The 55,432-nt window shown below is 51.6% G+C and carries 58 protein-coding genes and 2 tRNA genes (1 of these 60 running past the window's edge); 32 read left to right on the plus strand and 28 right to left on the minus strand.

The annotated features are described in order from the left end of the window. From ACKI5T_RS06950 to catA, 5 genes are all read left to right on the plus strand, one after another. Positions 1-273, plus strand: the end of a protein-coding gene (locus ACKI5T_RS06950) for a LysR family transcriptional regulator (RefSeq protein WP_407436595.1). The gene continues 639 nt to the left of window position 1, outside the view; 273 of the gene's 912 nt are visible here — the last part of the coding sequence; its start codon lies beyond the left edge, outside the window; its stop codon occupies positions 271-273. A gap of 94 nt (positions 274-367) precedes the next feature. After that, positions 368-1,240, plus strand: coding sequence for an SDR family NAD(P)-dependent oxidoreductase (locus ACKI5T_RS06955; RefSeq protein WP_407436597.1), 873 nt, complete (start codon positions 368-370; stop codon positions 1,238-1,240). A 1-nt stretch (position 1,241) separates the two neighbouring features. Next, a complete protein-coding gene (locus ACKI5T_RS06960; RefSeq protein WP_407436599.1) occupies positions 1,242-2,120 on the plus strand; it encodes an SMP-30/gluconolactonase/LRE family protein in 879 nt (292 codons plus the stop codon). A 239-nt stretch (positions 2,121-2,359) separates the two neighbouring features. Beyond that, entirely contained in the window at positions 2,360-2,962 is a 603-nt protein-coding gene (locus ACKI5T_RS06965) for a LysE family translocator (RefSeq protein ID WP_407436601.1), read from the plus strand. Positions 2,963-3,256: 294 nt separating this feature from the next. Next, positions 3,257-3,934, plus strand: a complete 678-nt coding sequence (gene catA, locus ACKI5T_RS06970) for a type A chloramphenicol O-acetyltransferase (protein ID WP_407436603.1) — start codon at positions 3,257-3,259, stop codon at positions 3,932-3,934. Between the two features lie 172 nt (positions 3,935-4,106). Here the strand turns inward: catA and ACKI5T_RS06975 are convergent, their stop codons facing one another. The 3 genes from ACKI5T_RS06975 to ACKI5T_RS06985 all read right to left on the minus strand — a co-directional run bounded on the left by ACKI5T_RS06975 (position 4,107) and on the right by ACKI5T_RS06985 (position 7,403). Beyond that, a complete protein-coding gene (locus tag ACKI5T_RS06975) occupies positions 4,107-6,041 on the minus strand; it encodes a putative bifunctional diguanylate cyclase/phosphodiesterase (protein ID WP_407436605.1) in 1,935 nt (644 codons plus the stop codon). A 17-nt stretch (positions 6,042-6,058) separates the two neighbouring features. Further along, positions 6,059-6,553: a molybdopterin-dependent oxidoreductase gene (locus ACKI5T_RS06980; protein WP_407436607.1), complete on the minus strand. Its 495-nt coding sequence runs from the start codon at positions 6,551-6,553 to the stop codon at positions 6,059-6,061. A gap of 403 nt (positions 6,554-6,956) precedes the next feature. Beyond that, the gene (locus ACKI5T_RS06985; RefSeq protein ID WP_407436609.1) at positions 6,957-7,403 is read right to left on the minus strand and encodes a hypothetical protein; all 447 of its coding nucleotides are present in this window, start codon (positions 7,401-7,403) and stop codon (positions 6,957-6,959) included. A 380-nt stretch (positions 7,404-7,783) separates the two neighbouring features. On the opposite strand from ACKI5T_RS06985, the gene ACKI5T_RS06990 reads away from it, so the two are divergent. The 3 genes from ACKI5T_RS06990 (at position 7,784) to rutR (ending at position 9,912) form a co-directional block, all read left to right on the plus strand. Continuing rightward, a complete protein-coding gene (locus tag ACKI5T_RS06990) occupies positions 7,784-8,407 on the plus strand; it encodes a hypothetical protein (protein WP_407436611.1) in 624 nt (207 codons plus the stop codon). Further along, complete coding sequence (locus ACKI5T_RS06995; RefSeq protein ID WP_407436612.1) at positions 8,404-8,898, plus strand: surface-adhesin E family protein; 495 nt, start codon at positions 8,404-8,406, stop codon at positions 8,896-8,898. The genes ACKI5T_RS06990 and ACKI5T_RS06995 overlap by 4 nt, the downstream gene beginning before the upstream one ends. A 375-nt stretch (positions 8,899-9,273) precedes the next feature. Next, a complete protein-coding gene (rutR, locus tag ACKI5T_RS07000; protein ID WP_407436614.1) occupies positions 9,274-9,912 on the plus strand; it encodes an HTH-type transcriptional regulator RutR in 639 nt (212 codons plus the stop codon). Here the strand turns inward: rutR and ACKI5T_RS07005 are convergent. Beyond that, positions 9,909-10,304, minus strand: coding sequence for a lysozyme inhibitor LprI family protein (locus ACKI5T_RS07005; RefSeq protein WP_407436791.1), 396 nt, complete (start codon positions 10,302-10,304; stop codon positions 9,909-9,911). The two genes, rutR and ACKI5T_RS07005, sit on opposite strands and share 4 nt — an antisense overlap. Before the next feature lie 50 nt (positions 10,305-10,354). Then, on the minus strand, positions 10,355-14,317 hold the full coding sequence (putA, locus tag ACKI5T_RS07010; RefSeq protein WP_407436616.1) for a trifunctional transcriptional regulator/proline dehydrogenase/L-glutamate gamma-semialdehyde dehydrogenase: 3,963 nt from the start codon (positions 14,315-14,317) through the stop codon (positions 10,355-10,357). Between the two features lie 423 nt (positions 14,318-14,740). On the opposite strand from putA, the gene putP reads away from it, so the two are divergent. Continuing rightward, entirely contained in the window at positions 14,741-16,249 is a 1,509-nt protein-coding gene (putP, locus tag ACKI5T_RS07015) for a sodium/proline symporter PutP (protein ID WP_407436618.1), read from the plus strand. Positions 16,250-16,379: 130 nt separating this feature from the next. Then, entirely contained in the window at positions 16,380-16,799 is a 420-nt protein-coding gene (locus tag ACKI5T_RS07020) for a DUF3574 domain-containing protein (RefSeq protein ID WP_407436620.1), read from the plus strand. Positions 16,800-16,827: 28 nt separating this feature from the next. Here the strand turns inward: ACKI5T_RS07020 and ACKI5T_RS07025 are convergent, their stop codons facing one another. Continuing rightward, positions 16,828-18,012: a nucleoside transporter C-terminal domain-containing protein gene (locus ACKI5T_RS07025; protein WP_133630589.1), complete on the minus strand. Its 1,185-nt coding sequence runs from the start codon at positions 18,010-18,012 to the stop codon at positions 16,828-16,830. A 251-nt stretch (positions 18,013-18,263) separates the two neighbouring features. On the opposite strand from ACKI5T_RS07025, the gene efeU reads away from it, so the two are divergent. From efeU to phoH, 4 genes are all read left to right on the plus strand, one after another. After that, positions 18,264-19,097: an iron uptake transporter permease EfeU gene (efeU, locus tag ACKI5T_RS07030; protein WP_012016941.1), complete on the plus strand. Its 834-nt coding sequence runs from the start codon at positions 18,264-18,266 to the stop codon at positions 19,095-19,097. 168 nt (positions 19,098-19,265) lie between these two features. Continuing rightward, a complete protein-coding gene (gene efeO / locus ACKI5T_RS07035) occupies positions 19,266-20,393 on the plus strand; it encodes an iron uptake system protein EfeO (RefSeq protein WP_407436622.1) in 1,128 nt (375 codons plus the stop codon). 5 nt (positions 20,394-20,398) lie between these two features. Then, entirely contained in the window at positions 20,399-21,682 is a 1,284-nt protein-coding gene (gene efeB / locus ACKI5T_RS07040) for an iron uptake transporter deferrochelatase/peroxidase subunit (RefSeq protein ID WP_407436624.1), read from the plus strand. Between the two features lie 500 nt (positions 21,683-22,182). Continuing rightward, on the plus strand, positions 22,183-22,971 hold the full coding sequence (gene phoH, locus ACKI5T_RS07045) for a phosphate starvation-inducible protein PhoH (protein ID WP_407436626.1): 789 nt from the start codon (positions 22,183-22,185) through the stop codon (positions 22,969-22,971). A gap of 131 nt (positions 22,972-23,102) precedes the next feature. Here phoH and ACKI5T_RS07050 read toward each other — a convergent pair. Both ACKI5T_RS07050 and ACKI5T_RS07055 read right to left on the minus strand, forming a co-directional pair. After that, positions 23,103-23,190, minus strand: a tRNA-Ser gene (locus ACKI5T_RS07050). Between the two features lie 229 nt (positions 23,191-23,419). Further along, positions 23,420-23,507: transfer RNA gene (locus ACKI5T_RS07055), tRNA-Ser, on the minus strand. Between the two features lie 232 nt (positions 23,508-23,739). Between ACKI5T_RS07055 and ghrA the strand changes: the two genes are divergently transcribed. The 4 genes from ghrA to ACKI5T_RS07075 all read left to right on the plus strand — a co-directional run bounded on the left by ghrA (position 23,740) and on the right by ACKI5T_RS07075 (position 26,665). Further along, positions 23,740-24,678, plus strand: a complete 939-nt coding sequence (gene ghrA, locus ACKI5T_RS07060; RefSeq protein ID WP_407436628.1) for a glyoxylate/hydroxypyruvate reductase GhrA — start codon at positions 23,740-23,742, stop codon at positions 24,676-24,678. 95 nt (positions 24,679-24,773) lie between these two features. Further along, on the plus strand, positions 24,774-25,511 hold the full coding sequence (locus ACKI5T_RS07065; protein ID WP_407436630.1) for a phosphatase: 738 nt from the start codon (positions 24,774-24,776) through the stop codon (positions 25,509-25,511). 20 nt (positions 25,512-25,531) lie between these two features. After that, positions 25,532-26,086 carry a molecular chaperone gene (locus tag ACKI5T_RS07070; protein WP_407436632.1) on the plus strand — a complete coding sequence of 185 codons (555 nt, stop codon included), beginning with the start codon at positions 25,532-25,534 and terminating at the stop codon, positions 26,084-26,086. 96 nt (positions 26,087-26,182) lie between these two features. Next, positions 26,183-26,665, plus strand: coding sequence for a DUF1097 domain-containing protein (locus ACKI5T_RS07075; protein ID WP_407436634.1), 483 nt, complete (start codon positions 26,183-26,185; stop codon positions 26,663-26,665). A gap of 51 nt (positions 26,666-26,716) precedes the next feature. Here the strand turns inward: ACKI5T_RS07075 and csgG are convergent, their stop codons facing one another. Genes csgG through csgD form a run of 4 tightly spaced genes read right to left on the minus strand, consistent with a single transcriptional unit; the run spans position 26,717 to position 29,063 of the window. After that, on the minus strand, positions 26,717-27,550 hold the full coding sequence (gene csgG, locus ACKI5T_RS07080; RefSeq protein WP_407436636.1) for a curli production assembly/transport protein CsgG: 834 nt from the start codon (positions 27,548-27,550) through the stop codon (positions 26,717-26,719). A 26-nt stretch (positions 27,551-27,576) separates the two neighbouring features. Then, positions 27,577-27,993, minus strand: a complete 417-nt coding sequence (csgF, locus tag ACKI5T_RS07085) for a curli production assembly/transport protein CsgF (protein ID WP_012016950.1) — start codon at positions 27,991-27,993, stop codon at positions 27,577-27,579. A 25-nt stretch (positions 27,994-28,018) separates the two neighbouring features. Continuing rightward, positions 28,019-28,408: a curli production assembly/transport protein CsgE gene (gene csgE / locus ACKI5T_RS07090; RefSeq protein WP_012016951.1), complete on the minus strand. Its 390-nt coding sequence runs from the start codon at positions 28,406-28,408 to the stop codon at positions 28,019-28,021. A 4-nt stretch (positions 28,409-28,412) separates the two neighbouring features. Next, positions 28,413-29,063 (minus strand): biofilm master transcriptional regulator CsgD, encoded by a 651-nt coding sequence (gene csgD / locus ACKI5T_RS07095; RefSeq protein ID WP_407436639.1) that lies wholly within the window; start codon positions 29,061-29,063, stop codon positions 28,413-28,415. 744 nt (positions 29,064-29,807) lie between these two features. Here csgD and csgB point away from each other — a divergent pair. From csgB to ACKI5T_RS07125, 6 genes are all read left to right on the plus strand, one after another. Further along, on the plus strand, positions 29,808-30,263 hold the full coding sequence (csgB, locus tag ACKI5T_RS07100; RefSeq protein ID WP_407436641.1) for a curli minor subunit CsgB: 456 nt from the start codon (positions 29,808-29,810) through the stop codon (positions 30,261-30,263). A 39-nt stretch (positions 30,264-30,302) separates the two neighbouring features. After that, a complete protein-coding gene (csgA, locus tag ACKI5T_RS07105) occupies positions 30,303-30,752 on the plus strand; it encodes a curli major subunit CsgA (RefSeq protein ID WP_407436643.1) in 450 nt (149 codons plus the stop codon). 60 nt (positions 30,753-30,812) lie between these two features. Further along, a complete protein-coding gene (csgC, locus tag ACKI5T_RS07110; RefSeq protein WP_186754106.1) occupies positions 30,813-31,136 on the plus strand; it encodes a curli assembly chaperone CsgC in 324 nt (107 codons plus the stop codon). Between the two features lie 116 nt (positions 31,137-31,252). After that, the gene (locus ACKI5T_RS07115) at positions 31,253-31,573 is read left to right on the plus strand and encodes a type 1 fimbrial protein (RefSeq protein WP_407436645.1); all 321 of its coding nucleotides are present in this window, start codon (positions 31,253-31,255) and stop codon (positions 31,571-31,573) included. A gap of 105 nt (positions 31,574-31,678) precedes the next feature. Then, on the plus strand, positions 31,679-32,221 hold the full coding sequence (gene ymdB, locus ACKI5T_RS07120; protein WP_012016957.1) for an O-acetyl-ADP-ribose deacetylase: 543 nt from the start codon (positions 31,679-31,681) through the stop codon (positions 32,219-32,221). Further along, positions 32,157-33,641 carry a phospholipase D family protein gene (locus ACKI5T_RS07125; RefSeq protein ID WP_190275384.1) on the plus strand — a complete coding sequence of 495 codons (1,485 nt, stop codon included), beginning with the start codon at positions 32,157-32,159 and terminating at the stop codon, positions 33,639-33,641. The genes ymdB and ACKI5T_RS07125 overlap by 65 nt, the downstream gene beginning before the upstream one ends. A 33-nt stretch (positions 33,642-33,674) precedes the next feature. On the opposite strand, the gene mdoC is transcribed toward ACKI5T_RS07125, so the two are convergent. Then, the gene (gene mdoC, locus ACKI5T_RS07130; RefSeq protein WP_407436646.1) at positions 33,675-34,832 is read right to left on the minus strand and encodes a glucans biosynthesis protein MdoC; all 1,158 of its coding nucleotides are present in this window, start codon (positions 34,830-34,832) and stop codon (positions 33,675-33,677) included. A gap of 273 nt (positions 34,833-35,105) precedes the next feature. On the opposite strand from mdoC, the gene mdoG reads away from it, so the two are divergent. From mdoG to ACKI5T_RS07145, 3 genes are read left to right on the plus strand one after another with little or no spacing between them, the layout of a single operon-like run. Beyond that, on the plus strand, positions 35,106-36,641 hold the full coding sequence (mdoG, locus tag ACKI5T_RS07135; protein WP_133630572.1) for a glucans biosynthesis protein MdoG: 1,536 nt from the start codon (positions 35,106-35,108) through the stop codon (positions 36,639-36,641). Next, the gene (gene mdoH / locus ACKI5T_RS07140) at positions 36,634-39,162 is read left to right on the plus strand and encodes a glucans biosynthesis glucosyltransferase MdoH (protein WP_407436648.1); all 2,529 of its coding nucleotides are present in this window, start codon (positions 36,634-36,636) and stop codon (positions 39,160-39,162) included. Before mdoG ends, mdoH begins: the two co-directional genes overlap by 8 nt. A gap of 55 nt (positions 39,163-39,217) precedes the next feature. Then, complete coding sequence (locus ACKI5T_RS07145; protein WP_012016962.1) at positions 39,218-39,445, plus strand: YceK/YidQ family lipoprotein; 228 nt, start codon at positions 39,218-39,220, stop codon at positions 39,443-39,445. 7 nt (positions 39,446-39,452) lie between these two features. Here the strand turns inward: ACKI5T_RS07145 and ACKI5T_RS07150 are convergent, their stop codons facing one another. Both ACKI5T_RS07150 and ACKI5T_RS07155 read right to left on the minus strand, forming a co-directional pair. Then, positions 39,453-39,827, minus strand: a complete 375-nt coding sequence (locus ACKI5T_RS07150; protein ID WP_012016963.1) for a MysB family protein — start codon at positions 39,825-39,827, stop codon at positions 39,453-39,455. A 191-nt stretch (positions 39,828-40,018) separates the two neighbouring features. Beyond that, positions 40,019-40,945, minus strand: coding sequence for a Kdo(2)-lipid IV(A) acyltransferase (locus ACKI5T_RS07155; protein WP_407436651.1), 927 nt, complete (start codon positions 40,943-40,945; stop codon positions 40,019-40,021). 220 nt (positions 40,946-41,165) lie between these two features. Here ACKI5T_RS07155 and ACKI5T_RS07160 point away from each other — a divergent pair, with 220 nt between their 5' ends. Next, complete coding sequence (locus tag ACKI5T_RS07160; protein WP_407436652.1) at positions 41,166-42,215, plus strand: rhodanese-related sulfurtransferase; 1,050 nt, start codon at positions 41,166-41,168, stop codon at positions 42,213-42,215. Positions 42,216-42,257: 42 nt separating this feature from the next. On the opposite strand, the gene ACKI5T_RS07165 is transcribed toward ACKI5T_RS07160, so the two are convergent. The 10 genes from ACKI5T_RS07165 to mdtH form a co-directional block, all read right to left on the minus strand. After that, positions 42,258-42,836, minus strand: a complete 579-nt coding sequence (locus ACKI5T_RS07165; RefSeq protein ID WP_012016966.1) for a YceI family protein — start codon at positions 42,834-42,836, stop codon at positions 42,258-42,260. A gap of 1 nt (position 42,837) precedes the next feature. Continuing rightward, positions 42,838-43,404: a cytochrome b gene (locus ACKI5T_RS07170; RefSeq protein WP_407436654.1), complete on the minus strand. Its 567-nt coding sequence runs from the start codon at positions 43,402-43,404 to the stop codon at positions 42,838-42,840. 261 nt (positions 43,405-43,665) lie between these two features. Then, positions 43,666-43,779, minus strand: coding sequence for a YceO family protein (locus tag ACKI5T_RS07175; protein WP_012016968.1), 114 nt, complete (start codon positions 43,777-43,779; stop codon positions 43,666-43,668). Between the two features lie 58 nt (positions 43,780-43,837). Next, positions 43,838-44,956 carry an N-methyl-L-tryptophan oxidase gene (gene solA, locus ACKI5T_RS07180; RefSeq protein ID WP_407436657.1) on the minus strand — a complete coding sequence of 373 codons (1,119 nt, stop codon included), beginning with the start codon at positions 44,954-44,956 and terminating at the stop codon, positions 43,838-43,840. Positions 44,957-45,071: 115 nt separating this feature from the next. Beyond that, positions 45,072-45,326, minus strand: coding sequence for a biofilm formation regulator BssS (gene bssS / locus ACKI5T_RS07185; protein WP_012016970.1), 255 nt, complete (start codon positions 45,324-45,326; stop codon positions 45,072-45,074). A gap of 269 nt (positions 45,327-45,595) precedes the next feature. Beyond that, the gene (gene dinI / locus ACKI5T_RS07190; RefSeq protein WP_186754099.1) at positions 45,596-45,841 is read right to left on the minus strand and encodes a DNA damage-inducible protein I; all 246 of its coding nucleotides are present in this window, start codon (positions 45,839-45,841) and stop codon (positions 45,596-45,598) included. A 74-nt stretch (positions 45,842-45,915) separates the two neighbouring features. After that, entirely contained in the window at positions 45,916-46,962 is a 1,047-nt protein-coding gene (gene pyrC, locus ACKI5T_RS07195) for a dihydroorotase (RefSeq protein WP_407436659.1), read from the minus strand. Between the two features lie 143 nt (positions 46,963-47,105). Further along, a complete protein-coding gene (locus tag ACKI5T_RS07200; RefSeq protein WP_012016973.1) occupies positions 47,106-47,666 on the minus strand; it encodes a lipoprotein in 561 nt (186 codons plus the stop codon). Between the two features lie 126 nt (positions 47,667-47,792). Next, a complete protein-coding gene (grxB, locus tag ACKI5T_RS07205) occupies positions 47,793-48,440 on the minus strand; it encodes a glutaredoxin 2 (protein ID WP_407436661.1) in 648 nt (215 codons plus the stop codon). A 62-nt stretch (positions 48,441-48,502) separates the two neighbouring features. After that, on the minus strand, positions 48,503-49,711 hold the full coding sequence (gene mdtH, locus ACKI5T_RS07210; protein WP_407436663.1) for a multidrug efflux MFS transporter MdtH: 1,209 nt from the start codon (positions 49,709-49,711) through the stop codon (positions 48,503-48,505). A gap of 307 nt (positions 49,712-50,018) precedes the next feature. Here mdtH and rimJ point away from each other — a divergent pair, with 307 nt between their 5' ends. The 4 genes from rimJ (at position 50,019) to murJ (ending at position 53,846) form a co-directional block, all read left to right on the plus strand. Next, a complete protein-coding gene (rimJ, locus tag ACKI5T_RS07215; RefSeq protein ID WP_407436665.1) occupies positions 50,019-50,603 on the plus strand; it encodes a ribosomal protein S5-alanine N-acetyltransferase in 585 nt (194 codons plus the stop codon). A gap of 9 nt (positions 50,604-50,612) precedes the next feature. Next, complete coding sequence (locus ACKI5T_RS07220) at positions 50,613-51,263, plus strand: YceH family protein (protein WP_407436667.1); 651 nt, start codon at positions 50,613-50,615, stop codon at positions 51,261-51,263. Positions 51,264-51,265: 2 nt separating this feature from the next. Beyond that, complete coding sequence (locus ACKI5T_RS07225) at positions 51,266-52,189, plus strand: Gfo/Idh/MocA family protein (protein WP_407436669.1); 924 nt, start codon at positions 51,266-51,268, stop codon at positions 52,187-52,189. A gap of 121 nt (positions 52,190-52,310) precedes the next feature. Then, positions 52,311-53,846: a murein biosynthesis integral membrane protein MurJ gene (gene murJ / locus ACKI5T_RS07230; RefSeq protein WP_012016979.1), complete on the plus strand. Its 1,536-nt coding sequence runs from the start codon at positions 52,311-52,313 to the stop codon at positions 53,844-53,846. 59 nt (positions 53,847-53,905) lie between these two features. On the opposite strand, the gene flgN is transcribed toward murJ, so the two are convergent. The 3 genes from flgN to flgA form a co-directional block, all read right to left on the minus strand. Then, entirely contained in the window at positions 53,906-54,328 is a 423-nt protein-coding gene (gene flgN / locus ACKI5T_RS07235; protein WP_407436672.1) for a flagella biosynthesis chaperone FlgN, read from the minus strand. 4 nt (positions 54,329-54,332) lie between these two features. Continuing rightward, positions 54,333-54,632, minus strand: coding sequence for a flagellar biosynthesis anti-sigma factor FlgM (gene flgM / locus ACKI5T_RS07240; RefSeq protein ID WP_041689368.1), 300 nt, complete (start codon positions 54,630-54,632; stop codon positions 54,333-54,335). 92 nt (positions 54,633-54,724) lie between these two features. Beyond that, positions 54,725-55,384 (minus strand): flagellar basal body P-ring formation chaperone FlgA, encoded by a 660-nt coding sequence (gene flgA / locus ACKI5T_RS07245; protein ID WP_407436674.1) that lies wholly within the window; start codon positions 55,382-55,384, stop codon positions 54,725-54,727. Between the last annotated feature and the right edge of the window lie 48 nt (positions 55,385-55,432).

Consider the following 55,432-nt stretch of genomic DNA (forward strand, 5'->3'; position numbering starts at 1 on the left):
GCTGCAGGATTCAGACCTCACATTTCACAACAAGCCCGACAGCTGCAGACACTCGTTACGCTGGTTGCCAGCGGCTTCGGCGTCGCGCTGTTACCCGCCTCACTGGCGCATGAGGTGCGGGAAGACGTGGTATTCAGGCCACTTGAGGTCGATGCTCCGGATGAACTGAAACATGTGGAGCTCTTAATGGGGTGGAATGAGCGCTCGACGTCGATAATCCGGGATAAATTAATCGAGGAGATACGTAGGGTTATGACACTCAAGGTGGATTGAGACGTTCCAGATCTCATTAGCCTATAAATAATATATTTTACCGGCTGCGTGTGGCATTCCATCATCGTGACATTCTTGTTCACGGAGAGTCAGCATGAGCCATAAATACCCGCTTACCGATATGCTTTTGCAACACAAGGTCGCGATCATTACCGGCGCAGGGCAGGGGCTGGGACTGGCATACGCGCAGTCGCTATTAGATCAAGGGGCGTGCGTTGTCATCAGCGACCTTGGCACCAACCGGTCTGGAGAAGGTGCTACGGAGGATGTGATCGCCGAAGCCTGTCACGCCCTCCGTTTCGACAGCGGGCAGTTAATCTCACACAGTGGACGCCTGGATAACGAGACGGGCTGCAGGGAACTCATTGAACTGGCTATCACGCGGTTCGGTAAACTGGACATCCTGATCCACAACGCAGGCTGGGTAGACTATCAACTTATCGAAGATCTGGATGCGGATTTCCTGGAGCGTGCCATCGATATCAACCTGCGAGCGCCGATCTGGTTGAGTAAATATGCCTGGCCATACCTTAAGTACTCTTCCTCGCCGCGCATCGTGTTGACTACGTCCGATCGCGCCATGTATCAGCGTTATGCCCAGTCGGGGCTTGTAGCTTATGCTGCAGGCAAGATGGCTCAGGTCGGTATCATGAATGCCCTGAGCCTGGAAGGCGAACAGCATGGCATTCTTGTGAACGCCATCTCTCCGGTTGCCAGAACGCGCATGTGGGGAAGTTCGCAGCCTCCCACTGACCTCAAACCAGAGTGGATCGCGCCGGGAGTTCTGTACCTGGCGAGTCCGTTGTGTCAGGACACGGGTTACATCCTCCGAGCCAGCAATGGTCAGTTTACCGCAACGCGTTTTTGTGAGAACCCCGGCGTGGTCTATCCAACAGACCTGAAGCGCGTTGAATGCGAAAACGTGGCGGACGTTGCCGCCCAATGGCAACGGATAAAAGAGACCTGAAATGGCTGATAATAACGATCTGCGTCATGTTGCCAGAATCGGCGCTGAGCTTGGCGAAAGCCCGGTCTGGGATGATGAGAACGGTGTGCTGTATTTCGTGGATATCACTCGCGGAAAGATCAAGGTGCTGCTGCCCCATGGAAAGGTTGAAACCGTTCATGAGTCGGCAGTACACATTGGGGCATTGGCGCTCACTGATAAAGGCAATCTACTCTTCACGGAAAAGGCAAGTGTTGCCATGCTTGATATCCGGACCGGAGACGTGAGCCACATCCATGCCGGAATTCATGATAGTGCAGGTTATCGTTTTAACGACGGAGCCTGCGATCCACAGGGACGCTTTATTACTGGGCTCATGCATGAGGGGCCGGATCGCAAATCCGGCGCTCTGTACCGGTTTGATAGCCTCGGTAACGTCCATTCAATCCAGCAGGGAATCGCGCTGCCTAATGGGCTTGCCTGGTCGGAGGATGGGAATACCCTCTTTTTTGTCGATTCGATTGCATGCTCGATTTTTCAGGCGACCTATACCGCTCACGGTATGCCAGAAGATGTCAGATTATTTATAAAAACGCCTACCGAACTGGGGCGTCCTGATGGTATCGCGCTGGATAAGGAGGGGGGGTTATGGGTCTGTCAGTTCAATGGCGGATGTTTGTTACGCTATGACCGCTACGGACATCTGAGCGATCGTGTGCTAATGCCGGTTCCGCGGCCTACCAGCTGCTGCTTCGGAGGGAAGGGGTTGGGAACGTTATTCATTACGACTGCTCGTTTCGCGATGACGCCCAGGGCGTTAATTACCTACCCAAACGCCGGAGATCTGTATGCCATCACTCCCAAAATATCGGGTAATCCACGATATCTGTTCAAAGCGTGACGGAAAGGCAGGAGGATCTCGTGTCGTGTTAGCGAAGAAAATGGCTGAAGCAGCCTTTCGACAGGTAGCAGGAGCAAACATAATGGAACAAAGTTTCTCGACGCGCATCCACGGTCGGCCGTGAGCGAGGAGCGGACCTTCCATTCATGGCAGCTATGTGTTTCCATTACATGGAATATAACCTCCCCTAAGCGCCTTTACTGGCAATACAGCAAAGCGTCAATTACTATCCAAAATCTATGGATCTAAACATTCTTGGCTTTATGCCGGTACTACTCCCTGTTGCACTGTCTCCCGGAGCAAGTTTCACTCTTGTTATGAGCGGTGCTCTGGCAGGCGGCCACAAAGGACTGTTCAGGACTCTTACCGGAACAGCTTTGGGCATATACACCCACGCAGTTTTGATAGGGCTTGGTATAACCGCTGTGCTCATCTCGTCTCCAGCAACCTTTGCTCTATTGAAATTTTTCGGAACCGCATATCTGCTCTGGTTAGGAGCGGTGCTCATTCGCAACGGCATAAGGGGGGCTGCTGGAGGGGCTGCTGATACGAAGCATTCAGTGACGTTAAGAGAGGCCTGGATAGCGAATGTTTTGAACCCGAAGGCCATCATTTTTTATCTGACTGTCGTTTCGCAGTTTGCAGGTATACAGGGAGGGGTCTGCGACTATCTGATACTGGCATCAGTACATGTTGTGATTATGAGCGTTTGGCTTTTCGCCGTCAGTCAAACACTGATCTTTTCAGTAAAAAAAACTAATCCATTGATGCTGCAAAAATACGTCAACATTGCCGGCGGGATATTGTTAATCGCTTTTTCTCTGCACAGCCTGACCCAGTAATTCATCACTTCCGGCAACCATGTTCGCTTCTGGCACGGAGCCGACAGTGAACGACCATAGGACTGACTTGAACGAAAAGCCGATATTCTTCATGATGTTATTTTTGGGAAATACCTGTAGAGTGCACAATCTCCTTTTATTAACATGTATTTTAAATTTACTTTCCTACCTTATAGGTATGCGCTATTCTTAAAAATGCGTTCTCTATAAAAAATGGGTGGGTCTTAACTCTTTGCTTAATTCATAAAACATAGACTAACATCTGATATATAATTTACAATCAAAGGTTAAGAAATGAAAACAACAACCCTGGAATATATACCTGTTGACCTGTCTCGTTGGGCAAGAAAAGAGCATTTTGAGGTGTTTCAGTCGTTTGCTCAATCCACAATTAACCAAACAGTCCTGGTAGATATTACCGTGCTGCTAAAGCATATAAAAGAAGTTGGTTGGAAATTTTATCCGACGATTATTTTTCTGCTTACTAAAATCGTCAACAGTCATGCGGAATTCCGTATGGCCATGAAGAATAATGAGCTTGTCATATGGAATGAAATTCATCCAAGCTATACCATTTTCCATAATGAAACGGAGACTTTTTCATCGTTATGGAGTCACTACGACGGCAATATCCATCACTTCCAGGACGCTTATTCAGAAGATGTTGCACGCTATGGGAATAATCTTTCTTATTGGCCAAAGGAAGAGTCTCGCGAAAACGTATTTTTCGTATCAGCTATTCCTTGGGTAAGTTTTACCAGTTTTAATATCAACGTGGCTAACATGCAGAACTTTTTTGCCCCGATGTTCACTCTTGGAAAATATTACCAACAAGACGGAAAAGTATTGTTGCCTCTCGCCGTTCAGGTACATCATTCTGTGTGCGATGGATTCCATTTAGCCAGACTGTTCAATGAGTTACAAGAGATGTGTGATGACATACTGCGCCTGTCAGAGGAATTCAACGCTTGATGCGTGGGAGGTCTTTTAACCTCCTTTTACAGATAATGGGTAGCAAACAGAGCGGGTAACAGGCGTTTGCTACCCCTTTATTTTTTCCATCGCGTTTAAGCACGGGTAGATTTTCCGGTGTAGGACCCGTCAGAAAAAACGCAACCCTGAATTCACCGACAGGAAGAACATTTTATATTCGACCGTTTCTGATTTTTCCATCTATATAAGGCTGAGGTTTACCAAACAGATAACCTTGTATGAAATCACAGCCCAGCGCCTGAAGGCTTTCCAGTTGCTCCTGTGTTTCAACACCTTCTGCAACGGTCTTCATATTAAGTGATTTCGCCATACCAGTGATGAGCCTGATGATATTAAGGGCATCTTCCTGAGTCGATACCGAATTGACAAAGGACTTGTCAATTTTGATTTTATCGAAGGCAAGTCTGCTGAGGCGCGAAAGAGAAGAATAACCGGTACCAAAATCATCGATGGATATTTTCACCCCCAGAGCCCGGAGCCTGTTAAGCGTATTCATCGGCGTTTTACTCTCAGTAAAGAGAGAGGATTCAGTCACTTCCAGTTCAAGACGTTCAGCGGAAAGTCCCGTTTCGTTCAGAATAGACACCACTATTCCGGCAAAGGCTTTGCTACTTAACTGGACAGGAGAAACATTCACTGAAATTTTAGCCGGCATTACCCAGGAAGCGGCTTCCCGGCAGGCCATTTCAAGCATTGATTTCCCCATCTCGTTTATCATTCCTGTTTTTTCAGCCACAGGAATAAAGGTGTCCGGCGACAGGATGCCTTTTAGCGGGTGAATCCAACGAATAAGGGCTTCATAGCTGTAAATTTCCTGTGTGAAGGAATCAACAATAGGCTGATAATAAACCACGAATTCTTTATTCGCTAACGCCAGCGCCATATCATGCTCAAGGGTTCGGCTTTCTTGCAGCTTATCTAACATCCATTGGCGGAAAACTTTTATCTTACCCGCGCCTTCATTTTTGGCTTCATAAAGGGCCAGATCGGCAAATTTATAGAGATAGTCCGAGCGGCGTTCAGCGTCTGAGATAACAATGCCGACACTGGTAGTTATATTGATAATCGTATTATAAATAGTGAAAGGCTGGTTGATTGCATCGCATATATTTTGGGCGAGTGAAACAGCACTGCTTTCCGTCAGGCCACTCGAAAGAAATGCAAACTCATCACCGCCTAAACGATACAGCGTATCGGACGTCAGGCACATCGAAATCAGACGTTGTGATATCTGGCGTAATAACATATCACCGACATCATGACCATACGTATCATTGACAACCTTGAATCGATCTAAATCAAACAACATCACAGTCACAGTATTATTGCTTTTTACTGCGTTCTCGATTGTTTCATTTAAGTTGCCCCAAAAAAAATGGCGGTTATTCATCTCTGTCAGAGAGTCGTGGTAGACGTCATATTCCAGCTTTGTATTCTGGACCTGCAGTTTTTCTTTCGATTCCTGCAGTTCTTCAGCAAGATTTTTTACCTGAAGATGTGCTTTCTGAATATTTCTGTTTTGATAAAATATCAGCAAGCCCAGGATCGCACTCATTATTATCAGCAATACAGACGTTGCTGAGTAAATATAGTACAGAGTTTTGATTTTGAGGTTGGCGTCATTAATTGAGTTAATATCTTTGTCTAAAGCGCCGGATGACAGACGACTCAGGGGGGCATCCAGCGTCTGCATAGTTTTCAGGTATGCCTGGAGTTCTGAGCGGTTCATTTTCTCAATATGAGTATCCAGATAATCAAGTTTCTTTTCAAGCTGTAGCGCCAGTGCATGATGAGCTTTATTACTTTCGATGTAATTCCTCAGATCACCTTCTTTCATTAAATCGCTCTGGCTGAGCATAATGTCGAGACGCATGCGCACATCATCCAGCGTTATCGTCTCGTCGCTAGTGTAAAGACCAAGCACCGATTCAAACCGGTAATATTCTGATACCATCTGTGCAGCAGACCAGGCAGCGGCGTAGTGAGTCAGTTTCTGTAACTCTTGCTGCCTTTCATGCACAAGGAAAGAGATATACCCGGTAGATATAAAAAGGAAAAAAATGATGCCAGCCAGAATTCTGTTCATGTTGGTCTTCTGACCCCTTACTCAATATTCATTTTGCTGACCTGCCAGGCTGACCTTGAATAATAAATCTGATTATCCAGGTCAGGCATGCTGTCATAGGGGTAAACCACAAACAACGGGCCTTTATCACGAACACGCATATATTCTCCGTTGATTTTTAAAGCCAGTATCACGTTGTATTTCTTAAAGTCGCTGAGGGGGATTTCGGTGGTGTAGTCATTGAGGGCAGTGACCTTAACAACAGAACCTTTTGCCCCGACATAATCCATGAGCTTTTGCAGTGAAATACCCGTAAAGGTTGTACGGCCATCATACCAGGGTGAAGTGGTCTGAAAACTGACCATACCCAGTTTTTCAAGGCTGGCGAGATCAAAAACGGCTTTTCCACCTTCATTGGTATTTTCGATATTACCAGACAGTGTTAAAAGGACTTTACCGGTAGGTCTGGAAAGCTCACCCGCCCAGACCTGTGTAGAGAGCACAAAGCTTAACAGCATGATAATTGAACGCATTCTGACCTCGTATATCAACCGGATGTTAAAGAATTATAATTTAGTTACAGTGCTATTTATATATGTGCCAAGGCTATTCTTGATGTCATCATTACACCCTATTTTAGTTCATTAAAATCAAATGTTTAAAAAATATTTTCTTTTTATATTCATTATGCATGGTCGATACCATTATTTGTTTTACTCAAAACAGCATTGTACCTGTGCAAAAAAAAGCCATCTGTTTACTCCGCGCAAATAAACACACAGCGATATAAAGGTTTATTTGTTTGTGAGACGGGAGGGATTTTACGCGAGCTATGTCACCGCATCGGCTGAGGCCACTCATTTTGCCCGAGGCTGATTAGGCCGTGAAACACATTATTAAGCGAAAGTGTGTTGAAGCAGGACGGTGAAAAAGGCGTCAGTCGTGGCAACTAAAATGGACGAGGAATCTGCCATAGGGTGACTCAATGACGAATTCATCGTAAAGGGATCCATACCAAACGGGTGGGCTGGTGATGAGAGTATAAAGCTGCGCATTGCCGGCCATTTCAGTGAGCCCATCCTGAAAATGGGCGAGCAGGTTCTTCTTGAGTGAGGAAGGCAGTCGCTGAGTATCCTGATGCTCAAAAAACCATGACGCGACCTTTTCCATAAACATTTTTTCATCGCAGGCTTTCAGTTGCGGGTGCCAGTATGCGGCAGGAAACTTATCTGTGATGGTCAAGTGATATATCGCAAGAGAGGTCAGCATGCTGCCGCTCTCTTCAAGTTTCACCACGTAATAGTCAGACACGCGGTTTGCCGCATCATTCATACAGCCTACGGCATGCATAAATCCTGTAAGTCGTTCCGCGTACTTGTCCATTATTCCTCTCCAGGCGCGCTGGGATATCTGATTTCATCGCTTATGACTTCATAAACGTATGGTGTTCAGGGTATTACAACATGTCAGAAGGGATCAGCGTTAATCATCATGAGGCAAAGGGCAGACTGACCTTCTCTCTATTGATAAGAAACAAACCGCTGCATGCCCACTGCGCTATTCGGTCAGAATCAGCGTTCCAATGCAAAGATATTAAATGTGTATGGAATGTACAGTGCTCAAGGGGCTACGCGGTAGGGGGAGGATATAACGGCAAGGTCATATTTTTAATATGCCTGATAAGGGAGTGAAAGAAAAAAGCGTAAAGTCTCCTCGCAGTACGCCGATAAAAATAGCGTCTTTTTTTATTATATGGATATTACATGCGTAAAATTATCTGCTCCATTGGGTTCATGCTGGGAATGACAGGCGTAACATTACCTCTTCACGCCAATACGTTGACGCAAAGCCTGACGCGCTGTGACACGACATTTTTCAGTGAGATTTATCATCAGCGAGCCAAACTCAGCCGCGTAGCGCCTTTGACTGTTGACAAGCACTCTCAGGCCTGGTTCAAAGCGCCCGCTGACGGTAATGGCACCCTCTGGTTTGCCCAACCTCTACATGAATTGAATTTGACGCTATCGGGATATTTTCTGCAAACCAGCAACCTCAATGAAATCAATTACGGTAAGTACTATTACTGGGGTTTGGTTTTCAAAGAATCACAGGAAGAGGTCATGTCCAGGCTTGATCATTTAACCTGGACTAAGGCTGGAGATGATTATATTTCTCAGACGATGATTAAAGCAGACGCAAAAAGTGCCTGGGAACAAAATGCGCAGGCGGTGTCGGGTATTGCTCCGGCAGAACAAAGTGCCGAAAAGCTCCTGATGCTCAGCAAAGGCAAAGAAGGGACATTACTGCTCTGTTCAGTTCAGGGAAATGTAACGCCTGACATGCTAAAGACATTACGACCTGATTTATCAGGTGGGGCAGCAAAATGAAAAAGCTAACTTGGATGGTATTACTTATGCTGACGGGTTGTACTGGGACGACTAAACCCCAGCCGCAAACGCCAGCCAAAGCACCGGCTGGTCTCATAAAAGTCCTCGAAGATGAGAGCATTACCTCGTATGTCGATTTCAGGGTGATTTCAACTTATCAGGGTAACAGCCACTTACGCCGATTTTATTTCATCAATAACTACGCTGAGCGGACACTGATTATAAAAAATCCACCCGTCTATGTTTCCAGCTCCCGGGCAATCGATGTGATTAACTGCGACAAAAACCAGCGTGCTGTTATGGGACGTTCGCTTTTTTCCAAACCGTTCGCGGAGGGCGATCTTGTCCATGCGGGACTGGATGTGGGGCAATGGGAAACTTACCCGAAAGACTCTCTTTTTGGGATAATCGCTGAAAGCATGTGCAGTATTCCCTTTGAAAAACTTAAGCCAGAGCCGGCGAAAGAAAACCGCAAACCGCTCTTGGATTAATTACCATTAATCGGATCTTGATGGTCCATGCTGAAGCAGATGACCTGGATTAATAACGGGCCATCTGCAATAAATCAAAGAGCAGGGCGCTTGTCTGGTTCCTGCTTTGCGACAGCTCGATCACTCCTCACAGGCAACGTCGAAAAAGGCTGTGAGCTCTTCATCATGATTTCCAGAACCGGCTCATGTCTGGCAAATCCAGACGTAATCGCCTAAAGATCAACCCTCAATCATCCACCCACCCGCGTCCATCCGATCATTTCTCTCGCTACTAAAGTGCTTTCCTCTTTGCCTCTGCGAACGCATAGCGGTGCAAGAGGTCGTGAGTCAGCGGCGGTTTTGCTATGCTGATGCAAACCAACAAGGAGAGCGCAGATGACACAAGGCGCAGTGCAAACCCCCGGTAAACGCTCGCGAGCGGTCAGTGCCAAGAAACAGGCTATTTTGAGCGCGGCGCTGGACACCTTTTCGCAATACGGTATTCATGGCACCCGTCTTGAACAGGTCGCCGAGCTGTCGGGCGTATCGAAAACCAATCTGCTCTATTACTACCCCTCGAAAGAAGCGCTTTACGTGGCAGTGCTGCAACAAATTCTCGATATCTGGCTCGCACCGCTGAAGGCGTTTCGGGAAGAGTTGACGCCGCTGGTGGCGATAAAAGAGTACATTCGGCTCAAACTCGAGGTGTCCCGCGATTATCCGCAGGCTTCAAAGTTGTTTTGCATGGAGATGCTTCAGGGGGCGCCGCTTTTACAGGCAGAGCTGAGCGGTGATTTAAAGCAACTGATCGATGAAAAGTCGGCGATTATTGCAGGATGGGTGGAGAGCGGCAAGCTGGCGGCGGTGGATCCGCATCACCTGATCTTTATGATTTGGGCCTCGACCCAGCACTACGCGGATTTTGGCAGTCAGGTCGAAGCGGTGACCGGAAAAACGCTCCAGGACGAAGCGTTTTTCCAGAGTGCGGTCGATAACGTCCAGCGCATGATTATTGAAGGCATTCGCCTGCGTTAATTGGCCGGCGGCAGCGGGCAGCTCAAATCGCCTTCTTCACACTGCATCATTGAGGCAAGGAACGCTTCACGGTCGGTGGTTTTTTCCGCCAGGCATTGATTCAGAATCATCGGCTGAACGCTGCCGCCCGCCGTGCCGGAGGCGGCAAAGGCGCAATCGGCATCACGCAGGGTGATCCACGCCTGCTGTGCTTTTTTGAGCAGATCGCGCTGAGGGACTGCGGCGCGCTTCATTGCATCCTGATACGTCTGATTCAGTTTTTTATCCGCAGCCTGATACTGCTGAGCAGCGCAGATGTTCATCTCGGACTGCGTGTTGGCATTGGCGCAATCGTCTGCCAGCGCGCTGGCGCTAAACAGCCACGCTGCTGCGGTTATCATTAATCGTTTCATCATTTCACCCTAAAAAAAGGCCCCGTTTCCGGAGCCTTATTAGCACAGCGTTACCCGATTGTCATCAGGCTGGCGTTACCGCCCGCCGCCGCGGTGTTGACGCTGAGCGAGTGCTCCACGTACAGACGCTCCAGCAGCAGATTGGTTTCGCCACGGGCAAAGCCCTGAACCGACACAATCGCGCCGTCACGTGCCGCAACTTGCTCGCACAACTCGCGTAGCTGGTCGGAATCACCGTGGTAAATCACCGCGTCAAAGGCCTGAGCAATCAGTACATCGGGCTTCGCGAAGCGAATACGACTGGAAACCGCTTTCGGCAGCTGTTTTGCCAGGTCGCGGTGCAAACCGTCTTCCGGCCACAGCACTTCACAACCCGTCGCCATGGCGGCCGCCAGCTGCACCAGCGCATCCTGTTCATTATCAGCGACGCACAGCACGCGCTCGCGCGGCATCAGCGTCCAGGTATTACGCTCGCCGGTTGGACCAGGGAGCAGACGCTGCGTACCGGCCTGCGCCTGTTCGCCATACTGCTGACACAACGCGTGCAGTTCCGGGCGTTTTTCTGCCCATTTTATTAGCGCGTCCAGCGGCTGCGAAATCAGGGCTTTCACTTGCGCATCGACCGGGCGCTCAGCATCCTGTCGCGCCAGCGTAATGCCCAACGCGTTCTCTGGACGGTTCGCCAGCAGACGGTACAGATACAGCGGTCCACCGGCTTTCGGACCCGTTCCGGATAACCCTTCACCGCCAAACGGCTGCACGCCGACCACTGCGCCAACCATGTTGCGGTTAACGTACAGGTTACCGACTTTCGCACTGCCGGTGACTTGCGCAATGGTTTCGTCGATTCGGGTGTGCACGCCGAGCGTCAAGCCGTAGCCGGAGGCGTTGATTTGCTCCACCAGCGCTTCAAGGTTGTTGCGGCTATAGCGCACCACGTGCAGCACCGGGCCGAAGACCTCTTTTTTCAGCTCGTCGAAGCTTGAAAGCTCAATCAGCGTCGGGGCGATAAACGTCCCGCTGTTCCATTCGCGGGCGTCTTCGCTGTTCTCACGAACCGCCTGGAAGACCGGACGGCCTTTGGCGCGCATCGCCTGAATGTGCTGTTCGATATTGGCCTTGGCTTCAGCATCAATCACCGGACCGATATCGGTGGTCAGGCGTCCTGGATTCCCCATACGGCATTCGGCCATCGCACCGCGCAGCATTTTCAGCGTGTGATCGGCGATGTCGTCCTGCAAGCACAGTACGCGCAGGGCAGAGCAACGCTGCCCGGCGCTGTCGAACGCCGAGGCCAGCACGTCCACCACCACCTGTTCGGTCAAGGCGGAAGAATCCACGATCATGGCGTTCATTCCGCCTGTTTCGGCGATCAGCGGCGTCGGGCGACCCTGCGGATCAAGGCGCGTCGCGATGTTACGTTGCAGCAGCGTTGCCACTTCGGTCGAGCCAGTAAACATCACCCCGCGTACGCGGTTATCTGACGTCAGTTTCGCGCCGACGGTTTCGCCACGGCCTGGCAGAATTTGTACCACACCTGCCGGAACGCCTGCTTCCAGCAGGATGTTGATCCCTTGAGCGGCAATCAGCGGGGTTTGCTCGGCGGGTTTTGCCAGCACGCTGTTACCGGCGGCTAGTGCGGCCGCGATCTGTCCGGTGAAAATCGCCAGCGGGAAGTTCCACGGGCTGATACAGACCACCGGACCGAGCGGACGGTGGGTTTCGTTATCGAAATCGTTGCGCACCTGACCCGCATAGTAATGCAGGAAATCGACCGCCTCGCGCACTTCTGCAATTGCGTTGCTGAAGGTTTTACCCGCTTCGCGCACCAGAATGCCGATCAATTGCTGCATCTGGCCTTCCATCAGGATCGCGGCGCGTTCCAGAATCGCCGCACGCTCCTGCGGTGGCGTGGCAAACCAGATCGGCGCGTTATTGACGGCATTTTCCAGCGCCAGTTCCACTTCGCTTTCGGTCGCTTCGCGCACAAATCCGACGACATCTTTTGGTTCGGCTGGGTTAACAACCGGCTGCATTTCACCGGCGTCGACCGGTTGCTCAAGAATCGGCTTGGCCTGCCATTTTTGCAGCGCGCTGTTGAGCAGGGCAGAGGAGAGCGACGCCAGACGGTGTTCGTTCGCCAGATCCAGGCCCGCAGAGTTGACGCGATCTTTTCCGTACAGCTCGCGCGGCAGAGGGATTTTCGGGTGCGGGAGACCGATTTGGCCTTCCTGTGCGGCTAATTTTTCCACCGCCTGAACCGGATCCGCAACCAGCTCATCTAGCGGCAGCGTGGTGTCGGCGATGCGGTTCACGAACGAGGTGTTTGCGCCGTTCTCGAGCAGACGGCGCACCAGATACGCCAGCAGCGTTTCGTGCGTGCCGACCGGAGCATAAATGCGGCATGGACGGTTCAGTTTGCCATCCGCCACTTTGCCGGTGACCTGCTCGTACAGCGGTTCACCCATGCCGTGCAGACACTGGAATTCGTACTGGCCCGGATAGTAGTTTTGTCCGGCCAGGCTGTAAATTGCCGCCAGCGTATGAGCGTTGTGGGTAGCGAACTGCGGGTAAATCAGGTTCGGCACGCCAAGCAGTTTTTTCGCACAGGCCAGATAAGAGACGTCGGTGTAGACCTTGCGGGTGTAGACCGGATAGCCTTCCAGGCCGTCCATTTGCGCACGTTTGATTTCGCTGTCCCAGTACGCGCCTTTCACCAGACGGATCATCAGACGGCGACGGCTGCGAGAAGCCAAATCAATCAGATAATCAATGACAAACGGGCAGCGTTTTATGTATGCCTGGATGACAAAACCAATCCCGTTCCAGCCCGCCAGCTCTGGCTCGAAGCACAGCTTTTCCAGCATATCGAGAGAGATTTCCAGACGATCGGCTTCTTCGGCATCGATATTAATGCCGATGTCGTACTGGCGCGCCAGCAGGGTTAATGACTTCAGGCGCGGATAGAGTTCGTCCATCACGCGGTCATACTGCGCACGGCTGTAGCGCGGGTGCAGGGCAGAAAGCTTGATCGAAATGCCCGGACCTTCGTAGATGCCGCGGCCATTAGAGGCTTTGCCAATCGCGTGGATCGCCTGTTGATAAGAGACCATATAAGCCTGCGCATCAGCGGCGGTGAGCGCCGCTTCACCCAGCATATCGTAGGAGTAGCGGAACCCTTTATCTTCGAGCTTGCGGGCGTTGGCCAGCGCTTCGGAAATGGTTTCCCCGGTCACGAACTGTTCGCCCATCAGGCGCATCGCCATGTCCACGCCCTTGCGGATCAGCGGTTCGCCACTTTTACCGATAATGCGGTTCAGGGAGCGCGAGAGATTGGCTTCGTTATGGGTCGACACCAGTTTGCCGGTAAACAGCAGACCCCAGGTCGCGGCGTTCACAAACAGCGACGGGCTGCGACCAATGTGAGAATGCCAGTTGCCGTTGCTGATCTTGTCGCGGATCAGCGCATCGCGGGTGGCTTTATCCGGGATGCGCAGCAGCGCTTCGGCCAGACACATCAGCGCCACGCCTTCCAGCGAAGACAGTGAAAACTCCTGCAACAGGCCTTGCACCATTCCGGCACGGCCGGTCGCGGTTTTCTGGTTGCGGAGTTTGTCGGCGAGTTGGTACGCCAGGCTGTGCGCCTGCGAGGCAATCGGCTCCGGCAGGCGTGCTTGCTCAAGCAGCATTGGGACGGCGTCGGTTTCGGCACGGCGATACGCGGCGGTGATGGCCGCGCGGCTAACGGACTGCGGCAGAATCTGTTCGGCGAAATCGAGGAAAGGTTGATGATTTTCTTCCCCGGCTGGCGCCGTATCTTCGCTTTCGTTGGCCGCTCCGGCCAGCAGGGCAGGCAATTCCGGTAAACCGTCTTCACTTTCCAGACGTTCCAGATAATTAAAAATGGCCTGCTTAATTAACCAGTGCGGTGTGCGGTCAATTCGAGTGGCGGCGCTTTTAATCCGTTCGCGGGTCGCGTCATCCAGCTTAACCCCCATGGTGGTCATGCCCATGCCAAAACTCCTGTTGTGCTGTAGTGATGTTCTGTGGTTAGCGTGAAATATCCACCATGTTGCAACTTTGTGCAACCGCGTTAAATGTGACATGGTTTGCAAGCTGAAAAATGAATGAATTGTTAACAGAAGGTAAGCTGGAAAAAAGTGCTGGATTCTGCGTATGAACCCTGTTTTTATGCGGCACTTAACACTTTTAAAAGGTGCAACCCGTAAAAGCGTGAGCGAGTGCAACCTCTGTAAAAGACGTATAAAACCAGGGATGAATTTGATGTAAATGCAGTGTTAAATCATTTGTGAAAGGGGAACGCTTACGGCAGGATACGCGCGCCCAACAGAAACACATACACGCATCACTACGTTCCGGTGATGAAATAATAAGGCTGCCCGGAAGGCTGTCGCTCGACATTTTGGAGAATTTGAATGGCTATTAGCACACCGATGCTGGTGACATTTCTCGTTTATATTTTTGGCATGATCCTGATAGGGTTTTTGGCATGGCGATCAACGAAGAACTTCGATGATTATATTCTGGGCGGGCGCAGTTTAGGGCCGATGGTGACCGCGCTGTCTGCGGGTGCATCCGATATGAGCGGCTGGCTGCTGATGGGCCTGCCGGGCGCGATTTTTATCTCGGGGATTTCTGAAAGCTGGATCGCGATTGGCCTGACGCTGGGCGCATGGGTCAACTGGAAGCTGGTGGCGGGGCGACTGCGCGTTCACACCGAGTTAAACAACAATGCGCTGACGCTGCCGGATTACTTCACCGGACGTTTTGAGGATAAGAGTCGCATTCTGCGCATTATCTCCGCGTTGGTCATTTTGCTGTTCTTCACCATCTATTGTGCCTCCGGCATTGTGGCGGGTGCGCGTCTGTTCGAAAGCACCTTCGGGATGAGCTACGAAACGGCGCTGTGGGCCGGTGCCGTTGCGACCATCATTTATACCTTCGTGGGCGGTTTCCTGGCGGTGAGCTGGACCGATACCGTGCAGGCGAGCCTGATGATTTTCGCGCTGATTCTGACCCCGGTGATTGTGATTATCACGGTTGGCGGCTTTGGTGATTCGCTGGAAGTGATCAAACAGAAGAGCATTGAAAATGTCGATATGCTGAAAGGGCTTAACTTCGTGGCCATTGTTTCGCTGATGGGCTGGGGCCTGGGCTACTTTGGTCAGCCGCATATTTTGGCGCGTTTCATGGCCGCCGATTCCCACCACACCATCGTTCATGCCCGTCGTATCAGTATGACGTGGATGATCCTGTGTCTGGCCGGTGCGTGTGCCGTTGGCTTCTTCGGGATCGCCTACTTCACGAACAACCCGGCGCTGGCGGGGGCGGTCAATCAGAACGCCGAGCGCGTGTTTATCGAGCTGGCGCAGATTCTGTTTAACCCGTGGATTGCCGGTATTCTGCTGTCAGCCATTCTGGCGGCGGTGATGTCGACGCTGAGCTGCCAACTGCTGGTGTGCTCTAGTGCGATTACGGAAGATCTGTACAAAGCCTTCCTGCGTAAAGGCGCGAGCCAGAAAGAGCTGGTGTGGGTCGGGCGCTTTATGGTGCTGGTGGTGGCGCTTGTGTCTATCGCACTGGCCGCTAACCCGGAGAACCGCGTGTTAGGTCTGGTGAGCTACGCGTGGGCAGGTTTTGGTGCTGCGTTTGGTCCGGTGGTGCTGTTCTCCGTGCTGTGGTCACGTATGACGCGTAACGGTGCGCTGGCCGGGATGATTATCGGTGCGGTGACGGTTATCGTCTGGAAGCAGTTCGCGTGGCTGGGCCTGTACGAAATCATTCCAGGCTTTATCTTCGGTAGTCTCGGTATCGTGGTGTTCAGCCTGCTGGGCAAAGCACCGTCGGCGTCGATGCAACAACGCTTCGCCGAAGCGGATGCGCAGTACCATACGGCACCGCCGTCTAAGTTGCAGGCCGAGTGATGTAATTCCTTTCCCGCCTGGGCGTTTTTACTCCCTCTCCCAAACGGGAGAGGGAGACCCTCATCCCTCTTGCTAAATCCCGTCATTTACGTTCATATCGCTGTGCTTATAACAATGAGGATAGCGAATAATGACAATCAAAACAGGGCTGATGGCTGCCGCGCTCTTGATGCTGGCAGGCTGCAACGCACCGTCGCATAGCGCCGCTGATGCCACCTGCAAAGCCGATAATCAGATGCAGCAGACCACGCTTTATTTCGGGCTGAACCGTCCGGCAGGGGAACAGATCACCGGTCAGGAGTGGCAGCAGTTTGTCGACCAGGACGTGACGCCGCGTTTTCGTGATGGCTTAACGGTGTTTGATGCGCGCGGCCAGTGGCTGGGTAATGACGGCAAAGTGGCGCGTGAGTCAAGCAAAGCGTTGATGCTTATCCACAGCAAAGATGCCCAGAGCGAGAAGAATATTGAAGCCTTGCGCGGGGTGTATAAATCACGGTTTGCGCAGGAATCGGTGATGCGCGTTGATCAGCCGGTCTGCGTTCAGTTCTAAAAAACGGCGGGAAATCCCGCCGTTTTTTTTACAATACTAATCCGGCGAAGCTTGCCGACAGCAGGCTCACCAGCGTCGCGCCGTAGACCAGACGCAAACCAAAGCGGGACACCACGTTTCCTTGCTGCTCATTCAGGCCTTTAATCGCACCCGCGATAATCCCGATGGACGCAAAGTTGGCAAAGGAGACCAGGAAGACCGACAGAATGCCCAGGCCGCGCGGCGTCATTTGACCGGCTATTTTTTGCAGCTCAATCATCGCCACAAATTCATTCGCCACCAGTTTCGTCGCCATAATACTGCCTGCATTTAACGCATCGCTCAGTGGAATGCCCACCAACCATGCCAGCGGATAAAATACGTAGCCGAGAATTTGCTGGAAGCTTATGCCGAATACGCTGGAGAATAGAGCGTTGATGGCGCTAATAATGGCAATAAAGCCGATCAGCATCGCCATAATAATCATCGCCACTTTAAAACCGGCCAGAATATACTCGCCCAGCATCTCAAAGAAGCTCTGAGATTCATGCAGTTTTTCCAGTTTGATTTCGGGTTCGGCTTCTGGTCGCGCCGGGTTAATGACCGACAAAATAATAAAGGTGCTGAACATATTCAGAATTAACGCAGCGACCACAAATTTGGCATCAAGCATGGTCATATATGCGCCGACAATCGACAGCGAAACGGTCGACATCGCCGTTGCAGCCATGGTGAACAGACGGCGAGAAGAGAGATCGCCCAGCACACCTTTATACGCAATAAAGTTTTCCGACTGACCCAAAATCAGGGAGCTGACGGCGTTAAATGATTCCAGTTTTCCCATGCCGTTCAATTTGGACAGCAGCGTGCCGATAACGCGAATAAAAATCGGCAGAATTCGCCAGTGCTGGAGAATACCAATCAGCGCAGAGATGAAAATAATCGGGCACAGAACACCGAGGAAAATGAACGCCAGTCCTTTTTCACCCATCCCACCAAAGACAAAGTTTGTTCCTTCTGCTGCGAATTTCAGCAGGGATTCAAAGAATCCGGAGACATATTTAATCACGAAGAGTCCGCTTTCCGCGTGCAGGAAAAAGAAAGCTAGCGCAATTTCAATGACAATAAGCTGTAAAACGTAGCGAATACGAATTTTTCGGCGGTCGAAACTCACCAGCCAGGCGAGCGCAAGAATAATCACCAGCGCCAGCAGGAAATGGACAAAGTTATACATTTTAGATTTTCAGCAGGTTATCGAAGCGCTTATTTAGCCATAGTGACAGGGAAGCGTAAATGGGCATTTACGTTATAAGTTATACACATAACGATAACGAATGAAATTATTAACAGGCGAGCGATTTACATCTCGTCATCAAAACCCCGCATATTTCGCTTGTGTTTATTCGTGCCGTAATGATAATCACTATCACAAGAATTTACCTTTCTTTGCATCAGTTGACCGCGAAAAACATTTAAGGTGTCGGCATGTTTGTTCCATTTCTCATTATGTTACGTGAAGGTCTTGAAGCGGCCTTGATTGTCAGCTTGATCGCCAGCTATCTCAAGCGAACCCAACGAGGGCGCTGGATCGGGGTGATGTGGATTGGCGTTTTCCTCGCCGTCGCGCTCTGCCTGGGCCTGGGTATTCTGATCAACGAAACCACCGGTGAATTCCCGCAAAAAGAGCAGGAACTGTTCGAAGGCATCGTTGCGGCGATCGCCGTGGTGATCCTCACCTGGATGGTGTTCTGGATGCGTAAAGTGTCGCGCAACGTCAAAGTTCAACTGGAGCAGGCGGTCGATAACGCGCTGCAAAAAAGCAACAGCCACGGTTGGGCGCTGATCCTGATGGTCTTTTTCGCCGTGGCGCGCGAAGGGCTGGAGTCGGTCTTCTTCCTGTTGGCGGCGTTCCAACAGGATGTGGGTATCTGGCCGCCAATCGGTGCGATGTTGGGCCTGGCAACCGCCGTGGTGCTGGGCTTTATGCTTTACTGGGGCGGCATTCGCCTGAATCTGGGCGCGTTCTTTAAATGGACCAGCCTGTTTATTCTGCTGGTGGCCGCGGGTCTGGCGGCGGGGGCCATTCGCGCCTTCCATGAGGCGGGCCTGTGGAACCATTTCCAGGACGTCGCGTTCGATCTCAGCAATATTCTCTCCACCCATTCGCTTACCGGGACGCTGCTCGAAGGTATTTTTGGCTATCAGGAAACCCCGAGCGTCAGCGAAGTGGCGATGTATTTCATCTATCTGATTCCGGCGCTGGTGCTGTTCTTTATGCCATCACGCCCCAGCACTCAGCCGTCGCGTTCTGCGCCCTGATGTGCACAGTGCGTACACAAGTCATTCAGGTTGGATCAAGGCGGCAAATCTGAGAGTCCCCGGGAGCTTACTCTGGTAAGTGACTGGAGTGAGCGGATGCAGCCAACGCAGAGGCAGCTTGAAGGACGACGTGTAGAGTTACAACATACTTTTAATAGGGAAAGGGTCATGGCAATTCAATTTCGTCGTAGTGCGTTACAGGTTGGTGTGGCAGCGCTGTTTGCGTATGCGTTTTCTGCTCAGGCGGCTGATGTTCCTCAGGTGAAAGTCACCGTGAACGATAAACAGTGTGAGCCGATGACGATCACGGTCAACAGCGGTAAAACACAATTTATTATTCAAAACCATAGCCAGAAGGCGCTGGAGTGGGAAATCCTAAAAGGCGTGATGGTTGTGGAAGAGCGTGAAAATATCGCTCCCGGTTTTAGCCAGAAAATGACCGCGAACCTGCAACCGGGCGAATACGACATGACCTGCGGTCTGTTGACTAACCCGAAAGGCAAGCTGATCGTCAAAGGTGAAGCGACAGCTGATGCGGCAAAAGGCGAAGCATTGCTGAGCCTGGGCACAGCGATCACGGCGTACAAAGAGTACGTCACAAAAGAGACCGCCGACCTGGTCACTGGCACCAAAGCCTTTACCGACGCGGTGAAAGCGGGCGATATCGAAAAAGCGAAATCCCTGTATGCACCGACCCGTCAGCATTACGAGCGTATCGAGCCGATCGCCGAACTGTTCTCTGACCTCGACGGCAGCATTGACGCCCGTGAAGACGATTATGAGCAGAAGGCCGCCGATCCGAAATTCACCGGTTTCCACCGTCTTGAGAAAGCCCTGTTTGGCGACAACTCCACTAAAGGCATGGAAAAATACGCTGAGCAGCTCAATACCGACGTGCTGGATCTGCAAAAACGCATCAGCGAACTGGCCTTCCCACCATCAAAAGTGGTGGGTGGCGCAGCGGGGCTGATTGAAGAAGTGGCCGCCAGCAAAATCAGCGGCGAAGAAGATCGCTACAGCCATACTGACCTGTGGGACTTCCAGGCCAACGTCGAAGGCGCGCAGAAAATTGTCGATCTCCTGCGTCCACAGCTGCAAAAAGATAACAGCGCGCTGCTGGCTAAAGTGGATGCAAACTTCAAAAAAGTGAACACCATTCTGGCGAAATACCGCACGAAAGACGGGTATGAAACCTACGACAAGTTAACCGATGCAGATCGCAACGCATTGAAAGGACCAATCACCACGCTGGCAGAAGATCTGGCTCAGCTGCGTGGCGTGCTGGGTCTGGATTAAGCATCATGAACGAGAAAGAAGAGTACGGCGTCGCGGAACCTTCCCGACGTCGATTGTTGAAAGGCGTGGGGGCACTGGGTGGTGCGCTCGCGCTGGCGGGCGGGTGCCCGGTAGCGCATGCGGCAAAACCGCAGAGCGCGCCGGGTACGCTCTCCCCCAATGCGCGGATGGAAACGCAGCCGTTTTACGGTGAGCATCAGGGCGGGATTTTGACGCCGCAGCAGGCGGCCATGATGGTGGTCGCCTTTGACTCGCTGGCCAGCGACAAAGCGGACCTGGAACGTCTGTTCCGCGTGCTGACGAAACGTATTGCGTTTCTGACGGCAGGCGGCCCGGCACCAGAAACGCCTAACCCGCGCATGCCGCCGATGGATTCAGGCATTCTCGGGCCGTTTATCGCTCCGGATAATCTGACCGTAACGGTTTCTGTCGGCGACTCGCTCTTTGACGCTCGCTATGGGCTGGAGAAACACAAGCCGAAAACGCTGCAAAAGATGACGCGTTTTCCAAATGATTCTCTGGATGCCGCACTGTGTCATGGGGATTTGCTGATCCAGATTTGCGCCAACACGCAGGATACGGTGATCCATGCCTTGCGCGACATCATCAAGCACACGCCGGATTTACTCAGTGTGCGCTGGAAGCGTGAAGGATTTATCTCCGATCACGCGGCGCGAAGCCAGGGGAAAGAGACGCCAGTTAACTTGCTTGGTTTTAAAGACGGCACGGCGAATCCGGATAGCACAGACGCGGCGTTGATGAAACGCGTGGTGTGGACGACGGCGGACCAGAGCGAACCTGCATGGGCCGTTGGCGGAAGCTATCAGGCGGTGCGGATTATCCAGTTCCATGTTGAGTTCTGGGATCGTACGCCGCTCAAAGAGCAGCAGACAATTTTTGGTCGTGACAAGCAAAGCGGTGCGCCGCTGGGCATGAAAAACGAGCATGACGTGCCGGATTATGCGCGCGACCCTGATGGCGATACCATTGCGCTGGACAGCCATATTCGTCTGGCCAACCCGCGTACGCCGGAAACGCAGTCGAACCTGATGATGCGCCGTGGATACAGCTATTCTCTGGGCGTCACCAACTCCGGCCAACTGGACATGGGGCTGCTGTTTGTCTGCTATCAGCACGATCTGGAAAAAGGCTTCTTAACGGTGCAGAAACGCTTAAACGGCGAAGCGCTGGAAGAGTACATAAAACCTATCGGCGGCGGCTATTTCTTTGCCCTGCCAGGCGTGCGTGGTGAAAGTGCGTACCTCGCCCAAGGCTTGATCGAAGCGTAAATATATCCCCGTGATACTTCGCGGGGATATTATTTTTTCGTATGTCTATCCCTCTGTTATATTTCTGTAATATTCCTGTAAGAGACTCATCTCACTGCAGGAGTGGTCTTTAAGTTGCACTCAGGTAGAAAAAATGTTGCATTTATGATAAATCCTGATGTACTTATTATAAGACGGCGGTAGTTCCCGGCAGTGATATCGAATCACTATGGAGATCGCGAATGGTTGGGTCCTGTACTGGACATAAGCAACACCACAACCGCAACACCCAGCGCGGAGGCCCTGACTCCGACAGCGATTTCTTCACCACAAAATTCTCCTCCCCGATGCATAAACATGACTTTTCCGACATACAGAGCGGTGCGCATAGCCGTTCGGTTGTGTCATTCAAAAAGGCAAGCAATGGCTTAGAAGGAAGCCAACCCTCAGATGTTCGTTTGCATGATCGCGCCGCGAATGGCGGTGCGTGTGATGAATACCAACAACTCAAGGTGCTATCCATGGGAAGACAAAAAGCAGTGATCAAAGCTCGTCGTGAAGCAAAACGTGTGCTGAGACGGGATTCACGTAGCCATAAACAGCGTGAAGAAGAATCGGTCACCTCGCTTGTGCAGATGAGTGGCGTAGAAGCAATTGGCATGGCGCGGGACAGCCGCGATCATTCACCTATTGAAGCGCGTAATGAAGCTCAGGCGCACTACCTGAATGCTATCGAGAGTAAACAGCTGATCTTCGCCACCGGTGAAGCCGGATGCGGGAAAACCTGGATTAGTGCTGCTAAGGCGGCGGAGGCTCTGATTCATAAGGATGTGGACAGAATTATCGTCACCCGTCCGGTATTGCAGGCCGATGAAGATCTCGGTTTCTTGCCCGGCGACATATCAGAAAAGTTTGCCCCGTATTTCCGACCCGTCTATGACGTGCTGGTGAAACGACTGGGTGCCTCTTTTATGCAGTACTGCCTGCGACCAGAGATTGGCAAGGTGGAAATCGCGCCGTTCGCCTATATGCGCGGACGTACATTTGAAAATGCGGTCGTGATTCTTGACGAGGCTCAGAACGTGACTGCTGCGCAAATGAAGATGTTTTTAACGCGCCTCGGGGAAAATGTGACGGTTATCGTCAATGGCGATATCACCCAATGCGATTTGCCGTCAGGCGTGAAGTCTGGCCTGAGCGACGCTATGTCACGTTTTGTTGAAGACGATATGGTGGGTATGGTGCGTTTTACCAAAGACGACTGCGTGCGCTCGGCGCTCTGCCAGCATACGTTAAACGCCTATTATTGAGTGTGCGATTGCGTTCAAGGCCCGGGAAACCGGGCTTTGTTTTTTTATGGGCAAGGTGATGTGGCAAACTCATTGTGACAAACAACAGACGAAAAAAAGCCCGCATTTTCATGCGGGCTCTTCTTTAAAGATGGCGGTGAGAGAGGGGTTCGAACCCTCGATACGTTGCCGTATACACACTTTCCAGGCGTGCTCCTTCAGCCACTCGGACACCTCACCGTATTGTTCTGCTGCCTTACCGCAAGGGGGGCAACGGGGCGCTACTATAGGGAGTTGCGCTAAAACGGTCAAGCTTATTTTGCGCATGGGCGGCTGTTCGGTTAAGCAATAATCACTCTCACGAATAGGTTAGTCTCAATTAAGGAGAATGTGGGCCAGGGGCGCGTGAAGCAGAGTTTCGACAGACGAAAAAAAAGCCCGCATTTTCATGCGAGCTCTTCTTCAAAGATGGCGGTGAGAGAGGGGTTCGAACCCTCGATACGTTGCCGTATACACACTTTCCAGGCGTGCTCCTTCAGCCACTCGGACACCTCACCGTATTGTCATCCCGGTGCTGCTGGGACGGGCGCTAATGTAAGGAAAAGCCGAACTGCCGTCAATCAACTTTTTCAGTTAATTAGCGTGTTGAGACAAACTTTAAGCAACATGATTCCTGAATGTGCTGAAAGCGTCTCTTTTATCAGCAACGCAGTTTCCAGATAAATTTGATATGCTGGCAATCCAGTTGAAAATGCACATAAAACAGCGAAATAAAAGGCAGGAGTCATTATGGATATCATCTTTTATCACCCGACGTTTGATACCCCTTACTGGATCAACGCGCTGACGGCAGCCCTGCCTGGCGCATGCGTTCGTGAGTGGAAGCGCGGCGATAATGAACATGCCGATTACGCGTTAGTCTGGCATCCGCCAGTCGAGATGTTGCAGGGGCGTGACCTGAAAGCGGTGTTTGCCCTTGGGGCGGGTGTCGATTCGATTCTGAGTAAACTGAAAGCGCATCCGGAAATGCTGCCAGAACATATTCCCCTGTTCCGACTCGAAGACACCGGTATGGGTCAGCAAATGCAGGAATATGCCGTCAGCCAGGTGCTGCACTGGTTCCGCCGTTTTGATGATTATCAGGCGCTCAAACAGAAATCACACTGGGAGCCGCTGGCTGATTATCAGCGGGAAGATTTTACCATCGGGATTTTGGGCGCAGGGGTACTGGGCTCGAAGGTCGCAGAAGCGCTCGCACCGTGGGGATTTCCGCTGCGTTGCTGGAGCCGCAGCCGCAAAACGTATCCTGGTGTGCAAAGTTTCGCTGGGGCGGAAGAACTTCCGGCATTTTTAAAGGACACTCGCGTGCTGATTAACCTGCTGCCGAACACGGCAGAAACCGTGGGAATTATCAATAAAGGGTTGCTCAACCAGCTGGCGGATGAAAGCTATTTGATGAACCTGGCGCGCGGCGTTCATGTGGTTGAGGAGGATCTGATTGATGCTCTGAATACGGGCAAGCTCAAGGGCGCTATGCTGGATGTCTACAACCGTGAGCCGTTGCCGGTCGAAAGCCCGCTGTGGGCGCACCCGCGCGTGGCGATGACCCCGCATATCGCGGCAGTGACGCGTCCAGCAGAAGCCGTGGCGTATATTGCCCGCACCATTGACCATCTGGAGCAGGGGAAAGCGGCCACCGGGCAGGTCAACAGACAGCTCGGATACTGATACAGGCGCGAGTCAAACCCGGCACAGGCCGGGTTTTTGCTAATATTCACCCCCCATTCCTGCTATCCTTTGGTAAAACATCAGAGGAGAGACCGATGTATCCCGTTGACCTGCATATGCACACCGTCGCCAGTACCCATGCTTACAGCACCCTCCATGACTACATCGCGCAAGCCCGGCTGAAAGGCATTAAGCTTTTCGCCATTACCGATCACGGTCCTGATATGGCTGATGCGCCGCACTACTGGCATTTTGTGAATATGCGGATCTGGCCACGTCTGGTTGATGGCGTTGGGATACTGCGTGGTATCGAGGCCAATATTAAAAATACGGACGGTGAAATCGACTGTACTGGCCCGATGCTGACGTCTCTGGATATGATTATCGCCGGTTTTCATGAGCCGGTGTTCCCGCCGCAGGATAAGGACACCCATACTCAGGCAATGATTGCGACGATTGCCAGTGGCAACGTGCACATTATTAGCCATCCCGGTAACCCTAAATTCCCTATCGACATTCAGGCCGTGGCGCAAGCGGCGGCCAAACACCGCGTGGCGCTGGAAATCAACAACTCTTCCTTTACACACTCCCGAATGGGCAGTGAAGCGAACTGTCGTGCCGTCGCGGCGGCAGTGCGTGATGCGGGCGGAATGGTTGCGCTGGGTTCTGATTCCCACACGGCGTTTACGCTGGGTGAGTTTACCGAGTGTCGGAAAGTGCTGGATGAGGTAGGGTTCCCGGAAGAGAGAATTCTTAACGTCACGCCGCGCCGCATGCTCGATTTCCTTGAGTCGCGCGGTATGCCTCATATCCCTGAATTTGCAGACTTTTAATATTGTAATGGAAAAATGAAATGAACGAGTTTTCAATCCTTTGCCGCGTACTGGGCACCTTGTATTACCGTCAGCCGCAGGATCCGCTGCTGGTGCCGCTCTTTACGCTGATTCGCGAAGGCAAGCTCGCGGAAAACTGGCCTCTGGAGCAGGATGAGCAGCTAGAGCGTCTGCAAAAAAGCTGTGATATGCAGCAGATCGCGGCGGACTACAACGCCCTGTTTGTCGGCGAAGAGTGTCGCGTATCGCCGTATCGTTCCGCATGGGAAGAGGGCGCAACGGAAGCTGAAGTGCGCGCGTTTCTGTCCGAGCGTGGAATGCCGCTGACGGATGCGCCTGCCGATCATATTGGCACCCTGTTGTTGGCCGCGTCCTGGATTGAAGATCATGCCGGGGAAGATGAAAGCGAAGCACTTGAAACGCTGTTCGCCGATTATCTGCTGCCATGGTGCGGCGCATTCCTGGGCAAAATCGAAGCGCATGCCACGTCACCTTTCTGGCGGACGATGGCCCCGTTGACCCGCGATGCCATGTCGGCCATGTGGGACGAATTACAGGAAGAGAATGAAGAGTGATTCTCGTCACATTTTAAATGTAACAGTGCATTTTGATTTGCATAAAATGTGCTCATGATCCCATTTCGTGGCCGCGTATCTGATAAGATGCGCGCCATGAACATACTCCTTTCTATCGCAATCACGACAGGCATTCTCTCCGGGCTCTGGGGATGGGTGGCTGTGTCCCTTGGCTTACTGAGTTGGGCGGGATTCCTCGGCTGTACGGCCTATTTCGCTTGCCCACAGGGCGGGCTTAAAGGCCTGTTTATCTCCGGATCTACCATGACGAGCGGCGTGGTGTGGGCGCTCATTATCATGAAGGGCAGCGCACTGGCACCGCATCTTGAGATCGTGGGCTATATGATGACGGGCGTGGTGGCATTTTTGATGTGCATCCAGGCGAAGCACCTGTTGCTGTCATTCGTTCCTGGAACCTTTATTGGCGCATGCGCGACGTTTGCCGGTCAGGGCGACTGGAAAATGATCGTCCCGTCTTTGCTACTGGGCCTGGTGTTTGGTTACGCCATGAAGAACAGCGGACTATGGCTGGCGGCGCGACGAGAAAGGGCGCAAAACGTCACCGTATTAAGCAAATAAAAAAGCGAGACTCTCGGGTCTCGCTTTTCTTTTGCGCTTCTGAATCAGGAATCAAGATTCAGGAGGCACGGACATTTCGCGGTATTTCACCAGAATGTCATTTTTCACTTCATTTTTATTCTGCAGGTCCCACAAGCCGCGATCGATACCGTCATTAATCAGGAAGATAACCCCTGTTTCGATGGCCGACATCAGGCACATCATGACCGGTTCGTTCGAGGTGTAGCCAATTTCACCTTCCAGCAGTCGCTGATAATCGATGAAGCGGAACACACCAGCCTGAACCTCATACGAGAGAATGGTTTTGCTGGTGGTTACCGATGACAACACCTCACCCGTGCTCACGTTGACCACACGCAGGTTGACAGCAATCTGGTCGAGCTGGTATTGCGTGTCAGCACCGATACCAAAATATCGTGCCCCGACCCCGCCCGATTTCACATTACTTTCATACCCGATAATGGAACCTTCAACCATTACGTTTGCCGCCACGAGCGATTGCAACGGCATGCGGTTATTCACGCCTGCGGTCCCATTTTCCTGGGCTGCGCGAATAATTTTGCGTTCATTCAGCAGGTTTTGCAGACCCTGGCGTTCCAGAGGAATAAACCAGCGTGAGTCCTTGAGCGCAGTGACCAGCATCGCGGTGGCACTTTGCGGTACAGCGGTGGAGAAGTTACTTGCCGGATACGGTTTAAACTGACCGGTTTCATCCTGAATGTTATATACCGAGACAAAGATTTTGCCTGTTGGCATCGGCAAATGTGTTAAATCACGATAACTTTGGGCCCGAGGCATTAATGTTGGTTTCGCGGCTTCTTTGGGCGGAGCAGTTAAACAACCGCTCAATAAGCACACTGCAACAAGAATCAGAAAGCGCTGCATGAGTATTGTCCTTATTTCGATGTTGTTTAAAAGTCAGCTGAATTATTGGCCAGACCGGAAACCTGGATTGTGGATGTTTTACCCGTTTTCCGGTCGGTGACATTCAACTGCAGTTGCCCATCTTTATTTGCGATATCGACGATAAAATCATTGGTCACCATACGACCTGGTTTACCGGTATTAATATTCGTTAATAAGCCGCCTAATATTTGCGACTGAATAGCCTGAGTAAAGTTATCCAGTGCAGAAGGCGTTTCGACACCGAAATCGTCTTTAAAACTGGGATCTTTATAAGAGTTTTGAGCCTGGGCTTCATTCAGCATGAATGCCCCGTTATTCGGATTGCCGCCAAAGTTAGGGTTGCGGAACTGGAAAGTCATACTCCCGGCCCAACTCAGTGGAGCAATCAGCATTAATGAAATCACTGTGTGTGCGAGACGCATTACAGCCTCCGGATATTATTCGTCGTCAGAATTCATCTTTTGCTAAATCGCCAGTGCTCAGAAGAGCCTTGTCGATTTGCAGGCGATTCACCGCATCTTCGGTCTGTGCCAGTGCAAAACTTACGTTTTGATCAAAGTCTCGTTTCGTCGGGAATAAAAAGGTCTGGTAAATAACGTCCTGATTAATCGTTATTGTGATCCAGCTTCCCCATCGAGCACTGGGACGCTCATTGATTGTTAAGTTGCCTGGATAATCACTTTCCCATTTGTCGCTAAACGCTCGGTAAAAATCGTGGCCGATAGATGAGACAGTGTGGTCAGTTAACAATCCGGGAACTTCCACTTCAACAGCGTGAAGATTCCCCGCAGCAAGCAGAAAACCCGCCGCCGCTACCCAACTCAACGTGCGTTTCATGTTATTAACGCCTGAGGTTATCGTTTGCCCATGAAACAGCCTGAGTCCTGTTTTTAACAGCTATCTTCTTGAAAAGATTATAGAGATGCGTCTTAACGGTATTTTCGCTGATAAATAAAGAACGGGCGATTTCAATATTTGAAGAACCGATGCGTAATTTATTCAGGATCTCTTTTTCACGGTGCGTGAGCAGCGCGGATTCTGAACTGTTATAGCGATAATTTCCGGAGTGGGTGATGAGATAGCTGGCAAGCTTTTGGGAAAAGTAGCACTCTCCACGCAAAATACCTTGCAGCCCTTCTACCACACGCGTCTCGTCTTCAGTGACGTAAAAGACGCCATTAATATGCGGCCAGCTTTCAATATCCCGGAAAGGATATTCATCAGGGGTATTCAATAATAGCGCGCGGATATTATTGTTTTTCCTGCTTAAGTTATCTTGCCAGTAATGAATCAGCTTTTTATCGGCTTCCATCATGTCGAAAAGAATGATGCTGCCAGGAACAATATCATCGAAAGAACGTTGAATATTATGCAGTTTCCCATTCAAGCACAGAGATTGCTTCAAATGCTGTAATAACGCTGTCGCTTGTAAGGAAGGCTTGGTGATCAACAATAATGTATGACCTTGTAAACTATGGACTTCATTAAACATGATGAAACCCCACTTTTTATAACACCTGGCACCCGTCCCCTTGAAATAGGTAAGGGGACACCAGAGGTACTGACAGATGTTGCACTGCTGTGTGTAGAATCCGAACATATCTCTCAAGAGAGAGGTAAATATTAAAAAATACTCCGTACTGCTGATTTCAATCTAGCTATTACGATTTTTAAATCAAGTGTTAATGATGTAACAACATGTAAAAATCAATATTAAATTGTGAATTCAAGGTCTGAAAAATGTTTAGATATGATAAAGAAGTTGTACATGTTAATTCTTCTGCACACATTTTAAAAATCATACAAATTATTATATGTTATTGTTTTATAAAAATATTAATTATTAACGCTGCTGCCTTTTTAGGTGTGAGCTTGCGAGAAAGTCTACGACTTCCTTTGTGATCGGAATCCTCTTAAGAAATCGAGTGACTTGTGACGAGTGAGTCATGTTACATCCTTTAGTAAGGACGAGAGCCGATGGTGTGAGGCGAGGGAAGCTCCTGAAGTGCACGCAAGTATTTTACCCAAATATTTATAAAAAATACTAAGTCACGCTGGCATCAGCATATTTCAGAATTAATTAATACTTTGAGGTGACCCTTTAAATAAAAATAACACTCGCGGGTGAGATATTTAAATTGTTTCGAAAGACATACTCTTCATCGTAACGCGGCGTTAACAAAAAACGAATCGCGTTAACACCGAAATGTTTATTTAGCCAGGTCCAGGTGACAACATGAAAAACAGAACGTTATTTATGATGTTTACATTACTGGGTGCGCCTGGGTTATCAATCGCGGCAGGTCCGGATTTGGCAAATTCGGAATACAACTTCGCGATTAATGAAATAAGTAAGTCTTCATATAATCAGGCAGCCATTATTGGTCAACAAGGCGTGGGTAATAACGCAGAAGTTCGTCAGGGCGGTTCAAAATTACTGTCCGTTGTTTCTCAGGAAGGGGGGAGCAATAGAGCGAAGGTTGATCAATCAGGGACTTATAACCTTGCTTATATTGATCAGACCGGCAACGGGAACGATGCAAGTATTCAGCAGGGTGCTTTTGGTAATACCGCGATGATTATTCAGAAAGGGTCGGGTAACAGAGCGAGTATTACGCAGTATGGTACGCAAAAAACAGCAGTTGTTGTTCAGAGACAGTCGCAAATGGCTATTCGCGTTATTCAACGCTAACTATTTCGACGACTTAAATCAATCCGATGGGGGTTTACCATGAAACTTTTCAAAGTGGCAGCAATCGCAGCAATCGTAGTTTCTGGCAGTGCTCTGGCTGGTGCAATTCCACAATACGGCCACGGTGGTGGTTGGGGTGGCGGTAATAGCGGTCCTAACTCAACTCTGAGCATTTACCAGACCGGTGGCGGCAACTCAGCTGTTGCTCTGCAATCTAATGCAAAAGATTCTGTACTGTCTATTTCTCAGCACGGTGGCGGTAACGGTGCTGATGTTGGCCAGGGTTCTGATGACAGCTCTATCGAACTGGTGCAGAAAGGCTTCGGTAACAGCGCAACCCTCGATCAGTGGAATGGTAAAGATTCTACTATGACTGTTAAACAGTTCGGCGGCGGCAACGGCGCAGCAGTAGACCAGACCGCATCTGGCTCAACTGTGTCTGTTACTCAGGTTGGTTTCGGCAACAACGCGACTGCGCATCAGTACTAATAGGCACTCTGTGCTACAAAAAAACAGGGCCTTTGCCCTGTTTTTTTTCGGGAGTTAATCATGCATACCCTTCTGATCCTCGCTGCGCTCTCCAGCCAAATTACATTTAAAACCACACAAAATGGGGACATGACGACCATTATTCCCCAGGTGACGTTGTCCGAGCCTTGTGTCTGTCAGGTTCAAATCACCTCTTCCCGACAAGGAGGAGGGGGGCAAAGTACTTCAAGTCAGCGAAATACGCTTTCTCTGCCAGCTAATCAGGCCATTGATTTGTCCCGGCTCAGTTTAAATATCACCCCTCAGGACTCGGTCAAAATTGTTGTTACCGTTTCTGATGGGAAATCGCTGCATTTATCGCAACAGTGGCCGACGTCTGAATGAAATATTCACGAAATCAATACATTGGATAATTTGGCGGTTCCTAATGAATCTCTCTATGCTGTTAATAAGGAATGCACGACACCCTCAAGGATGATTTCTCATTGAGGAACCAATCCATGGTCGCGTTAGGCGTAAAAATGATGTTAGGTGTGGGCATGATGCTTTCATCTGCTCTAATACCGGCATTTTCGGCAACTCTCGTTAACGGAGGTGTAATTCATTTCCGTGGGATGATTGTCGAGGATCCGTGTGAAATCACACCACAAAAGCAGCAGTTTGCGCTTTCCTGTCCTAAAGACGGGCAGATGCAAACGACTCAAGTGAGCTATCAGGATGCCATTAGCGGTCGCAATGTGAATCCAGATACCGCCAGGGTCAGCATGAAATATATCAATCCAGAAAAGTCATTGGCCGTTGTGCAAATTGACTATCGCTAAGCCAAAGCCCTCCGTCCCGTAGCGGGGGGCTTTTCTGATCAATTCCTTTTTCGCCACATTCCCGTGCTATACACTGACTAAAAGACGGGTAGTCGAGGAATGGATATGAAGCCGCAAATCGAAGTTGTTGTTGGGGATATCACTACGATGGAGGTTGACGTCATCGTCAATGCAGCCAATCCATCATTAATGGGCGGCGGTGGGGTTGACGGTGCCATTCATCGCGCGGCCGGACCGCAACTGTTAGAAGCCTGCAAAACGGTGCGCCAGCAACAGGGCGAATGTGCGCCAGGACATGCGGTCATTACAATCGCGGGCGATCTTCCGGCCAAAGCGGTTATTCATGCGGTTGGGCCTGTCTGGCAAGGGGGCGAAAACCACGAAGCAAGGACGTTACAGGATGCCTATCTTAACTGTCTGCGTCTGGCTGCCGCGAATGGGTATAAAACGCTGGCCTTCCCGGCCATCAGCACTGGCGTTTACGGATATCCCAAAGCGGCTGCGGCAGAAATAGCGGTGGATACAGTTTCAGAATTCCTCACCCGCAAGCCTCTGCCGGAGCGGGTATACTTTGTCTGTTATGATGAAGAAAATGCCCAGCTTTACCAGCGACTCCTTATCCAACGAGGACTTACCCCCGACGCATAAAACGCGGCTCGGGCGTGCTATCGCGCCTGTTAGCGCGGAACACCCGGGGCTATGTGGTCTTCTCCCCCTGGACGACAGCCTGGACGCTTTCGCTTGCCGCTACCGGCTGGCGGAAATGGCGGAAAAAACCTTAGATGTGCAGTATTACATCTGGGAAGACGACATGTCCGGGCGGCTGTTGTTTTCCGTCTTGCTGTCGGCGGCGACGCGCGGGGTGCGCGTTCGGCTTCTGCTTGACGATAACAATACCCAAGGGTTGGACGCCATTTTACGTCTGCTCGATTCGCATCAAAATATTGATGTACGGCTATTCAATCCCTTCTCTTTCAGGACGCTCCGCTCGCTGGGGTATCTCACCGACTTCGCGCGACTCAACCGCCGTATGCACAATAAAAGTTTCACCGTCGATGGTGAAGTCACTATTATTGGCGGCCGAAATGTTGGCGATGCATATTTCGGGGCAGGGGACGCGCCGCTCTTTTCCGATCTGGATGTGATGGCGGTGGGGCCGGTTGTGGCGGATGTTTCCGATGACTTTGAACGTTACTGGGACAGCGCGTGCGTTTCCACCCTAAAGCAGGTTCTGGAACTGTCTGAAGCGGAAATTGAAGCGCGGATCCAGCCCCCGGACGAATGGTATCAGAACGAGATAACCCAACGTTATTTGAATAAGCTGGAGTCCAGCCAGTTCATTACCCAGCTTGAAGCGCGTGATTTGCCGCTGATTTGGGCGAAAACCCGTTTACTCAGCGACGACCCGCGTAAAGGGCTGGGACGAGCAAAACGTCACTCCCTTCTGCCGCAGCGTTTATTGGATGTGATGGGTTCGCCGGTCGAACAAATTGATATTATCTCCTCGTATTTTGTCCCCACTCGGGCAGGCGTTGCGCTGCTCCTGCAAATGGTGCGTAAAGGCGTCAAGGTCGCGATCCTCACAAATTCGCTGGCGGCCAACGATGTAGCCGTGGTTCATGCGGGCTACGCGCGCTGGCGTAAAAAACTGCTGCGACACGGTATCGAGTTGTATGAACTCAAACCGACGCAGGATTTTGTGCCAGGTTTGCACGATCGCGGATTGACGGGGAACTCCGGTTCCAGTCTCCATGCCAAAACGTTCAGTATTGATGGTCAGAAAGTGTTTATTGGTTCGTTGAATTTTGACCCTCGCTCCACCATGCTCAATACCGAAATGGGATTTGTGATTGAAAGCGAAACGCTGGCGCAGATTATCCATCGACGCTTCCTGAAAACCCGGATGCAGGAGGCCTGGCAAATTCGGCTTGATAACACGGGGCGCTTGAACTGGATAGAGCACAAAGACGGACAGGAGATTGTGTTGAAGAAAGAGCCATCAACCCGATTCTGGCAGCGCGTTTTAGTGCGTCTGGCCTGGTGGTTACCCGTTGAGTGGCTGCTGTAAGCGCGCCGAAGATCCGGCGCGCGCAGAATTGAATTACTGCGTGGCGTTGAGGCTTTCCGCTTTGTTCTGCGGTTTGCCTGAAAACAGGAAACGCAGCAGCGGGATCCGCAGATGAATTTCATACAGCATAATGGCGATGCCCACCACAAACACCAGGCCGGTGAAGAATCCCAGCGTGTTTGAGGCGATATGCGGCGTGATGTATGCACCAAAAAAGAGCGTCAGCGGATGGTGGACCACATAGATAAACAGAGACGCGTTAACGAAATAGGTCACGCGTTTCGATTTAAAATTCAGCAGACGATGCCCCAGCGCAAACACCACGTTCACCATCCACAGCCCCAACAACATCGTAATCACGCTTTCGGTCTCATACATCCACGCATCGCCGCTGCCGTATTTTTGATTTAGCAAATACGCGGTGAAAGCCAGCGCGGAGCCGACGGCGCACCACGGTGATGGGGTGATGAACAGGGCTTTTAGCTTCTGCGAAATAAAAGTCAGCGCACCCAGCATAAAGAACGGGAGGTAAAACAGGGTTTGCATCACCACAAAATTAAACAGCCCGTCGCTGAGAATAGGCGGATAAACCATAAACAGCGTGCGACGTATCACGCCGTAAGCAATTCCTAGCATCAGGAAGATAACGGAAAGTCTGGTAAAGGTGATGGTCGAGAAATGGTCTTCCGCGTGACGGCTTAACTGGCGGCGCAAGCGGCTGAAGATCCACAGGCTCACCGTGGTCATGACCACCAGCACTAACAAGAACCAGAGATGTGAAATCAACTCCCAGGCCAGGGTGTTATATTTTTCGTACACGCTCAGATTCTGCCAGTTGTCCGCTTTGCCTTTTACATACTGCAGCATCATGAACTGAGGCAGCGTCAGCAGCGGAATGGCGGTGAGCAGGGGGATACCGACGCGCTCGACGCGCACTTTCCACCAGCGTTTCAGCGGATAACGCAGAAACAGCATGTAGGAAAAATAGCCCGATATCACGAAGAACACCTGCATTCGGAATGAGTGAATAAAATCGTTAAACAGTGTCAGCCACCATGAGGGCTCTATACTGTTTACATGCCAGGTGTGGCTCGAGTAAATCAGTGAAATGTGGAACGGGATCCCCAAAAGCATTAACCATGCCCGGATGGAGTCGAGGAAGTATTCACGTTGAGTGGGTGCAGTGATCATATAACGTTGCGCATTCTCAGACTTTTCGCCTTATCCATAAGACTAATAGTGGTTACATTCGAAGCCAACCCTACACCAAGACCGACACCTCTGTCTCCAGGATAAGCACGCAAAGTGGAACGAGGGTCTTCCACTTGCTTAATCCATGAGCCGGTGCGCTGAACAAAGCGGTGATAATGTTGTCGGATTGCCTGAATTTCCAGTAAAATGGATCGGATCGAATTAAGCACACAAAGGGGGAAGTGCTTACTTATTATGAAACATAAATCAAAAATGATGAAAATGCGTTGGTTGGGTGCGGCAGTGTTGTTGTCCCTGTATACCTCGTCAGCATGGTCTTTTTCCATCGACGACGTCGCAAAACAGGCTAAATCGATGGCTGATAAGGGCTACGAAGCGCCGAAAAGTAACCTGCCCTCCGTTTTCCGCGACATGAAATACGCGGACTATCAGCAGATCCAGTTCAATCACGATAAAGCGTACTGGAACAATATAAAAACCCCGTTCAAGCTTGAATTTTATCACCAGGGTATGTATTTCGACACGCCGGTTGCCATCAATGAAGTGACGGCAACTGCGGTACGTAAGATCAAATACAGCCCGGACTATTTTAATTTTGGCGATGTGAAGCACGATAAAGACACCGTGAAAGACCTGGGTTTCGCAGGCTTTAAAGTTCTTTATCCAATCAATAGCAAAGATAAAAACGATGAAATCGTCAGCATGCTGGGTGCCAGCTATTTCCGTGTGATTGGCTCCGGCCAGGTTTACGGTCTGTCTGCGCGCGGTCTGGCGATTGATACGGCTCTCCCATCTGGCGAAGAATTCCCGCGTTTCCGTGAATTCTGGATCGAACGTCCAAAACCAACGGATAAACGCCTGACCATCTATGCACTGCTCGACTCCCCGCGTGCGACGGGCGCTTACCGCTTCGTCATTATGCCGGGCCGTGACTCCGTTATTGACGTGCAGTCGAAAGTCTACCTGCGTGACAAAGTGGGCAAACTGGGTGTTGCACCATTAACCAGCATGTTCCTGTTTGGGCCAAATCAGCCTTCTCCGGCAACGAATTTCCGCCCGGAACTGCATGATTCAAACGGTCTTTCTATTCTTGCCGGTAACGGTGAGTGGATTTGGCGTCCGCTGAACAACCCGAAACACCTGGCTGTCAGCAGCTTCGCAATGGAAAACCCGCAGGGCTTTGGTTTACTCCAGCGCGGCCGTCAGTTCTCACGCTTTGAAGATCTTGACGATCGTTACGATCTGCGTCCAAGTGCGTGGGTCACGCCAAAAGGTGACTGGGGTAAAGGAAAAGTCGAGCTGGTTGAAATTCCAACCAACGACGAAACCAATGACAACATCGTCGCTTACTGGGCTCCGGATCAGCTTCCTGAGGCCGGCAAAGAGATGAACTTCAACTACACCATCACCTTTAGCCGCGATGAAGACAAATTGCATGCGCCGGACAGCGCGTATGTGATGCAGACGCGTCGCTCTACCGGTGACGTGAAGCAGTCAAATCTTATTCGTCAACCTGATGGTACCGTCGCGTTTGTGGTGGACTTCACGGGTCAGGACATGAAAAAACTGGCGCCGGACACCCCTGTGACTGCGCAAACCAGCATTGGTGATAATGGCGAGATCGCGGAAAGCTCCGTGCGTTATAACCCAGTAACCAAAGGGTGGCGCTTAACCCTGCGCGTGAAAGTGAAAGATCCAAAACAGACCACTGAAATGCGCGCTGCGCTGGTCAATGCCGATCAGCCGCTAAGCGAAACCTGGAGCTATCAGTTACCTGCTAATGAATAATACAACTGAATACATTGATGCCCTGCCACTGACGGACATTGAGAAAGCGGCACTGCCTAAGAGCGACATCCGCGCGGTTCATACCGCGCTGGATGGCGAACATCATCCGTTTTCTCGTGATGATGATACGCCGTTGGGTTCAGTCAAAGCGCGTCTGGAGCAGGCATGGCCGGACTCGCTGGCAGAGGGCCAACTGATCAAGGACGACGAGGGACGCACACAGCTTCAGGCTATGCCAAAAGCCACGCGTTCGTCGATGTTCCCGGATCCGTGGCGCACCAACCCGGTCGGTCGTTTTTGGGATCGTCTGCGCGGTCGCGAAGTCGCGCCGCGCTATTTGTCTCGTCTGACCAAAGAGCAGCAGGCTTCTGAGCAGAAATGGCGTACCGTCGGGACTATCCGCCGCTATACCTTGCTGCTGCTGACGCTGGCGCAGACCGTTGTCGCAACCTGGTACATGAAGACCATCCTGCCTTATCAGGGCTGGGCGCTGATCAATCCGGCCGATATGTTCGGGCAGGATGTATGGGTGTCGTTCATGCAACTGCTGCCGTACATTCTGCAAAGTGGAATCCTGCTGCTGTTCGCGGTTCTGTTCTGTTGGGTTTCGGCCGGTTTCTGGACCGCGCTGATGGGCTTCCTGCAACTGCTGATGGGGCGTGATAAATACAGTATTTCTGCGTCAACGGTGGGGGATGAAGCCTTAAACCCAGAACACCGCACTGCGCTGATAATGCCTATTTGTAACGAAGACGTTGACCGCGTATTCGCGGGTTTGCGTGCGACTTGGGAGTCTGTAAAGGCGACCGGCAACGCGGCGCATTTTGACGTTTACATCCTGAGCGACAGCTACAACCCCGATATCTGCGTTGCTGAGCAAAAAGCGTGGATGGAACTTATCGCGGAAGTGCAGGGCGAAGGGCAGATTTTCTACCGTCGTCGTCGCCGTCGCGTTAAGCGCAAAAGCGGCAACATCGATGACTTCTGCCGTCGCTGGGGCAACCAGTATAGCTATATGGTGGTGCTGGATGCTGACTCCGTGATGACGGGTGAGTGCCTGACGGGTCTGGTGCGTCTGATGGAAGCGAACCCGAATGCGGGTATCATCCAGTCGTCGCCAAAAGCCTCGGGTATGGACACGCTTTATGCACGCTGCCAGCAGTTTGCGACGCGCGTGTACGGTCCGCTGTTTACCGCCGGTCTGCACTTCTGGCAGTTGGGTGAATCTCACTATTGGGGTCACAACGCGATTATCCGCGTCCAACCGTTCATTGAACACTGTGCGCTCGCGCCGCTGCCGGGTGAGGGCTCATTCGCGGGTTCTATCCTGTCGCATGACTTCGTTGAAGCTGCACTGATGCGTCGTGCGGGTTGGGGCGTGTGGATTGCTTACGATCTGCCGGGTTCTTATGAAGAGCTGCCACCAAACTTGCTCGACGAGCTGAAACGCGACCGTCGCTGGTGTCATGGCAACCTGATGAACTTCCGTCTGTTCCTCGTGAAAGGGATGCACCCGGTTCACCGCGCGGTATTCCTGACGGGCGTGATGTCCTATCTGTCTGCGCCGCTGTGGTTTATGTTCCTGGCCTTATCGACCGCTTTACAGGTCGTGCATGCCTTGACTGAACCGCAGTACTTCCTGCAACCGCGCCAGCTGTTCCCGGTGTGGCCGCAGTGGCGTCCGGAGCTGGCGATTGCTCTGTTTGCGTCAACGATGATCTTACTGTTCCTCCCGAAACTGCTGAGCATTATTCTCATCTGGTGCAAAGGGTCGAAAGAGTACGGTGGGTTCTGCCGCGTGACGCTTTCGCTGCTGCTCGAAGTTCTGTTCTCTGTGCTACTGGCGCCGGTGCGCATGCTGTTCCACACCGTATTTGTGGTTAGCGCGTTCCTCGGTTGGGAAGTGGTATGGAATTCACCGCAGCGTGATGATGACTCAACGCCGTGGAGCGAAGCCTTTAAGCGTCATGGTTCGCAGATGTTGCTCGGTCTGGTGTGGGCTGCAGGGATGGCGTGGCTGGATTTACGATTCCTGTTCTGGCTGGCACCGATTGTGTTCTCGCTGATTCTGTCGCCGTTTGTTTCCGTGATCTCCAGTCGCTCGACGATGGGATTACGCACCAAACGCTGGAAGTTGTTCCTCATTCCAGAAGAGTATTCGCCGCCGCAGGTGCTGGTGGATACCGAGAAATATCTGGTGCTAAACCGCAGCCGCTCGTTGGATGATGGCTTTATCCATGCCGTGTTCAATCCATCGTTTAACGCACTCGCAACGGCAATGGCAACCGCACGCCACCGTGCAAGCCAGGTGCTGGAGATCGCTCGCGATCGCCACGTTGAGCAAGCGCTGAACGAAACGCCGGAAAAACTGAACCGCGATCGTCGTCTGGTCCTGTTGAGCGATCCAATTACCATGGCGCGCTTGCACTACCGCGTCTGGTCAGCGCCTGAGAGATACTCGTCCTGGGTGAACTACTACTCGACGATAAAGCTGAATCCGCTGGCGATAAAGTCGAAGTAAGCCAAGCGAACTAAAAATACCGGCCACGGCCGGTATTTTTTTATATGAGGTGTAAATGAGAATAGTCATTGTGGTCATAATGTCGCTGCTGCTCAGCGGGTGCGGCAGTATTATCAGTCGAACGATCCCCGGTCAGGGGCATGGAAATCAATACTATCCCGGCGTGAAATGGGATGTCCGCGATTCCGCATGGCGTTATTTGACGGTTCTCGATTTACCCTTTTCGCTGGTTTTTGACACGCTATTACTGCCCATCGATGCACAGCACGGACCTTATGAATAACGCCTGATCATCGCTCGTCCCACTCATCCGCTGCGGTTTGCCCCTCTTCAGTGTCCAGCGGTGGTTCAAGCTGAAATTCGCCCTCATCCCACTCGTGAAGGGTGTTTTCTTCAAGCCACTCCTGACGCAGTTCGATCTCATCAAAATCATTGTCAAAAACGGCCTGTGCCGCTTCACCACTCAGCACCGGCAAACATTCGCCGTCGCTTCCCTCATCAGCGAAAAACTCTACCTGCCACATGATATCCCCATCCTGAAGCACATACTTCTGAATGTTGAGTTGTTGCACATCGGCATCTTCAGCCTCAATACCAGGGTTGTTCGCGAGAAACTCTTCGCGAGCGGCATCAATAGCTTCTTCCAGCGTGGCGTACATAGTCATCGGTGTCTCCCTGTGATTCTCAATGGCATTCAGGGAAAGAATAGCTGATTCTCTGGTTTTGCAAGTATGAATGCGCCAATAAGTTGTCACGCGGATGTCTTATTCAGACGATGCCAGGCACCATGGTGGGTGCCCGGCTGTCTGTGTACGAAAATTTAGGCGGGGTAAAACCAACGTCGATGCGGTCCTGCTCAGTAGCGAGAAGGCATCCCTTCAGGGCGGGTTTTGAAACGGCGATGCAGCCACATGTATTGCTCCGGAGCGAGCATAATGCATTTCTCTATCACGCCATTCATCCACCTGGCGGTTGTTTCCGCATCGTCGACCGGCGGCGAATATTCTGGCTCAAGCATGATCAGTTCATAGCCTTTTCCGTCAGGTTTACGCCGTGGGACGAAGGGGACCACCGCGGCTTTCGACATCTTCGCCAGCATCCATGTACCCGTTGTGGTCGCAGCCTGTTCGACGGCGAAAAACGGAACAAAAACGCTGGAGCGGCGACCGTAGTCGTGATCCGGCGCGTACCAGAGCACTTCGCCATTTTTAAGCGCTCTGATCATGCCCTTGAGATCTTTACGGTCGATCATTTGCTTATTAGAGCGCATACGCCCCCATGTTTGCAGCAGATCTATCACCGGATTGTCATTGGGGCGATAAACACCGATACCCGGCGCCTGCATTCCAAACATGCGCGCGCCGATTTCAAGCGTCAGAAAGTGAACGCCAATCAGCAACACGCCCGTTTTTTGCGCCTGGAGTTGATGCACCGGCTCCATGCCTGTGCCTGCGACGTCAAACCAGCGCGCCATGCGTTTATCCGACCAAAACCAGGCCATCCCTGTTTCTATCAGGCCCATGCCGACGGATTCGAAATTCTTCTTGAGAAGCACCTGGCGCTCGGGCTCGTCCATTTCAGGAAAACACAGCTCCAGATTGCGATGCGTGATTCTAACGCGCCGCTTCATAAAACGCTGGGCGAAATGCCCCAGGCCGCATCCTAAACGGTAGAGCAGCGGGTAGGGCAGCTGAATCAATAACCACAGAAGACCGACGCCGAACCAGGTTAACCAGTATCGAGGATGCAGCAGTGCCGCAGAAAATTTGGGTAAATGGGTCATATCACTCCTGTTTTACATCGTCCTTTGACCATTATTCTCGCATTTTTTAAATACATAACCAAAATGAATGGCCCAAAATGGGGGCGGAAGCAGCAAATGTTGCTGCTTTATAATTTGAATGAGAGAAATGTAGCGCAAAATGCGGGGATGTAAATTCGCATTGTTTGCTATATGATGCCGCCGATTTTTCATTTCTTAACGATTGCAGGAACCGTACACCATGCCAGTGTTACACAACCGCATTTCGAATGAGACGTTAAAAGAACGCATGCTGGCCGAAACTGAGCCGCGTATAACGATCTCGTTCTATAAGTATTTTTCCATCGCTGAGCCTCAGGAAACCCGTGACGCGCTCTACAAAGCTTTTGAGTCGCTGAATGTGTTTGGGCGTGTTTATCTCGCTCATGAGGGCATCAACGCGCAGATCAGCGTGCCAGAAAGCAAAGTCAGTGCTTTCCGCGATCTTCTCTACAGTTTCGATCCGGCACTAAACAACGTGCGTCTCAACATCGCGCTCGATGATGACGGCAAATCGTTCTGGGTTCTGCGCATGAAGGTGCGTGAGCGTATTGTGGCGGACGGCATTGACGATCCGACGTTCAATGCCAGCGATGTGGGTGAGTACCTCAAAGCGGCAGAAGTGAACGCCATGCTGGACGATCCTGACGCCGTGTTTATCGATATGCGTAATCACTACGAATACGAAGTGGGCCATTTCGAAAACGCGCTGGAAATCCCGGCTGATACGTTCCGTGAACAGCTGCCTAAAGCCGTCGAGATGATGCAGGAACATAAAGATAAAAAAATCATTATGTACTGCACCGGTGGGATCCGCTGTGAAAAAGCCAGTGCCTGGATGAAGCACAGTGGGTTCAATAAAGTCTGGCATATCGAAGGCGGGATCATCGAGTATGCGCGCCGTGCGCGTGAGCAGGGTCTACCGGTACGTTTTGTTGGCAAGAATTTTGTTTTCGATGAGCGTATGGGCGAGCGTATTTCTGAGGATATTATCGCGCATTGCCATCAGTGCGGAACGCCCTGTGATACCCATACCAACTGCAAAAACGACGGCTGTCACCTGCTGTTTATTCAGTGCCCGACGTGTGCAGAAAAATTCAGGGGTTGTTGCAGTGAGCTGTGCAGCGAGGAAAGCGTGTTGCCTGAAGAGGAACAACGCCGTCGTCGTGCTGGACGCGAAAACGGGAATAAGATCTTCAATAAATCGCGCGGACGACTGAATACCAAACTCGGTATTCCTGACCCGGAATAACGCGTTAACGTCCCGGTCGCAGCGTGCGACCGGGATTTTTTATTATGACTTTTGCTGCACGCCTTCCACAGAAATAATCAAATCCACCTCTTGCGATGCCGGACCTAAATCGGTCGTGATATTGAAGTCCTTCAGACGAATTTTGCCCGATGCTTCAAAGCCCGCACGTTTACCGCCCCATGGGTCATCACCCTGGCCGATTAACTTAGCTTCCAGAGTCACAGGTTTGGTGACGCCATTGAGCGTCAGGTTGCCGGTAATATCCAGGTCTTCACCGTCTTTTTTGACTTCCGTTGAGGCGAATGTCGCCTGCGGGAATTTCGCCACGTTCAGGAATTCAGCGCTGCGTAGATGTTTGTCGCGCTCAGCATGGTTGGTGTCCAGGCTGTTGGTATTAATCGTGACATTCACTTTATCGGCGGCGGGATTTTTTTCGTCAAAGGTAAACGAACCATCAAAATCTTTAAACGTGCCATACAACCAACTGTATCCGAGGTGCTGAATACGGAAATTGACGAAGGCATGCTGGCCCTCTTTATCAATTTTGTAATCGGCAGCAACGGCAGAACCGGTGGTGAATAACAGTGAACCCAATGCGATACCCAGCAGGCGTTTTTTCATTTTATGCTCCAGAGTCTACAGACGAGCGGCCAAGCATGCGCTTGAGCGTATCGTCTTTATCGATGAAATGGTGTTTGAGGGCCGCAAGGCCGTGAAGGGCGGATAAAATAACGACACCCCAGGCAAGCCACAAATGTATCTGACCGGCCAGATCGGCCTGTGAACCGGCATCGCTCAGCGTGGCCGGGACGTCGAAAAGACCAAATACGCTGATGGGTTTGCCGTCCGCGGTAGAAATCAGGTAACCGCTGATGAAAATGGCAAACAGGATCGAATACAACGCAATATGTGCTCCCGCCGCAGCCACTCGAGTCAGCGTGCTATGGCTTTTGGGTGCGGAAGGGGGACGCGAAATATGTCGCCAGATAACGCGAACCACGAGCCCCATCATCAGCACAATGCCGATGCTTTTATGCAGCTCAGGCGCCTGATGATACCAGCCGTCGTAATAGCTCAGCGTCACCATCCACAGGCCAAGACCAAACATCGCGTAAACCGCGAGTGCAATGCCCCAGTGCAGCAGCATGGAAATTAATCCGTAGCGTGCAGAAGAATTACGCAGTTGCATAATGACGACCATTCTCTATTAAAGGAACGTTCAAAATGGCGTGTGGAAAACATTAATGCAACTGATATTTAGGAATAAGGATTTTAATTTATTGTATTTCAGTTTAATTGAATGGGTTTGCGGTAAGTAATTCAAAAGCTTCGTGTTAAATGGCGCTTTGTGCTGATTTCATTGGTTGAGGGTGTTGGTGTGGGTGTTCAAATAATTTGCTTATAAATTAAGTTTTTATAGAGTATTGTCAATTAAAGTCAGTCAGTGTTTTCAAAAAAATACAATATAGATAATGTCGATGAGTGCCAGCAGAGACCAGAGCAATATATAGAGCATAAAATGCTCTCTAATATTGTTGATCAGATAATCAAAAATCCTGCGCATATTTCCCCGACAGCAGTCAAAAATAAAGGCCCCAATAACCGGAGCCTTAAGATGGATATTATCCGCGAAAACGTGAAAGCGAGAACGGCGTGAGATCAAACGGCGGAGTGATACCTTGGGCAAATTGGGCTGCAATTTCGCCCAGCACGGAAGCGAATTTAAAGCCGTGCCCGCTCAAGCCTGTAATGAGGAGTGTGTTGTCGTGGCCCGGTAACGTGTCGATGATAAAATCTTCATCGGGGGTGTTATCGTAAGTACAGGCTGCGCCATACAGCAGACCGCCAATTCCCGGTAGGATATGGCGTAAGAAATTAAAGGCTTCAGAACCATCGCTCGGATAGTCGCCAAACGGTTTGCGCTCATCCGGTGAGTGAATGATCTGCCCGCCGTTATGTTTGCCAATTTTGAGCGCGTCTTTTTCCGATGGGAACCCGTAGAACTGATCGCCGTTCGGCAACTCACCGGTGAATGCAGGGAATTTATTCTGCGTACTGAAACGTCCATCGGCCTGGAACCAGGAAAAGACCTTGCGCACCGGCTGGACAGGCAGATCGGGAATTAGCTTTGTGACCCACGTGCCCGCGCTTACCAGCAGGCGAGAAGCCGTATATTGGCCTTCTGGCGTATCGACCGTTACGCCGTCATCATGGTGATGAACAGCGGTCACCGGGCAGTTGAACAATTGTGCGCAGCCCGCTTGTTCAGCAAGAGAAATCCAGGTTTTGATGGCGGTTTCGCAATGCAGCACGCCTGACTCTGCCTCAAACAGGCCGATATAATCCTCAGGAACCGCAATCTCTGGCCAGCGTTTCATGATGGCATTCGCGTCGAGACGTTCAACGTTCAGATTAAACTGTCGTGCGCTCTGTTCAACGTTGGCCAAAAATTCGGAATGGACAGGTCCAAGATTGACGACACCGGTACGCTCAAAAATAAGGTCTTCATTGAGCGCAGCCAACTCATCCCAGAGCGTTTGAGCACGCAGCACCAGCGGAACATAGCGTTCCCCTTCGCCGTAGGCGTGGCGAATGAGACGGGTATCACCATGATGGCTGCCTTCTTTGTGCGGAGGCATATGGGCATCGATCATCAACACGTTAAGGCCTGCTTGTGTGGCGTAATATCCCGCCGCAGAACCCACGGAGCCGCTGCCTAAAATAATCAAGTCGTATTTCATGAGGGTCTCTTAAACCAGTACTTTGGTTTGCAGAGTAATTAATATGGCAGGCTTATACAAGGGTCAAATAAATGAGGCACCCCATGGGTGCCTGTTGAGTGAATGTTGGGCATATTTAATGCCGACGATACTCATTTTCCTGGTAATCGCCAGATTCTATTTTTGCAATGCCTGCTTCTAAAATAGAAATAAATTGACGTGCAACGTCCGTGGTGAGCCACAGCGTCTGTCCAATTTCCGCGTCGTCGCGGTCTGGTTGATTCGGGGTCTGGTAGTGCAAACGCAGCATCAGCGCATCATAGCTATCTACAGTGCTGATGTCCCAACCAACAAGTGGATGGGTCTGAATGACTTCATTATTCTTTTCCATCATAACCCCTTAATGCGTGTTTAAAGACAACGGCTGTGAGGTTCAATGCGTGTTTTTCTGAAGCAATTTTAGTATATCAATAAATACGGGTTATGCAGGTGAAATAAACAGGTCGCAACACATTTTTGCGTTTTTTAAGAATGTTTGAACATTAAAACGCCATCTTATTCACGAATTTTTAAGAAGATAGGCAATTAATTTGAACTTATTTAAATGAGATGAAAAAAAGCCGGGGCGACCCGGCAAAGAAAAACAATGAGGGAGCAATATTAATCTGTAATGAACCAGTCGTCGGCGCTTTCCCAGGTTTCCTGGAGAATCTCGGTAATGCGTTCTTTATCGTCTTTTGCAGCACCCATGACGGAGAGATTATTGGCTGTGGCGTAGCGCACGGTTACGGCTCCGCCCTGGTCGGGGAAATTGTCATTGATACGACGGGATAACTCACCCGCCAACGCATCCAGCGCGCCAGCAGGCAAAACGGTTGTTTTGGCGATGGTAACTTCAATACGCATAATTGCCCCCTGTGTAATGTACTGTGTATTTATACAGTCATATCGCAAAACTTACAACAGGGGGCGATAAATATTTAGCGCTTAACCGTCCAGTGAACGGTTTCACCCGCCAGGAACGGGATCAGCGTGTCATCTGTTAGCGCGATAGATTCCTCAACCTGGCTCTCTTTGCGTTCCAGTTCGATAAAGGTTTCGTTGAGCGGCAGGCCGTAGAAGCGTGGGCCATTGATGGAGGTGAAAGCTTCGAAATGTTCAAGCGCGGCCATCTCGTCAAAGACCGTGGCATAGCTTGCCAGTGCGGTAGGGGCGTTGAAACAGCCTGCACAGCCACAGCTTGCCTCTTTACGATGACGCGCATGCGGAGCCGAGTCCGTCCCCAGGAACGCGCGGGTGAACCCACCGGCGACCAGCTCACGTAAAGCCTGTTGATGGATGTTTCGCTTGAGGATCGGCAGGCAATACAGATGCGGGCGCACACCGCCGACCAGCATGTGGTTGCGGTTAAACATCAGGTGCTGCGGGGTGATCGTCGCGGCGAGCAACTCATTACCGTCGCGCACGTATTCAGCGGCATCTTTGGTGGTGATGTGCTCAAACACCACTTTCAGGCCTTGAAGGCGTTGACGAAGCGGTTCCATGACGGTTTCGATGAAACGCGCTTCGCGATCGAAAATATCAATTTCAGCGTGCGTCACTTCGCCGTGAACCAGCAGCGGCATCCCCAGTTTTTCCATGCGTTCCAGCACCGGCATGATGGCATCAATACTGGTGACACCGTGGCTGGAGTTGGTGGTGGCATTGGCGGGATACAGCTTAGCCGCTGTGAAGACACCTTCGTTGAATCCGCGTTCGACTTCATTCGGGTCGAGCGAGTCGGTAAGGTAGCAGGTCATCAGCGGGGTAAAATTGTGGTCCGCCGGAACCGCATCGAGGATGCGCTGGCGATAGGCAATAGCCGCATCGACGGTGGTGACTGGGGGAGCCAGGTTAGGCATGACAATCGCGCGGCCATAGAGTTCGCTGGTATAAGGCACGACGGTTTTAAGCATATCGCCATCGCGCAGATGGATATGCCAGTCGTCAGGGCGGCGGATTTTCAGAACCTGGGGTTGTGCAGTCATTGATATGCTCCGGCTTATCAGGAATCAGTCATAAGGATGGCTGTTTTTGCCGGACACAAATCATATGCGTAAACGTTTTCGTTTGCACACATTTCCGTAAAACAAGCGCGCAAAAAAAAGAGCGCCATCGGCGCTCTCAGAGATTAATTGGTGAAGGGGATGATGATTTCGCCCGGTTTCACTTCAATGCCTTTGGCATATTTCCTGGCTAACGCTTCACCCTTGCTCTTGTCTTCACTAAGAACATAGGCTGGCTGCTGATTGAAATAATTGCGCAGGGACTGGTTCAGATAAGGCATCAGCGTCTGGAGAACCGGCTTCATTTTTTCCGGCGTGACGTCGGCATCGACGATCTCCATCTCCTGCAAATAAATTGCCCCTTTTTCTTTATTGAAGACCGGCAATGCTTTGAGCTTCAGCTTGATATTCGCTTTCTGGCTGCCGAACAACGAGTTCATATCCAGTTTTGCATCACCTGACAGCGTCACCTTGTTGGGCTCTTCGCGTCCAATCTGGCTGACCAACTGATTCAGGACGATATGGGCATCGGCAACGCCGGGCACTCCAATATCTTTCGAGAAGTTGTTATGTTTTTCCAGCGCCTGATTAATTTCCTGCTCGCTGACGGAGTACTGCGTAAGCTGGTTACAGCCCACCAGCAGGCCGCTGATAACAAACGCAGCAGCAATGACAATCTTTTTCATGGGGTTCCTCAACATGATATCGGCGCTTCTGTCCTGACGCGTCAGTATGTCAGGGTGATATCCATGAGACCAGCAGAAAAAACTGATAATGAAAGGGGGCGGGAAAGGGTTCCCGCCCTGAGGACGCTATATCGCCTGCGACGAAAGCAGATTGATTTGCGTCTGCTTCGCCATATTGTCGCGGTAATCGGTTACGCGCGACGGCCAGCTAATTCCAGCCACCAGCGTCAAATTACGCAGCAACGGGAACAGGTGAATATCATCCTCTGATAGTTCGCCATTCACGGCATTCGGCTTCACGATTAGCTTATCCAGCGCGCGCAAATCGTCACTGATGTTTTTGACAAGCCCTGGCGAGTGGGAGAGGTGCTCGGCAAAATTACCGATGGCAGCCTCTTTTTTCTGGACAAAATAGGCTCGTGCCTGCGGCGTGGCAAATTCATCAAAAGCGCTGGTGGCAAAACGTGGAATGAGCAGGCGATTGACGTAGCCGTTCACTTTTCGCAGCCACTCCTCAATGGCCGGATTGCGTTTACCGGTGAGCAAGGGAGCACCATCAAGTTTGTCGACATAGTGGACGATGTCCATGCTTTCGGGGAGATAGCGGCTGTCATCTTTTTGCAGGATCGGCGCCATTTTCTTGCCAATCATGCGGGTGGGCGTCTCTTCGTCATCGCTCAACAGCGTGACTAACTCAACCGGCAGATTCTTCAGGCCGAAGATCATTCGGGCTTTCAGACAGAACGGACAGTGATCGTAGATGTAGAGCTTCACGTTTCTCCTCCATTTAGTGACCAACAGTCTTTATTATGGCGGAGAAAAAAGCATGTTTCAAATCAAGCCCCTGGCTCAAGCATACCGCTCGCGCTTCGCTTCGGGCTAAATTGCCACCACAGTGCAATGAGGGTAATAAAGCCCACGACGCTGAGCATCACCCAGGGTAATTCCGGTTGATTCAAGGCCTTACCGGAATCAAATAGCCAGCCGCCACCGGCATATCCAAGCGCGCCGCCCAGCGCCAGACCGAGGCGGCTGAACCCCATATAACTGCCACGCGCGCGTGGGTCTGCAAGCCCTGCACCGAGCGTTTCGCGGGCGGGTTCAGCTATAATCGAGCCGATATAAAAGGTACAAATCAGCACGAAGAGCTGTTGCTCGCTGCTCACTAAACCGATGGGCATCATGCTGAGGGTCATGACCAGCAGGCCGGCCATGAGGCGATGTTCCAGACGAAAACGCTTTTCGCTCCAGCGCGCAATAGGGTAGAGCAGAGTAAGTGACAGGCAGGCTTCGATGGCATACATCCACTTCACGGCGGCAGGCGAGCCCGCAATGTCATTCACCATAATCGGCAGCATTAGCATCACCTGTACGGCTAGCATGTAATAGCCCGTCAGCGTCAGCACATACGTGACAAAACGCTTATCGGCCATGACGCGCCCCAGCCCTTCCCGCACCGGCGCTTTGACCGTCGAGAGTTTCCAGGCCGGCAGCAGCCAGGCATTAAACGCAGCGCAAAGGATAAACAGCGCGGCGCCCGTCGCACAAACCAGGCGGAAATCATACTGCAGCAGCCAGCTGCCCAGCAGCGCGCCGATGACTGCGCCCGCGCTGTCCTGCATCATCAGCAACGAGAAAAAGCGGCCACGCTGTCGCGGACGAATTAATTTCACCACCAGTGCGGTTCGCGGTGGATCAAACAGCGTACCGCCGAGACCGGAGAGAAAACAGGAAAACCACAGCAGCCAGGGATCGTGCGCAATACCCATGGTGGCAAAACCCGCCGCGCGCAGCAGCATACCGGTGACAATCATCGGTTTTGCGCCGAAGCGATCGGCAATCGCCCCACCAAAAACGCCCAGTCCCTGTTGCACAAACTGCCGCAACCCCAGCGCAATCCCGACCATTAACGCCGCCCAGCCCATTTGATCGACAAAACGAATGGAGATCAGCGGGAACACGACGAAAAAGCCCAACACAACCAGCATGTTATCGACGAGAAGGAAATATTTACCGAGATTGCGGGCCTGTGATACGCGGGACATTTTCCCTCCAGGGAAAAGTACACAGAGTCTTCAGGCTGCCGCTGCGTGAGCCACGCCGTGATGCAGTTTGAATGGGTCGGTGTAGAGAAAGGTGAGCACGCTAATATTCTGCGGTGTTGACGTGCGTTTTCCCACCCCTGCTTGCGACAATATTTTTTTATCAAAAGGGTGGTTTGATTCATCTTTTTCATCGAATTTTGTCAATTCAACGAAAAATGGTATGTCACTGTTTTCACAGAAGGCACAGGCGCAGGTATAGTAAAGCTAACGGGTAATAGGGCTGAAGTGACGGGAAGGAGTGGTATCGATGTTTGGCTATCGCAGTAACGTGCCAAAAGTGCGCCTGACAACCGACAGACTGGTCGTTCGTCTGGTGCATGAGCGTGATGCCTGGCGTCTGGCGGATTATTACGCCGAAAATCGCCAGTTTTTAAAACCCTGGGAACCCGTAAGGGATGAAAGCCACTGCTTTCCTTCTGGCTGGCAGGCACGTCTGAATATGATTGCCGAGTTTCATAAGCAGGGAACGGCTTTTTATTTCGCGCTCCTGGACCAGGAAGAAAAAGAAATCATCGGGATCGCCAATTTTTCCAACGTGGTGCGCGGATCGTTCCACGCCTGTTATCTCGGCTATTCTATTGGTCAAAAATGGCAAGGGCAGGGACTGATGTTTGAAGCGCTAACCTCCGCCATTCGCTACATGCAACGAACCCAGCATATTCATCGCATTATGGCCAACTACATGCCGCACAATCAGCGCAGCGGCGATCTGCTGGCGCGTCTGGGATTTGAAAAAGAAGGCTACGCAAAATCGTATTTGCTGATCGATGGCGAGTGGCGTGACCACGTGCTGACGGCGTTAACCACCAAAGAATGGACCGCAGGTCGATAAGGATAAAAAATGAAATATCAGTTAACCGCTACGGAAGCGCGCGTCATTGGCTGTCTGCTGGAAAAACAGGTGACAACGGCGGAGCAATATCCGCTGTCGGTAAATGCCGTCACCCTGGCCTGTAACCAAAAATCCAACCGCGAGCCAGTGCTCAACCTGAGCGAGCACGACGTCCAGGATCATCTGGATGCGCTGGTAAAACGCCATTATCTGCGCACCGTCAGCGGATTCGGCAATCGCGTCACCAAATACGAGCAGCGTTTTTGTAATTCCGAGTTTGGTGACCTCAAGTTCAGCCCCGCTGAAGTCGCGATCGTCACCACGTTACTGCTACGCGGCGCACAAACGCCGGGTGAATTGCGATCACGCGCCTCGCGAATGCATGAATTTAGCGATATGCAGGAGGTGGAACAGACGCTGGAAAATCTCGCCTCGCGCGACGACGGCCCATTTGTCATGCGTCTGCCACGCGAGCCGGGTAAACGTGAAAGTCGCTTTATGCATTTATTTAGTGGTGATGTAGAAACCTTGGTCAACGTGGCGGAAGCCGTGTCACCCGTAGAGGACGAATCGCTGGCCGCCCGTGTTGACGCGCTCGAAACGGAAGTCGCTGAGCTGAAACAGCGCCTGGATTCCTTGCTGGCACATTTAGGAGAATAACCATGACAAAACTTCGCATTGGCGTTGTCGGGCTGGGCGGAATCGCGCAAAAAGCGTGGCTACCCGTTTTGGGTGCCGCAACGGACTGGACGCTGGCGGGAGCATGGTCTCCCACGCGGGCGAAAGCTCTGCAAATTTGTGAGACCTGGCGGATGCCCTACGCCGTTTCTCTGCTTGATCTGGCGCGCGAGTGCGATGCGGTGTTTGTCCACACCTCGACGGCTTCGCATTATCAGGTGGTCACTGCACTGTTAAACGCAGGCGTGCATGTTTGCGTGGATAAGCCACTGGCGGAAAATGTGTCGGACGCAGAGCGCCTCATTGAGCTGGCCGCGCGTAAAAACCTGACGCTCATGGTCGGGTTTAACCGTCGTTTCTCGCCGGTCTATCAGGATTTGAAAGCGCAGTTGGGCAGCGCTGCGTCGCTGCGTATGGATAAGCATCGCACCGACAGTATCGGCCCGAACGATATGCGCTTTACGCTGCTGGACGACTATCTGCATGTGATCGACACCGCGCTGTGGCTGGCGGACGGTAACGCCCAACTCAACAGCGGTACGCTGCAAACCAACGGGCACGGTGAGATGGTTTATGCCGAACACCATTTTTCCGTTGACCATGTGCAGGTGACGACCAGCATGCATCGTCGCGCGGGCAGTCAGCGTGAATCGGTGCAGGCCGTGACGGAGGGGGCGTTGTATGACATCACCGATATGCGGGAATGGCGTGAAGAAAAGGGCAGCGGCGTGATAACCCGTCCGATTGCCAGCTGGCAAAGTACGCTCGAGCAGCGCGGCTTCGCCGGATGTGCGCGTCACTTCATTGAGTGCGTACAAAATCAGACGGTTCCTGAAACCTCGGGTGAGCAAGCGATCATGGCCCAGCGCATCATTGAAAAGCTCTGGCGCGAGGCAATGACCGAATGAAAACGGTTTAATCCCCGTCACATCTGCGGATAGTAATTCGCATAAATACGGGTAGACTAAGCGCTTCTTTTAACGCCTGCATTGCAGGCGTTTTGCCGTGTGGTAGTGGAAATTCACGTTAATGAACTTATTAAAATCGCTGGCGGCCGTCAGCTCGATGACCATGTTTTCTCGCGTGCTGGGTTTTGCCCGCGACGCGATAGTGGCAAGGGTCTTTGGTGCAGGCATGGCAACCGACGCCTTTTTTGTGGCATTCAAATTACCCAATCTTCTGCGCCGTATTTTCGCAGAAGGCGCATTTTCCCAGGCGTTTGTCCCGATCCTGGCAGAGTACAAAAGCAAGCAGGGTGAAGACGCCACCCGCGTGTTTGTCTCCTACGTTTCGGGCTTGCTGACGCTGGCGCTGGCGATCGTGACGGTCGTCGGGATGCTGGCTGCTCCGTGGGTCATCATGGTGACTGCGCCAGGCTTTGCCGACACGGCGGATAAATTCGCCCTGACCTCGCAACTGTTGCGTATCACCTTTCCTTATATTCTGCTGATTTCACTGGCCTCGCTGGTGGGGGCGATCCTCAACACCTGGAACCGATTTTCGGTCCCGGCGTTTGCGCCGACGTTTTTGAACGTCAGCATGATTGGTTTTGCCCTGTTTGCCGCACCGCACTTTAACCCTCCCGTGCTGGCGCTGGCGTGGGCGGTTACCGTCGGCGGCGTGCTGCAGTTGGCTTATCAACTTCCGCATCTGAAAAAAATCGGCATGCTGGTGCTGCCGCGCATTAACTTCCGCGATGCGGGTGCGATGCGCGTTATTAAGCAGATGGGACCGGCGATTCTCGGCGTTTCTGTGAGCCAGATCTCCCTGATTATCAACACCATTTTTGCCTCGTTCCTGGTGTCGGGGTCGGTGTCATGGATGTATTATGCCGATCGTCTGATGGAGTTTCCGTCTGGCGTGCTGGGCGTGGCGCTGGGCACCATTTTGTTGCCGTCGCTTTCCCGAAGCTTTGCCAGCGGAAATCATGACGAGTATTGTCGCTTGATGGACTGGGGCTTACGCCTGTGCTTTTTGCTGGCGTTGCCCAGTGCGGTCGCGCTGGGCATCTTGGCAAAACCGCTGACCGTCTCATTATTCCAGTACGGGAAATTCAGCGCGTTTGATGCCCTGATGACCCAGCGCGCATTAGTGGCGTATTCCGTGGGTCTGATGGGGTTGATCGTCGTGAAAGTGTTGGCGCCGGGCTTCTATTCCCGTCAGGACATTAAAACGCCGGTCAAAATCGCCATCGTGACGCTTATCCTGACGCAGGTGATGAACCTGATCTTTATCGGTCCGCTGAAACACGCCGGTTTGTCGCTGTCGATTGGTCTTGGCGCATGCCTGAACGCTGGTTTGCTGTACTGGCAATTGCGTAAGCAAAACATCTTCACGCCGCAGCCGGGCTGGATGAGCTTCCTGATTCGTCTGGTGATTGCGGTTCTGGTGATGGCTGCAGCGCTAGTGGGAATGATGTACGTGATGCCTGAATGGTCAAACGGCACCATGCTGTTCCGTCTGCTGCGCCTGATGGCGGTAGTGGTGGTGGGAATGGCGGCCTATTTCGCCACGCTGGCGGTACTCGGTTTTAAAGTGAAAGAGTTTGCCCGCCGAACAGTATAGACGACGAAAGGGGAGCCACCTGCTGGTGCTCCCCGTCGTCTGTCTAATCGCGAAGGCGATTAAATCGAAATCTTTTTACCACCGCTGCGCGAGCTGGCCGTCTGGCCATTAGCGCCATACAGTCCAGGCTCCTGATGAGGTTTTAACACCTCGAGCGCCTGCTGATTGCGTTCAATCTGCCCCTCCAACAGCCAGCCGTTGTGCTGGTTGAGATCGCGAAGGTGCTGAGTTTTCTCAGTAATAGTCTGCCAGCGCTCAGCGATATCATCATTCGCGCTACGTCGCGGGTCTTGCTCCGCACGACGCTGTTGTTCCAGGTAATCCAGGGTTGCCAACAGCGAGCTTTTATCTTCAGTAATACGCTGCAAAGCGCTACCGGTAAAATGTCCCATGGACAGCTGCTGCTGTTCGGCATCCATTACCGTCTTCAGATCGTTCAGGACTACCGTCATCTGATCCAATATTTCTGACAGTCGACTCATACGGTTATTTACTCTGTAAGAAGCTCTGCGTTTCCTGAAGCAATGCATCAGCAATTTTGCTGGTGTCCATCTTCAATTCGCCGTTACGAATAGCTGCTTTCAGCGATTCGACACGTTCGACGTTGATATCATTTGTTGCAGGCTGCATCAGTTTTGACTGCCCATCACTGAGGGTGACGCTGGCGCTGGTGCTGCTCGCCGTGGACGATTTTTCTGCGCGTGCTTTCAGCACTGGCGCGTCATTCGTTTCACGAGGTTGTACAGTGCTAACCGGTTTCAGGGGCGATGTACGATCAATGCTCATAGTGTTGTCCTCATAGAGGTTCGCGGCGTTGGCGCCTGACATCATCATTTGTTAATTATTTATCGGCAGGTGTCGTGAAATCTTTAAAAAGATTATAGGTTAATCAGAATAATCCCATCAGAACCAACGGTTCCGCTTACAACCTGGCCGGAGGACATCCTCACGCGAGCATTTTGAGCGACGGCTGCGTTGTTTAACGCCTGGCCTTCGCTGTTCACACTAAATCCGTCCCCATTGGCGATAACCATGACGCGTTGCCCTGCTTTTACGCGCCATGCTTGACGCAGCATCGACAGTTGTATCGCTTGTCCTGGCGCTAAATCGCGCAGGCTAACGGAGTCTTGCGCCTGATTAATATCAAGCATAGTGCGCGGCGGGAGCTGATCCAGTCGACCGCGTTTTAATTCCACGCTGGTCGTCTGCAACACGCTTCCGCGGGCAATGGGCTGGGCGGCGACGACATAGTTGCCGGTCGCCTGCACGTTCACCTGTAAAAAGCGCTTTTCGTTGTTACAGCGCGCCAGCACGTTCACATTGCCCCACAGTTTTGTGGTGCCGGTGATGCTGAGCGCTGGTTGATCGCAGGAGGGCAGGAGATTGGGCTGCGTGCGGACAGTCACCGTCACCTCATCACTAAAGCCGGCCAGACGCTGGGCAAAAAACGCCGTCAGTTGGGCATTCAGATCCTGAGCCTGCGTCAGAGGACTTAAAAGTAAGAGGGTTGCGGCTAAGCCACTTTTGAACGACAGCATCACACATTCCCGCGGTTCCTGGATTTGAGACGATTCTACCCTTTAGGC

The organism is Lelliottia sp., from assembly GCF_045627565.1.
Lineage (GTDB): Bacteria > Pseudomonadota > Gammaproteobacteria > Enterobacterales > Enterobacteriaceae > Enterobacter.

Coding starts and splice junctions, on each gene's coding strand:
- ACKI5T_RS06955 (WP_407436597.1), top strand. CDS start 368: ATGAGCCATAAATACCCGCTTACCGATATGCTTTTGCAACACAAGGTC.
- ACKI5T_RS06960 (WP_407436599.1), top strand. CDS start 1,242: ATGGCTGATAATAACGATCTGCGTCATGTTGCCAGAATCGGCGCTGAG.
- ACKI5T_RS06965 (WP_407436601.1), top strand. CDS start 2,360: ATGGATCTAAACATTCTTGGCTTTATGCCGGTACTACTCCCTGTTGCA.
- catA (WP_407436603.1), top strand. CDS start 3,257: ATGAAAACAACAACCCTGGAATATATACCTGTTGACCTGTCTCGTTGG.
- ACKI5T_RS06975 (WP_407436605.1), bottom strand. CDS start 6,041: ATGAACAGAATTCTGGCTGGCATCATTTTTTTCCTTTTTATATCTACC.
- ACKI5T_RS06980 (WP_407436607.1), bottom strand. CDS start 6,553: ATGCGTTCAATTATCATGCTGTTAAGCTTTGTGCTCTCTACACAGGTC.
- ACKI5T_RS06985 (WP_407436609.1), bottom strand. CDS start 7,403: ATGGACAAGTACGCGGAACGACTTACAGGATTTATGCATGCCGTAGGC.
- ACKI5T_RS06990 (WP_407436611.1), top strand. CDS start 7,784: ATGCGTAAAATTATCTGCTCCATTGGGTTCATGCTGGGAATGACAGGC.
- ACKI5T_RS06995 (WP_407436612.1), top strand. CDS start 8,404: ATGAAAAAGCTAACTTGGATGGTATTACTTATGCTGACGGGTTGTACT.
- rutR (WP_407436614.1), top strand. CDS start 9,274: ATGACACAAGGCGCAGTGCAAACCCCCGGTAAACGCTCGCGAGCGGTC.
- ACKI5T_RS07005 (WP_407436791.1), bottom strand. CDS start 10,304: ATGAAACGATTAATGATAACCGCAGCAGCGTGGCTGTTTAGCGCCAGC.
- putA (WP_407436616.1), bottom strand. CDS start 14,317: ATGGGCATGACCACCATGGGGGTTAAGCTGGATGACGCGACCCGCGAA.
- putP (WP_407436618.1), top strand. CDS start 14,741: ATGGCTATTAGCACACCGATGCTGGTGACATTTCTCGTTTATATTTTT.
- ACKI5T_RS07020 (WP_407436620.1), top strand. CDS start 16,380: ATGACAATCAAAACAGGGCTGATGGCTGCCGCGCTCTTGATGCTGGCA.
- ACKI5T_RS07025 (WP_133630589.1), bottom strand. CDS start 18,012: ATGTATAACTTTGTCCATTTCCTGCTGGCGCTGGTGATTATTCTTGCG.
- efeU (WP_012016941.1), top strand. CDS start 18,264: ATGTTTGTTCCATTTCTCATTATGTTACGTGAAGGTCTTGAAGCGGCC.
- efeO (WP_407436622.1), top strand. CDS start 19,266: ATGGCAATTCAATTTCGTCGTAGTGCGTTACAGGTTGGTGTGGCAGCG.
- efeB (WP_407436624.1), top strand. CDS start 20,399: ATGAACGAGAAAGAAGAGTACGGCGTCGCGGAACCTTCCCGACGTCGA.
- phoH (WP_407436626.1), top strand. CDS start 22,183: ATGGGAAGACAAAAAGCAGTGATCAAAGCTCGTCGTGAAGCAAAACGT.
- ghrA (WP_407436628.1), top strand. CDS start 23,740: ATGGATATCATCTTTTATCACCCGACGTTTGATACCCCTTACTGGATC.
- ACKI5T_RS07065 (WP_407436630.1), top strand. CDS start 24,774: ATGTATCCCGTTGACCTGCATATGCACACCGTCGCCAGTACCCATGCT.
- ACKI5T_RS07070 (WP_407436632.1), top strand. CDS start 25,532: ATGAACGAGTTTTCAATCCTTTGCCGCGTACTGGGCACCTTGTATTAC.
- ACKI5T_RS07075 (WP_407436634.1), top strand. CDS start 26,183: ATGAACATACTCCTTTCTATCGCAATCACGACAGGCATTCTCTCCGGG.
- csgG (WP_407436636.1), bottom strand. CDS start 27,550: ATGCAGCGCTTTCTGATTCTTGTTGCAGTGTGCTTATTGAGCGGTTGT.
- csgF (WP_012016950.1), bottom strand. CDS start 27,993: ATGCGTCTCGCACACACAGTGATTTCATTAATGCTGATTGCTCCACTG.
- csgE (WP_012016951.1), bottom strand. CDS start 28,408: ATGAAACGCACGTTGAGTTGGGTAGCGGCGGCGGGTTTTCTGCTTGCT.
- csgD (WP_407436639.1), bottom strand. CDS start 29,063: ATGTTTAATGAAGTCCATAGTTTACAAGGTCATACATTATTGTTGATC.
- csgB (WP_407436641.1), top strand. CDS start 29,808: ATGAAAAACAGAACGTTATTTATGATGTTTACATTACTGGGTGCGCCT.
- csgA (WP_407436643.1), top strand. CDS start 30,303: ATGAAACTTTTCAAAGTGGCAGCAATCGCAGCAATCGTAGTTTCTGGC.
- csgC (WP_186754106.1), top strand. CDS start 30,813: ATGCATACCCTTCTGATCCTCGCTGCGCTCTCCAGCCAAATTACATTT.
- ACKI5T_RS07115 (WP_407436645.1), top strand. CDS start 31,253: ATGGTCGCGTTAGGCGTAAAAATGATGTTAGGTGTGGGCATGATGCTT.
- ymdB (WP_012016957.1), top strand. CDS start 31,679: ATGAAGCCGCAAATCGAAGTTGTTGTTGGGGATATCACTACGATGGAG.
- ACKI5T_RS07125 (WP_190275384.1), top strand. CDS start 32,157: ATGAAGAAAATGCCCAGCTTTACCAGCGACTCCTTATCCAACGAGGAC.
- mdoC (WP_407436646.1), bottom strand. CDS start 34,832: ATGATCACTGCACCCACTCAACGTGAATACTTCCTCGACTCCATCCGG.
- mdoG (WP_133630572.1), top strand. CDS start 35,106: ATGATGAAAATGCGTTGGTTGGGTGCGGCAGTGTTGTTGTCCCTGTAT.
- mdoH (WP_407436648.1), top strand. CDS start 36,634: ATGAATAATACAACTGAATACATTGATGCCCTGCCACTGACGGACATT.
- ACKI5T_RS07145 (WP_012016962.1), top strand. CDS start 39,218: ATGAGAATAGTCATTGTGGTCATAATGTCGCTGCTGCTCAGCGGGTGC.
- ACKI5T_RS07150 (WP_012016963.1), bottom strand. CDS start 39,827: ATGACTATGTACGCCACGCTGGAAGAAGCTATTGATGCCGCTCGCGAA.
- ACKI5T_RS07155 (WP_407436651.1), bottom strand. CDS start 40,945: ATGACCCATTTACCCAAATTTTCTGCGGCACTGCTGCATCCTCGATAC.
- ACKI5T_RS07160 (WP_407436652.1), top strand. CDS start 41,166: ATGCCAGTGTTACACAACCGCATTTCGAATGAGACGTTAAAAGAACGC.
- ACKI5T_RS07165 (WP_012016966.1), bottom strand. CDS start 42,836: ATGAAAAAACGCCTGCTGGGTATCGCATTGGGTTCACTGTTATTCACC.
- ACKI5T_RS07170 (WP_407436654.1), bottom strand. CDS start 43,404: ATGCAACTGCGTAATTCTTCTGCACGCTACGGATTAATTTCCATGCTG.
- ACKI5T_RS07175 (WP_012016968.1), bottom strand. CDS start 43,779: ATGCGCAGGATTTTTGATTATCTGATCAACAATATTAGAGAGCATTTT.
- solA (WP_407436657.1), bottom strand. CDS start 44,956: ATGAAATACGACTTGATTATTTTAGGCAGCGGCTCCGTGGGTTCTGCG.
- bssS (WP_012016970.1), bottom strand. CDS start 45,326: ATGGAAAAGAATAATGAAGTCATTCAGACCCATCCACTTGTTGGTTGG.
- dinI (WP_186754099.1), bottom strand. CDS start 45,841: ATGCGTATTGAAGTTACCATCGCCAAAACAACCGTTTTGCCTGCTGGC.
- pyrC (WP_407436659.1), bottom strand. CDS start 46,962: ATGACTGCACAACCCCAGGTTCTGAAAATCCGCCGCCCTGACGACTGG.
- ACKI5T_RS07200 (WP_012016973.1), bottom strand. CDS start 47,666: ATGAAAAAGATTGTCATTGCTGCTGCGTTTGTTATCAGCGGCCTGCTG.
- mdtH (WP_407436663.1), bottom strand. CDS start 49,711: ATGTCCCGCGTATCACAGGCCCGCAATCTCGGTAAATATTTCCTTCTC.
- rimJ (WP_407436665.1), top strand. CDS start 50,019: ATGTTTGGCTATCGCAGTAACGTGCCAAAAGTGCGCCTGACAACCGAC.
- ACKI5T_RS07220 (WP_407436667.1), top strand. CDS start 50,613: ATGAAATATCAGTTAACCGCTACGGAAGCGCGCGTCATTGGCTGTCTG.
- ACKI5T_RS07225 (WP_407436669.1), top strand. CDS start 51,266: ATGACAAAACTTCGCATTGGCGTTGTCGGGCTGGGCGGAATCGCGCAA.
- murJ (WP_012016979.1), top strand. CDS start 52,311: ATGAACTTATTAAAATCGCTGGCGGCCGTCAGCTCGATGACCATGTTT.
- flgN (WP_407436672.1), bottom strand. CDS start 54,328: ATGAGTCGACTGTCAGAAATATTGGATCAGATGACGGTAGTCCTGAAC.
- flgM (WP_041689368.1), bottom strand. CDS start 54,632: ATGAGCATTGATCGTACATCGCCCCTGAAACCGGTTAGCACTGTACAA.
- flgA (WP_407436674.1), bottom strand. CDS start 55,384: ATGCTGTCGTTCAAAAGTGGCTTAGCCGCAACCCTCTTACTTTTAAGT.